64 protein-coding genes are annotated in these 55,398 nt (G+C 39.7%); 18 read left to right on the forward strand and 46 right to left on the reverse strand.

The genetic code is table 11. The features are described 5' to 3' along the window. Nucleotides 1–1,506, forward strand: a 1,506-nt coding sequence (locus ACX0HA_RS11820) for a T9SS type B sorting domain-containing protein (protein ID WP_458845496.1), incomplete at its 5' end; no start/stop codon positions are given. A gap of 285 nt (nt 1,507–1,791) precedes the next feature. On the opposite strand, the gene ACX0HA_RS11825 is transcribed toward ACX0HA_RS11820, so the two are convergent. Both ACX0HA_RS11825 and ACX0HA_RS11830 read right to left on the reverse strand, forming a co-directional pair. Next, on the reverse strand, nt 1,792–2,985 hold the full coding sequence (locus ACX0HA_RS11825) for a pyridoxal phosphate-dependent aminotransferase (protein ID WP_458845497.1): 1,194 nt from the start codon (nt 2,983–2,985) through the stop codon (nt 1,792–1,794). 159 nt (nt 2,986–3,144) lie between these two features. Continuing rightward, nucleotides 3,145–3,573, reverse strand: a complete 429-nt coding sequence (locus tag ACX0HA_RS11830; protein ID WP_458845498.1) for a DUF1573 domain-containing protein — start codon at nt 3,571–3,573, stop codon at nt 3,145–3,147. Between the two features lie 157 nt (nt 3,574–3,730). On the opposite strand from ACX0HA_RS11830, the gene ACX0HA_RS11835 reads away from it, so the two are divergent. After that, a complete protein-coding gene (locus ACX0HA_RS11835; protein ID WP_458845499.1) occupies nt 3,731–6,361 on the forward strand; it encodes a valine--tRNA ligase in 2,631 nt (876 codons plus the stop codon). Between the two features lie 55 nt (nt 6,362–6,416). On the opposite strand, the gene ACX0HA_RS11840 is transcribed toward ACX0HA_RS11835, so the two are convergent. From ACX0HA_RS11840 to rsfS, 8 genes are all read right to left on the reverse strand, one after another. Further along, nucleotides 6,417–7,499 (reverse strand): RHS repeat domain-containing protein, encoded by a 1,083-nt coding sequence (locus ACX0HA_RS11840; RefSeq protein WP_458845500.1) that lies wholly within the window; start codon nt 7,497–7,499, stop codon nt 6,417–6,419. Nucleotides 7,500–7,644: 145 nt separating this feature from the next. Then, on the reverse strand, nt 7,645–8,421 hold the full coding sequence (locus tag ACX0HA_RS11845) for a superoxide dismutase (RefSeq protein ID WP_458845501.1): 777 nt from the start codon (nt 8,419–8,421) through the stop codon (nt 7,645–7,647). Nucleotides 8,422–8,432: 11 nt separating this feature from the next. Next, on the reverse strand, nt 8,433–8,696 hold the full coding sequence (locus tag ACX0HA_RS11850) for an acyl-CoA-binding protein (protein ID WP_458845502.1): 264 nt from the start codon (nt 8,694–8,696) through the stop codon (nt 8,433–8,435). Then, the gene (locus ACX0HA_RS11855; protein WP_458845503.1) at nt 8,696–9,349 is read right to left on the reverse strand and encodes a phosphatidylserine decarboxylase family protein; all 654 of its coding nucleotides are present in this window, start codon (nt 9,347–9,349) and stop codon (nt 8,696–8,698) included. Before ACX0HA_RS11855 ends, ACX0HA_RS11850 begins: the two co-directional genes overlap by 1 nt. After that, entirely contained in the window at nt 9,339–10,166 is an 828-nt protein-coding gene (locus ACX0HA_RS11860) for a phosphatidate cytidylyltransferase (RefSeq protein WP_458845504.1), read from the reverse strand. Before ACX0HA_RS11860 ends, ACX0HA_RS11855 begins: the two co-directional genes overlap by 11 nt. Nucleotide 10,167: 1 nt before the next feature. Next, complete coding sequence (locus ACX0HA_RS11865; protein ID WP_458845505.1) at nt 10,168–10,770, reverse strand: lactate utilization protein B/C; 603 nt, start codon at nt 10,768–10,770, stop codon at nt 10,168–10,170. Between the two features lie 104 nt (nt 10,771–10,874). After that, nucleotides 10,875–12,800: an ATP-dependent zinc metalloprotease FtsH gene (ftsH, locus tag ACX0HA_RS11870; RefSeq protein WP_458845506.1), complete on the reverse strand. Its 1,926-nt coding sequence runs from the start codon at nt 12,798–12,800 to the stop codon at nt 10,875–10,877. Between the two features lie 13 nt (nt 12,801–12,813). Further along, nucleotides 12,814–13,185: a ribosome silencing factor gene (rsfS, locus tag ACX0HA_RS11875; protein ID WP_114756992.1), complete on the reverse strand. Its 372-nt coding sequence runs from the start codon at nt 13,183–13,185 to the stop codon at nt 12,814–12,816. A 100-nt stretch (nt 13,186–13,285) separates the two neighbouring features. Here rsfS and ACX0HA_RS11880 point away from each other — a divergent pair, with 100 nt between their 5' ends. Then, on the forward strand, nt 13,286–14,014 hold the full coding sequence (locus ACX0HA_RS11880; RefSeq protein WP_458845507.1) for a biotin--[acetyl-CoA-carboxylase] ligase: 729 nt from the start codon (nt 13,286–13,288) through the stop codon (nt 14,012–14,014). A 66-nt stretch (nt 14,015–14,080) separates the two neighbouring features. Here the strand turns inward: ACX0HA_RS11880 and ACX0HA_RS11885 are convergent, their stop codons facing one another. The 5 genes from ACX0HA_RS11885 to pyrE form a co-directional block, all read right to left on the reverse strand. After that, nucleotides 14,081–14,791 carry a DUF4241 domain-containing protein gene (locus ACX0HA_RS11885; RefSeq protein WP_458845508.1) on the reverse strand — a complete coding sequence of 237 codons (711 nt, stop codon included), beginning with the start codon at nt 14,789–14,791 and terminating at the stop codon, nt 14,081–14,083. An 87-nt stretch (nt 14,792–14,878) separates the two neighbouring features. Continuing rightward, nucleotides 14,879–15,412, reverse strand: coding sequence for a hypothetical protein (locus ACX0HA_RS11890; protein WP_458845509.1), 534 nt, complete (start codon nt 15,410–15,412; stop codon nt 14,879–14,881). 79 nt (nt 15,413–15,491) lie between these two features. Beyond that, nucleotides 15,492–15,884 (reverse strand): SRPBCC family protein, encoded by a 393-nt coding sequence (locus tag ACX0HA_RS11895; RefSeq protein WP_458845510.1) that lies wholly within the window; start codon nt 15,882–15,884, stop codon nt 15,492–15,494. Between the two features lie 10 nt (nt 15,885–15,894). Then, entirely contained in the window at nt 15,895–16,356 is a 462-nt protein-coding gene (locus ACX0HA_RS11900; RefSeq protein ID WP_458845511.1) for a hypothetical protein, read from the reverse strand. 72 nt (nt 16,357–16,428) lie between these two features. After that, nucleotides 16,429–17,070, reverse strand: a complete 642-nt coding sequence (gene pyrE, locus ACX0HA_RS11905; protein ID WP_458845512.1) for an orotate phosphoribosyltransferase — start codon at nt 17,068–17,070, stop codon at nt 16,429–16,431. A gap of 7 nt (nt 17,071–17,077) precedes the next feature. Between pyrE and ACX0HA_RS11910 the strand changes: the two genes are divergently transcribed. From ACX0HA_RS11910 to ACX0HA_RS11920, 3 genes are all read left to right on the forward strand, one after another. Continuing rightward, nucleotides 17,078–17,680 (forward strand): NUDIX hydrolase, encoded by a 603-nt coding sequence (locus tag ACX0HA_RS11910; protein ID WP_458845513.1) that lies wholly within the window; start codon nt 17,078–17,080, stop codon nt 17,678–17,680. A 293-nt stretch (nt 17,681–17,973) separates the two neighbouring features. Next, nucleotides 17,974–18,837 (forward strand): hypothetical protein, encoded by an 864-nt coding sequence (locus ACX0HA_RS11915; protein ID WP_458845514.1) that lies wholly within the window; start codon nt 17,974–17,976, stop codon nt 18,835–18,837. A 21-nt stretch (nt 18,838–18,858) separates the two neighbouring features. Next, entirely contained in the window at nt 18,859–20,832 is a 1,974-nt protein-coding gene (locus tag ACX0HA_RS11920) for a T9SS type A sorting domain-containing protein (protein WP_458845515.1), read from the forward strand. A gap of 36 nt (nt 20,833–20,868) precedes the next feature. Here the strand turns inward: ACX0HA_RS11920 and ACX0HA_RS11925 are convergent, their stop codons facing one another. The 5 genes from ACX0HA_RS11925 to ACX0HA_RS11945 all read right to left on the reverse strand — a co-directional run bounded on the left by ACX0HA_RS11925 (nt 20,869) and on the right by ACX0HA_RS11945 (nt 24,682). After that, on the reverse strand, nt 20,869–22,599 hold the full coding sequence (locus ACX0HA_RS11925) for a M14 family metallopeptidase (RefSeq protein ID WP_458845516.1): 1,731 nt from the start codon (nt 22,597–22,599) through the stop codon (nt 20,869–20,871). A 5-nt stretch (nt 22,600–22,604) separates the two neighbouring features. Continuing rightward, complete coding sequence (gene coaD, locus ACX0HA_RS11930; RefSeq protein ID WP_458845517.1) at nt 22,605–23,060, reverse strand: pantetheine-phosphate adenylyltransferase; 456 nt, start codon at nt 23,058–23,060, stop codon at nt 22,605–22,607. A gap of 3 nt (nt 23,061–23,063) precedes the next feature. Continuing rightward, nucleotides 23,064–23,405 carry a DUF5615 family PIN-like protein gene (locus tag ACX0HA_RS11935; RefSeq protein ID WP_458845518.1) on the reverse strand — a complete coding sequence of 114 codons (342 nt, stop codon included), beginning with the start codon at nt 23,403–23,405 and terminating at the stop codon, nt 23,064–23,066. Next, the gene (locus tag ACX0HA_RS11940; RefSeq protein WP_458845519.1) at nt 23,402–23,626 is read right to left on the reverse strand and encodes a DUF433 domain-containing protein; all 225 of its coding nucleotides are present in this window, start codon (nt 23,624–23,626) and stop codon (nt 23,402–23,404) included. The genes ACX0HA_RS11935 and ACX0HA_RS11940 overlap by 4 nt, the downstream gene beginning before the upstream one ends. A 69-nt stretch (nt 23,627–23,695) precedes the next feature. Then, nucleotides 23,696–24,682 carry a D-alanine--D-alanine ligase gene (locus ACX0HA_RS11945; protein ID WP_458845520.1) on the reverse strand — a complete coding sequence of 329 codons (987 nt, stop codon included), beginning with the start codon at nt 24,680–24,682 and terminating at the stop codon, nt 23,696–23,698. 149 nt (nt 24,683–24,831) lie between these two features. On the opposite strand from ACX0HA_RS11945, the gene ACX0HA_RS11950 reads away from it, so the two are divergent. The 3 genes from ACX0HA_RS11950 to ACX0HA_RS11960 all read left to right on the forward strand — a co-directional run bounded on the left by ACX0HA_RS11950 (nt 24,832) and on the right by ACX0HA_RS11960 (nt 27,093). Continuing rightward, complete coding sequence (locus tag ACX0HA_RS11950) at nt 24,832–25,440, forward strand: PASTA domain-containing protein (RefSeq protein ID WP_458845521.1); 609 nt, start codon at nt 24,832–24,834, stop codon at nt 25,438–25,440. A 5-nt stretch (nt 25,441–25,445) separates the two neighbouring features. Then, nucleotides 25,446–26,495, forward strand: a complete 1,050-nt coding sequence (locus ACX0HA_RS11955) for an RluA family pseudouridine synthase (protein WP_458845522.1) — start codon at nt 25,446–25,448, stop codon at nt 26,493–26,495. A 148-nt stretch (nt 26,496–26,643) separates the two neighbouring features. Next, nucleotides 26,644–27,093, forward strand: a complete 450-nt coding sequence (locus ACX0HA_RS11960; protein ID WP_458845523.1) for a hypothetical protein — start codon at nt 26,644–26,646, stop codon at nt 27,091–27,093. Nucleotides 27,094–27,135: 42 nt separating this feature from the next. On the opposite strand, the gene ACX0HA_RS11965 is transcribed toward ACX0HA_RS11960, so the two are convergent. The 9 genes from ACX0HA_RS11965 to ACX0HA_RS12005 form a co-directional block, all read right to left on the reverse strand. Next, complete coding sequence (locus tag ACX0HA_RS11965; RefSeq protein ID WP_458845524.1) at nt 27,136–27,672, reverse strand: XAC2610-related protein; 537 nt, start codon at nt 27,670–27,672, stop codon at nt 27,136–27,138. Between the two features lie 256 nt (nt 27,673–27,928). Beyond that, a complete protein-coding gene (locus ACX0HA_RS11970) occupies nt 27,929–28,459 on the reverse strand; it encodes a YceI family protein (RefSeq protein WP_458845525.1) in 531 nt (176 codons plus the stop codon). A 100-nt stretch (nt 28,460–28,559) separates the two neighbouring features. Continuing rightward, nucleotides 28,560–29,435, reverse strand: a complete 876-nt coding sequence (locus ACX0HA_RS11975; protein ID WP_458845526.1) for a pirin family protein — start codon at nt 29,433–29,435, stop codon at nt 28,560–28,562. A gap of 203 nt (nt 29,436–29,638) precedes the next feature. Then, nucleotides 29,639–30,226 (reverse strand): Crp/Fnr family transcriptional regulator, encoded by a 588-nt coding sequence (locus ACX0HA_RS11980; RefSeq protein ID WP_458845527.1) that lies wholly within the window; start codon nt 30,224–30,226, stop codon nt 29,639–29,641. Nucleotides 30,227–30,300: 74 nt separating this feature from the next. Further along, nucleotides 30,301–30,660: a VOC family protein gene (locus ACX0HA_RS11985; protein WP_458845528.1), complete on the reverse strand. Its 360-nt coding sequence runs from the start codon at nt 30,658–30,660 to the stop codon at nt 30,301–30,303. Further along, nucleotides 30,639–31,199, reverse strand: a complete 561-nt coding sequence (locus ACX0HA_RS11990) for a DUF4199 domain-containing protein (protein WP_458845529.1) — start codon at nt 31,197–31,199, stop codon at nt 30,639–30,641. Before ACX0HA_RS11990 ends, ACX0HA_RS11985 begins: the two co-directional genes overlap by 22 nt. A gap of 120 nt (nt 31,200–31,319) precedes the next feature. Further along, nucleotides 31,320–31,790 carry a response regulator transcription factor gene (locus ACX0HA_RS11995; protein ID WP_458845530.1) on the reverse strand — a complete coding sequence of 157 codons (471 nt, stop codon included), beginning with the start codon at nt 31,788–31,790 and terminating at the stop codon, nt 31,320–31,322. Nucleotides 31,791–31,818: 28 nt separating this feature from the next. Continuing rightward, the gene (locus ACX0HA_RS12000; protein WP_458845531.1) at nt 31,819–34,035 is read right to left on the reverse strand and encodes a redoxin family protein; all 2,217 of its coding nucleotides are present in this window, start codon (nt 34,033–34,035) and stop codon (nt 31,819–31,821) included. A gap of 19 nt (nt 34,036–34,054) precedes the next feature. Further along, on the reverse strand, nt 34,055–34,966 hold the full coding sequence (locus tag ACX0HA_RS12005) for an ABC transporter ATP-binding protein (RefSeq protein ID WP_458845532.1): 912 nt from the start codon (nt 34,964–34,966) through the stop codon (nt 34,055–34,057). A gap of 109 nt (nt 34,967–35,075) precedes the next feature. On the opposite strand from ACX0HA_RS12005, the gene yaaA reads away from it, so the two are divergent. After that, a complete protein-coding gene (gene yaaA, locus ACX0HA_RS12010) occupies nt 35,076–35,834 on the forward strand; it encodes a peroxide stress protein YaaA (RefSeq protein ID WP_458845533.1) in 759 nt (252 codons plus the stop codon). Nucleotides 35,835–35,883: 49 nt separating this feature from the next. Then, nucleotides 35,884–36,234 (forward strand): hypothetical protein, encoded by a 351-nt coding sequence (locus tag ACX0HA_RS12015; protein ID WP_458845534.1) that lies wholly within the window; start codon nt 35,884–35,886, stop codon nt 36,232–36,234. A gap of 129 nt (nt 36,235–36,363) precedes the next feature. On the opposite strand, the gene ACX0HA_RS12020 is transcribed toward ACX0HA_RS12015, so the two are convergent. From ACX0HA_RS12020 to ACX0HA_RS12045, 6 genes are all read right to left on the reverse strand, one after another. Next, complete coding sequence (locus ACX0HA_RS12020) at nt 36,364–36,537, reverse strand: hypothetical protein (RefSeq protein WP_458845535.1); 174 nt, start codon at nt 36,535–36,537, stop codon at nt 36,364–36,366. A gap of 137 nt (nt 36,538–36,674) precedes the next feature. Continuing rightward, complete coding sequence (locus tag ACX0HA_RS12025; RefSeq protein WP_458845536.1) at nt 36,675–38,267, reverse strand: MDR family MFS transporter; 1,593 nt, start codon at nt 38,265–38,267, stop codon at nt 36,675–36,677. A 4-nt stretch (nt 38,268–38,271) separates the two neighbouring features. Beyond that, nucleotides 38,272–39,360: an HlyD family secretion protein gene (locus tag ACX0HA_RS12030; RefSeq protein WP_458845537.1), complete on the reverse strand. Its 1,089-nt coding sequence runs from the start codon at nt 39,358–39,360 to the stop codon at nt 38,272–38,274. A gap of 12 nt (nt 39,361–39,372) precedes the next feature. Next, nucleotides 39,373–40,722 carry a TolC family protein gene (locus ACX0HA_RS12035; protein ID WP_458845538.1) on the reverse strand — a complete coding sequence of 450 codons (1,350 nt, stop codon included), beginning with the start codon at nt 40,720–40,722 and terminating at the stop codon, nt 39,373–39,375. Next, complete coding sequence (locus tag ACX0HA_RS12040) at nt 40,712–41,335, reverse strand: TetR/AcrR family transcriptional regulator (RefSeq protein WP_458845539.1); 624 nt, start codon at nt 41,333–41,335, stop codon at nt 40,712–40,714. The genes ACX0HA_RS12035 and ACX0HA_RS12040 overlap by 11 nt, the downstream gene beginning before the upstream one ends. Nucleotides 41,336–41,528: 193 nt before the next feature. Then, entirely contained in the window at nt 41,529–42,098 is a 570-nt protein-coding gene (locus ACX0HA_RS12045; protein WP_458845540.1) for an anthranilate synthase component II, read from the reverse strand. A 276-nt stretch (nt 42,099–42,374) separates the two neighbouring features. On the opposite strand from ACX0HA_RS12045, the gene epsC reads away from it, so the two are divergent. Then, nucleotides 42,375–43,190 carry a serine O-acetyltransferase EpsC gene (gene epsC, locus ACX0HA_RS12050; RefSeq protein ID WP_458845541.1) on the forward strand — a complete coding sequence of 272 codons (816 nt, stop codon included), beginning with the start codon at nt 42,375–42,377 and terminating at the stop codon, nt 43,188–43,190. 11 nt (nt 43,191–43,201) lie between these two features. Then, complete coding sequence (gene cysK, locus ACX0HA_RS12055) at nt 43,202–44,110, forward strand: cysteine synthase A (RefSeq protein WP_458845542.1); 909 nt, start codon at nt 43,202–43,204, stop codon at nt 44,108–44,110. Nucleotides 44,111–44,247: 137 nt separating this feature from the next. On the opposite strand, the gene ACX0HA_RS12060 is transcribed toward cysK, so the two are convergent. From ACX0HA_RS12060 to ACX0HA_RS12070, 3 genes are read right to left on the reverse strand one after another with little or no spacing between them, the layout of a single operon-like run. Next, entirely contained in the window at nt 44,248–44,817 is a 570-nt protein-coding gene (locus ACX0HA_RS12060) for a YceI family protein (RefSeq protein ID WP_458845543.1), read from the reverse strand. A gap of 46 nt (nt 44,818–44,863) precedes the next feature. After that, nucleotides 44,864–45,502 (reverse strand): NAD(P)H-dependent oxidoreductase, encoded by a 639-nt coding sequence (locus tag ACX0HA_RS12065; protein ID WP_458845544.1) that lies wholly within the window; start codon nt 45,500–45,502, stop codon nt 44,864–44,866. 14 nt (nt 45,503–45,516) lie between these two features. Then, on the reverse strand, nt 45,517–45,969 hold the full coding sequence (locus tag ACX0HA_RS12070) for a MarR family winged helix-turn-helix transcriptional regulator (protein ID WP_458845545.1): 453 nt from the start codon (nt 45,967–45,969) through the stop codon (nt 45,517–45,519). A gap of 140 nt (nt 45,970–46,109) precedes the next feature. Between ACX0HA_RS12070 and ACX0HA_RS12075 the strand changes: the two genes are divergently transcribed. Genes ACX0HA_RS12075 through ACX0HA_RS12085 form a run of 3 tightly spaced genes read left to right on the forward strand, consistent with a single transcriptional unit; the run spans nt 46,110 to nt 47,652 of the window. Continuing rightward, a complete protein-coding gene (locus ACX0HA_RS12075; protein ID WP_458845546.1) occupies nt 46,110–46,691 on the forward strand; it encodes a TlpA disulfide reductase family protein in 582 nt (193 codons plus the stop codon). 11 nt (nt 46,692–46,702) lie between these two features. Beyond that, entirely contained in the window at nt 46,703–47,314 is a 612-nt protein-coding gene (locus tag ACX0HA_RS12080) for a thioredoxin family protein (RefSeq protein WP_458845547.1), read from the forward strand. 23 nt (nt 47,315–47,337) lie between these two features. Then, complete coding sequence (locus ACX0HA_RS12085; protein ID WP_458845548.1) at nt 47,338–47,652, forward strand: rhodanese-like domain-containing protein; 315 nt, start codon at nt 47,338–47,340, stop codon at nt 47,650–47,652. 41 nt (nt 47,653–47,693) lie between these two features. Here the strand turns inward: ACX0HA_RS12085 and ACX0HA_RS12090 are convergent, their stop codons facing one another. Together ACX0HA_RS12090 and ACX0HA_RS12095 are read right to left on the reverse strand one after the other, a co-directional pair. After that, on the reverse strand, nt 47,694–48,125 hold the full coding sequence (locus tag ACX0HA_RS12090; protein ID WP_458845549.1) for a DUF1456 family protein: 432 nt from the start codon (nt 48,123–48,125) through the stop codon (nt 47,694–47,696). A 110-nt stretch (nt 48,126–48,235) separates the two neighbouring features. After that, nucleotides 48,236–49,030: an alpha/beta hydrolase gene (locus ACX0HA_RS12095; RefSeq protein ID WP_458845550.1), complete on the reverse strand. Its 795-nt coding sequence runs from the start codon at nt 49,028–49,030 to the stop codon at nt 48,236–48,238. Nucleotides 49,031–49,082: 52 nt separating this feature from the next. Between ACX0HA_RS12095 and ACX0HA_RS12100 the strand changes: the two genes are divergently transcribed. Both ACX0HA_RS12100 and ACX0HA_RS12105 read left to right on the forward strand, forming a co-directional pair. Then, complete coding sequence (locus ACX0HA_RS12100) at nt 49,083–49,484, forward strand: tellurite resistance TerB family protein (RefSeq protein WP_458845551.1); 402 nt, start codon at nt 49,083–49,085, stop codon at nt 49,482–49,484. A 13-nt stretch (nt 49,485–49,497) separates the two neighbouring features. Then, nucleotides 49,498–50,061 carry a redoxin family protein gene (locus tag ACX0HA_RS12105; protein WP_458845552.1) on the forward strand — a complete coding sequence of 188 codons (564 nt, stop codon included), beginning with the start codon at nt 49,498–49,500 and terminating at the stop codon, nt 50,059–50,061. 137 nt (nt 50,062–50,198) lie between these two features. Here the strand turns inward: ACX0HA_RS12105 and ACX0HA_RS12110 are convergent, their stop codons facing one another. From ACX0HA_RS12110 to ACX0HA_RS12135, 6 genes are all read right to left on the reverse strand, one after another. After that, nucleotides 50,199–50,873 carry a hypothetical protein gene (locus tag ACX0HA_RS12110; protein ID WP_458845553.1) on the reverse strand — a complete coding sequence of 225 codons (675 nt, stop codon included), beginning with the start codon at nt 50,871–50,873 and terminating at the stop codon, nt 50,199–50,201. Nucleotides 50,874–50,960: 87 nt separating this feature from the next. Next, a complete protein-coding gene (locus ACX0HA_RS12115; RefSeq protein ID WP_458845554.1) occupies nt 50,961–51,350 on the reverse strand; it encodes a VOC family protein in 390 nt (129 codons plus the stop codon). A gap of 49 nt (nt 51,351–51,399) precedes the next feature. After that, on the reverse strand, nt 51,400–51,756 hold the full coding sequence (locus tag ACX0HA_RS12120; protein WP_458845555.1) for a DUF4180 domain-containing protein: 357 nt from the start codon (nt 51,754–51,756) through the stop codon (nt 51,400–51,402). 47 nt (nt 51,757–51,803) lie between these two features. Continuing rightward, nucleotides 51,804–52,490 (reverse strand): SH3 domain-containing protein, encoded by a 687-nt coding sequence (locus tag ACX0HA_RS12125; protein ID WP_458845556.1) that lies wholly within the window; start codon nt 52,488–52,490, stop codon nt 51,804–51,806. Between the two features lie 58 nt (nt 52,491–52,548). Next, entirely contained in the window at nt 52,549–54,534 is a 1,986-nt protein-coding gene (gene uvrB, locus ACX0HA_RS12130; RefSeq protein WP_458845557.1) for an excinuclease ABC subunit UvrB, read from the reverse strand. Between the two features lie 149 nt (nt 54,535–54,683). Beyond that, on the reverse strand, nt 54,684–55,346 hold the full coding sequence (locus ACX0HA_RS12135) for a thiamine diphosphokinase (RefSeq protein WP_458845558.1): 663 nt from the start codon (nt 55,344–55,346) through the stop codon (nt 54,684–54,686). Nucleotides 55,347–55,398: the final 52 nt, after the last annotated feature.

The following is a 55,398-nucleotide window of genomic DNA, read 5'->3' on the forward strand; positions in this document are numbered from 1 at the left end:
ATCAACCCGATAGCTACCCCAACAGCCTACACCAGCGCCAGTGGCGATGTATATGTAAGGGTGGAGATCAACAGCAACAACCCTGCAGAGCCAAGATGCCACCAGGTGGTGACACTAAGGCTTATCGTTAACCCGCTGCCACCTGTTACCGATCTTGACAATATCGCGCATTGCGAGCAGAATACCGACGGAGCAGACGTGTTCAACCTTACCCAGGAACTGAATGACATACTTATCCAGCAAGGGGTAACCCCTGCCAATTACGATGTGGACTTCTTTAGCGATGCGGCATTAACGAGCCCTGCCATCCCTGTGAATGCCTACCCGGTAACCGGGGGCACAGCTACTATCTGGATAAGGGTACGTGACCTTGTGACCAACTGTGTTATCGTAAAAGAAGTAGACCTGTTGGTAGAAGAGGCAGCCATCGCCAACCCTGTAACCACAACCTTTGTGGAGTGTGACTATGAGGGGGCCAACGACGGGTTCATCTCGGACTGGGACCTTACCCTTGCCGATGGGGACATCCTTGGCGGGCAGTCACCTGCAGACTACCAGGTAACGTATTATGAAACTGAGCCGGACCTTACTCCCGGGGCAGTAAACATCCCTATTGCCAACCCGCAGGCCTATGCCAACACCACGGCCTGGCGCATGGAGATCTGGGCTGTAGTAACCAATACCTCTACCCAGAGCGGCTGTAAGGACAAGGTAAGCTTCTTTATAGAGGTTATCGCCCTTCCGGAGCCAGTTATCAAAGGCGGTACGATCTGTGTTGACAAATCCACCGGAGCCGTAGTAAGGCCCCTTGTAATCGATACAGGGCTAACCACGGGCACCTTCGAGTGGAGCTATACCGATGAGAAAGGCCAGACCACGATCCTTGGAGAGACCGGTCCGGTACTGCTTGCCCAGGCCGCAGGCCAGTACACGGTAGTTGCCACCAGTACCGAAGGCTGCGTATCTGACCCTATAGCACCGGTAACGGTACTACAGAGCGGCCCTGCAGTTAAGACCGGCAGGGGCTATTATGTAACGAACTACTTCAGCGACAACCAGACCATCACGGTAACCATAGACGGCTATGGAGTATATGAATACAGCCTTGATGAAGGCCCATGGCAGGACAGCAATGTCTTTGACAATGTATCCCCGGGCAGCCATACGGTAAGGGTAAGGGACACCAACCCCGATGCGTGTGATGAGCTTGTGATTACCGATGCGAGCATTGTGGACTACCCGAACTTCTTCACCCCTAACGGTGATGGCTTCCACGACACGTGGAACATCATCGGGCTACAGAATACGGGTTCAGTGATCTATATCTTTGACCGTTACGGCAAGCTGATCAAGCAGATCAGCCCGGACAGTGAGGGCTGGGACGGAACCTTCAATGGTCGTGCGGTACCTGCCGATGACTACTGGTTCACCGTTACCTACCCTGAATTCGATGGTACAACCACCGTAACACGTGAGTTTAAATCGCATTTTGCCATTAAGAGATAAGAGAGAAAAACAGATAAATAAAAGAACCGGGCAGCCATTGGCTGCCCGGTTTGTTTTTGTATAGTCCAAAGTCTAAAGGAATGGAGAAGTATTAAGTATAAGAAGGCGCAGCAGATTGGCCTTAGCCCTGAGAGAGCCTACCTGCGGTAGGCTGGGCGGTATTTCCCGCCGGCAGAAGGGAATAAAGCCGATGGCAGGAAACAGCGCTTAAAAGAAATGCTTAGTGATGCTGCAAAAAAAAGCCCTACGTAGTACGAAGGGCTCTGATTATATTTAAAACAACTATTATTTGTTGTTATATTGTTTTATGGCATCGGCAAGTATCTCTACTGAACGGATAAGGTCTTCTTTTTTAAGAACGTAAGCAATTCTTATTTCGTCAAGGCCAACATTAGGAGTAGAATAGAATCCTGCAGCAGGAGCAACCATTACAGTTTCTCCGTTAAGGTCGTATGACTCAAGAAGCCATTGTGCAAAATTGTCGGCATTGTCAACAGGTAATTTGGCAATACAGTAAAAAGCACCTTTCGGAGTTGCTACCTTAACGTTTTCAATTTTATTAAGTTCGTTTATAAGGGTATCTCTACGCTCTCTGTATTCGCTGATAACTTCGTCAAAATAACTTTGCGGAGTGTCAAGAGCTGCCTCACTGGCAATTTGCTCAAATGTTGGAGGGCTAAGACGCGCTTGTGCAAACTTCATGGCAGTTGCCATTACTTCTTTGTTTTTAGAAACTATACAGCCTATCCTTGCGCCACACATGCTGTAACGTTTAGAAACTGAATCGATCATTATAGCATTGTTTTCAATACCGGGAACATTCATTACAGAGTAATGCTTGTCACCGTCATAAGTAAACTCGCGGTATACTTCATCAGCGATAAGGAAAAGATCATGCTTCTTAACCAGTTCGGCCAGTTGCTGGATTTCTTCCTGTGTGTAAAGGTATCCGGTAGGGTTACCAGGATTACAGATAAGTATCGCTTTAGTTTTTGAAGTAATAAGCTTTTCAAAGTCTGCGATAGGAGGAAGGGCAAAACCTTCATCTATCGTAGATATTACCGGTACAACAGTTACTCCCGAGGCAACCGAAAACCCGTTATAATTAGCATAAAATGGCTCAGGGATGATAATCTCATCGCCTGCATCCATTGTGCTTCCTAAAGCAAAAAGCAATGCTTCAGAACCACCTGTAGTTATGATAATATCAGCTGCATCGACATTAACGCCATGAGCTTTATAGCTTGTAGCCAGTTTAGTCCTGTAACTTTCAAAACCTGCTGAATGGCTGTATTCTAATATTTGTATATTGTTGTTTTTTATAGCTTCCAGCGCCACATCTGGAGTTTTGATATCCGGCTGGCCAATATTCAGGTGATATACTTTGTGACCTTTCTTTTTGGCCATTTCAGAGTAAGGAACCAGTTTCCTGATAGGAGATTCAGGCATTTGCCTGCCTTTATTAGATACTTGAGGCATTGTATTTTGATTTTTATAATGATTGGTGCAAATTTGCGACTTTTTTTAGAGATTTAATAATTTTGGCAAGAGCAAATTTGTTTTTCAACAGGTTTAAAAATTAAAAAATGTTATAAAAAAAGCTCCGCACTGCGGAGCTTAAGTTTTTTTTACTGTTTCTTATTGATTAGGAAGTGCTTTCTTTTTGTCAAGAATATTTACTTCCTCTTTTTTTGTTACTTCACCTTTTAGTTTCAATGCGACTACACCATCAGGGTGGTTAACGGCATTAGACTGAACGGTAATTGTTTTGCGTATGGGGCCGGGATTCATGTTGTATTTAACTTCAATCTTTCCTGATTTACCCGGTGCAATCGGTTCTTTTGGCCACGAAGGCACTGTGCAGCCGCAGCTTGATTTCACGTCTTTAATAATCAAAGGGGCATCACCGGTGTTTGTAAATTCAAAGGCTCTTAAGCCGTTATCGTTTTCTTTTGAAGTTGTTCCGTAATCAACAGTATCAGACTTCAATTCCATTTTGGCTCCAGATTGCGCATAAGAAGCGGTAGTGAATAGTATAACTGCTAAAAGGCCTAAAATTCGTTTCATAGTAGTAGTGGTTTTGGATTTAGTAAAAATACTCAGTTTAAATTAATGTGCAAATTATGCTATAATGTTTTTTTAAAATTGTACATATATGGTTACTTTTGCATACATTTCAAAAAACATACCAATTTTTTTGGTTTATTAATCAGCACTGTAAGTTATGACGATTCCATCGCAATTTGATGCAAAGACTGCCGAGAGCAAATGGTACGACTACTGGATGAAAAACAATTATTTTCATTCGGAACCAGACCATAGAACGCCTTATACTATTGTAATACCTCCGCCAAATGTAACAGGGGTGCTGCACATGGGGCATATGCTTAATAATACTATTCAGGATGTACTTATAAGACGCGCGCGCCTTAAAGGTTATAATGCTTGCTGGGTACCCGGTACTGACCACGCATCTATTGCTACCGAAGCAAAAGTTGTTGCCAAACTTAAAGCAGAAGGAATCAATAAAAATGACCTTACCCGCGAGGAGTTCTTAAAGCACGCATGGGAATGGACAGATAAATACGGAGGTGTTATTCTTGACCAGCTGAAAAAACTTGGTGCTTCATGTGACTGGGAACGTACAAAATTCACAATGGATGATGACATGTCGGCATCGGTTATAAAATCGTTTGTCGATCTATATAATAAAGGACTTATTTACCGCGGCTACCGTATGGTAAACTGGGATCCTGAAGCTAAGACCACGCTTTCTGACGAAGAGGTAATCTACGAAGAAAGGCAGGGTAAACTATATCATCTTAAATACCAGATTGAAGGTACTCAGGATTTTGTAGTAGTTGCTACTACACGCCCTGAAACGATATTAGGCGATACTGCAATATGTATCAATCCTAACGATGAGCGTTACACGCACCTGAAAGGAAAAAAAGCTATCGTTCCTATCGCTAACCGTGTTATCCCTATCATTTTTGATGAATATGTAGATATGGAATTTGGTACAGGATGCCTAAAGGTAACGCCTGCACACGACGTAAATGATAAGGAACTTGGTGAAAGGCATAACCTTGAGATCATAGACATCTTTAATGAAGATGCTACATTAAACAGTTTCGGCCTTCATTATGCAGGTAAAGACCGTTTTGTGGTGAGGGATGAGATCGCTAAAGAACTTGAAACTATAGGTAATCTTGAGAAAATAGAGAACCACATCAATAAAGTAGGAACTTCTGAAAGAACTAAAGCGGTTATTGAGCCAAGGCTTTCTGATCAGTGGTTCCTTAAAATGGAAGACCTGGCTAAGCCGGCTATTAAAGCTGTTCTTGAAACAGAAGAAGTAAAGCTTTACCCTAACCGTTTTAATAATACCTACCGCCACTGGATGGAAAACATCCGTGACTGGAACATTTCGAGACAATTATGGTGGGGCCAGCAGATTCCTGCCTACTTCTATGGCGAAGGTAAAGAAGATTTTGTAGTTGCTGAAACGCCTGCTGACGCTTTGGCTCTTGCCAAAGAAAGAACAGGAAATCAAAGCCTGACTGCTGCCGGCCTGAAACAGGATCCGGATGCGCTTGATACCTGGTTTTCATCATGGTTATGGCCAATGGCTGTTTTTGGTGGTGTGCTTGAACCTGAAAATAAAGATTTTAAATATTACTATCCTACAAATGATCTTGTAACCGGACCGGATATCCTTTTCTTCTGGGTAGCAAGGATGATTATTGCAGGTTATGAATATGCAGGCGAAAAGCCGTTCACCAATGTTTACCTTACAGGTCTTGTGCGTGACAGCCAGCGTCGTAAGATGTCTAAATCATTAGGTAATTCACCGGATCCGCTTGACCTTATTGAGAAATTTGGTGCCGATGGTGTACGTGTAGGATTGCTGTTGAGTGCTTCTGCCGGTAATGATATTATGTTTGATGAAGAGCTTTGCAATCAGGGTAAGGCATTCAGTAATAAGATATGGAATGCTTTCCGCCTTATAAAAGGATGGGAGATAGCTGATATAGAACAGCCGGATTATGCGCGTAAAGCCGTAAACTGGTATGAGGCCAAACTGAATAAGACACTTGCTGAAATTGAAGATCATTTTGAGAAATACAGGATATCTGATGCGCTTATGGCTATCTATAAGCTGGTATGGGATGATTTCTGTTCATGGTTCCTTGAAATGATCAAACCGGGTTATCAGCAGCCGATTGACAGGACTACGTTCAATAGTGCGATTGAAATGCTTGAGAATAACCTTAAGCTGCTTCATCCGTTCATGCCGTTCCTTACTGAAGAGATTTGGCATCATATTACAGAAAGAAGCTCTGAAGAGGCACTTATTATCTCAGAATGGCCTGTAATAAAACAGGCTGACGAAAGACTGATCTCAGGTTTTGATGTAGCTGCTGAAGTAATTGCAGGCATCCGTACTATCAGAAAAGATAAAAACATCCCTCAAAAAGATGCTATTGAACTTAAAGTAGTAAACACTGAATCGCTTTCTAATGAATATGACAGTGTAATTATAAAACTTGGAAATATATCTTCGTTAGAATATGTTGCAGAAAAAGTATCCGGAGCACTTACCTTCAGGGTAAGGTCTAACGAATACTTTGTACCGGTAACCGGAGCAGTAAATGTTGAGGAAGAAATCGCTAAGCTAACTGAAGAGCTAAACTATAATCGCGGTTTCCTTAAATCGGTTCAGGCTAAACTTTCTAACGAGAAATTTGTTGGCAGTGCTCCTGAAAAGGTTGTAGCAATGGAAAGGCAAAAAGAAGCTGATGCATTGGCTAAAATTGCTACGATTGAGCAAAGTCTGGAAAGTCTGAAATAATTTACTTTTTAAAATCATAAAAAAAGGCAGCCAATGGGCTGCCTTTTTTTATGATTTATTTTTCCTCAAAATAGGTAATTTGTCTTTCAGCAATAAATTGTGGAACATCTTTTATTTTTGTGGTTTTTTTGATCCAGTTTCCTTTGGCATCATATTCAAAAATATATTCCCTTTTGTCGACGATTTTTCCTGTAGGCTCCATAACTTCAATCAGAGTTGTATTGCCGTATTTATCATAGGAAAAATTGGCTTTCATAAAGATTTTTCCATTTTTGGTTACTTCCCATGTTAGTTTGTTGCCTTTGCTGTCATAGGTATGCGTATCTATAGATGTACTCTTGTCAAAATTGTCAAAGGTTAGCTTGGTAAGTGTATTTCCTTTTTTGTCATAGGTGAATTCCTGAGAGTATTCAGTTACACCTTTATCGTTAAGGGTATATTTTTTTGTTAGATTGTCACCTTGATATTCAGAAAAAGTCTCTAAACGTTTTTTTGAGTCTTTATCATAACGGGCTTCAGACGTTAGCCTATTTTTTTTGTCGTATTTGCGTATTATTTTATGTTGTATATATTCTGATGTAAGGTAAAGATCTTCTTCGATCAGGTTACCTTTGCTGTCATAGACATAGGCAATTTTGTCGGTAGGATTATTTTGACCGTTAAATGTTGTTTTCAGAGCAATTTTGTCTCCCTGATATTTCATTTCAACACGGTCGATTTGTGAATTATCACCATTTCGCTTTGTTATGGCAGTATTGTTTTTTCCGCTTTCATCCCAGCTATATTCGGTTTTAATCCCCGGAACATTACTTATGTACTGAATAATATTTTGTGTTTTTTCGCGTCCTTTATAGGTTGTCTCCATAAAAGGGTTTTCATCAAAATATAATTTTTCTGCTACAAGCATTCCTTCTTCATCAAAATCCATATTTCCATTGTGCGCACTCATATCTTCATGCATAGTTTTAAGCTTCTCCAGCTTTTCACTTATCTGCCATGATTTCGTGTATACGCTTTTTACATCACCTTCCAGTTTGTAAAAGGTCCAATCTGCTTTAGTGCGGTCAATAGCTTTTTTTTCTTCCTTTTGGCACGAACCCAAAAATAGCAACAGGGCAAGAGGGTATAGGTATTTCATTATTTATGTTTGGTTTTATTAGGATTTCAAAAATGGCACTTTTTCTTTAAAATGGCAATTTTTTGGAAGCTTTATTAAATTTAGTAACTGCCATAAAAAAACGAATCCGCCCAAAGGCGGATTTTGTTTTCGATTTGGACAGCTGTTATTTTTTTACAGCAGCATCATATTTTTTACTTGCAGCATCCCAGTTGATAACATTGAAGAAAGCTGTAATGTAATCAGGTCTTTTATTTTGGTAATTCAGGTAGTAAGCATGTTCCCATACGTCAAGTGCTAAAACCGGTTTACCAGAGATGCCTGTATTTGGCATCAAAGGGTTGTCCTGGTTAGGAGTGCTGCCGATTACAAGTTTGCCAGCAGGATCTACCACAAGCCATGCCCATCCTGAACCGAATTGTTTGGTGGCAGCTTCGGCAAATTGTGTTTTGAAAGCCTCAAAAGAGCCAAAATCTTTAGTGATGGCATCTGCTAATGCACCGTTTGGAGTACCACCAGCGTTAGCACCGCCCATAACTCCCCAAAAGAAAGTATGGTTGTAATATCCGCCTCCATTGTTTCTTACAGCCTTATTCTCCATATCAAGAGTTTTCAGGATATCTTCAATAGTTTTGGTTTCAAGTGGAGTACCTTTAACAGCTTTATTAAGCTCGTCGGTATATTTTTTATAGTGTTTTGAATAGTGTATTTCCATTGTTCTGGCATCGATGTGCGGCGCCAGTGCATCATAAGCATAGCCAAGTTTTGCCATTTGGAATGGGCCTCCTTCAGCTTTAATGTCGTCAGGGTTTCCAAGGGGTGCAGCCTGCTCTTTCTGAGGCTCAGGAACAGCTACCACTTCTTCCAGGTTGTTTTTGTCTTTACACGATTGCAATGCTGCCATTACTACAAAAGCCGATAAAATGATCTTTACTTTTTTCATAACCGAATTATTTATTTAATTATAGAATTAATAGTTTCTATATACATTTTTTTAGCTTCATCAGGAGTTAAATGCCTTACCTGCATCCAGGCGTTCATCTTAAAAGCATTCCTCAGGTTAAAATTCTGATAAGGACTTACCTGTGCAATACCCTGTGTTGCTTGTTTATAGTAGGCATAAATGCGCAGCATAACGTCTTGAGGTAAACCCTCAGACATGTTTGAAGCCCTTTCGAATGCTTCCTGAAACTGAGTATCTAAGTCTTTTTCCTGCATTAAGCTTTAGTTGCGATTATTGTTTTACCGCCTATGGCTTTTTCGCCAAGCTTTACGTTTATTTCTGTGCCTAAAGGTAGAAACAAATCTACCCTTGAACCGAATTTTATGAATCCTGCATCAGTTCCCTGTACTACCTGCATGCCTTCTTCGGCATAGTTAACGATACGTCTTGCAAGTGCACCGGCAATTTGTCTGTACAGTATTTCGCCAAACAGTATGTTTTCAATAACGATTGTGGTACGCTCGTTTTCTTCACTTGCTTTTGGATGCCACGCCACAAGGTATTTCCCTGGGTGGTATTTACTGAATTTTACAAGTCCGTTTACGGCATAACGCGTAACGTGTACATTGATAGGCGACATGAATATAGATACCTGAAGCCTTTTATCTTTGAAATATTCAGGTTCATATACTTCTTCGATCACTACTACTTTTCCATCTACCGGAGCAATAATGTTATGGTCGGTAACCAGTACATGGCGTTTTGGATTCCTGAAAAACTGCAATACCAGTATCAGGAAAGCAAGTGCTATTAACTGCACAATGATTTTAAGTGTTGTACTTGGTATAAAACGTTCTGCAAGCAATGCTATTACAACTGTTGTAAATAGCCCGATAAAAATAAGTTTAGCTCCTTCTTTATGAAACATAGGTTAAGATTTGGTAATACAAAAATAGAAAAGGTATTGCAAATATAATACTATCCAGCCTGTCTAAAATGCCTCCGTGGCCCGGCATTATGTTTCCGCTGTCTTTTACTCCGGCTTTTCGCTTAAGTTGTGATTCAACTAAATCGCCCAAAGTACCAAAGATTACGAGAATAATTGCGGCTCCAATCCAGATTAAAGATGAGTTGAAGACAGGATTTAAAAAATTATCAAAACAGCTTAAGATATAAGCTCCGATTATGGTGAAAACAAGGCCTCCAAGAAAGCCTTCAATGGTTTTTTTAGGGGAAATTCTTTCAAAAAGTTTGTGTTTGCCTAATGTTTTGCCCACTATATAAGCAAAAGTGTCGTTTGTCCATATCAGGATGAAACTGCCAATAATGATGTAAGGAGAGTAAATGTCCTGAATTAAAAAAGGAAGTTTAATTATCAGTAAGAACGGCAGTATTACATATCCTGTAAGTCGGGCAAGTTTAGCTGTTTTATCTTTTGGTGCTGATGGCTTTTTTTCAAAGAGCTCTTCAAGCAACATAAATGCTATAAACAAAGCACCAATGTTTAAAAGCAAGTTTGTATAAAGGGTACTAATCACTAATGGCGAGAATATGATATATCCAGCCACGCCCATTATGATTGGTACGGTTTTATTTAGGTTAGCAAGTTTGCAGAACTCATTAATGGCAATAATCATAAATATGCCAAATAATAGTACAAAACTAATAGGAGAGAGTAGGGTTGCGCCTAAAAGGAGTGCTATATAAACAATTCCAGAGAGGGCCCGGACGATACTTTCATTCATGCTAAAGGTCTTCTAAAAGAAGCAGGTAAAGATTTTTTGCGGAACTGCCGTAATGAAGGAAATCTTCTTCTTTTACTTTTTCAAAATATTTAATGGTGGTAATGTTAGTAGGGTAATCTTTATCGTATTTCTTTTTGATTTCCCTTAAACCGTCACTTTTATTGGCAAGGATCTGGCTGGTCGTGGCAACGATAACGATATTTGCCGGTAATTCGTTTGGCTTATTCTGTTTGATCTGGTTTGATGAAAATAGTATAGAGCCTTCATCGGCTATAAGATTTTCGCAAGATGCTAAAAGGAATTTTGGATTGTCGGATTTTGCGTAAGTAAGCCTGTTTTCGTCGAGCAAGCTGTAAAGTTTAGGCTCAAGGCACATCACGTTGCATTCAAACCAGTCATTCTCTTCAAGTACATTCAGGAACTGTTCATGTAATTCATTCAGGTTTTCACAGTAGATAAATTTACCCCCGTTTTTTCTGAAATGGAGCATAAATAATTCGTCAACAGGAAGTTGCTCCTCAGGAAGAAAAGGATTTGATTCCGAATTCTTATCTTCATTGGAGACATCATTTACCGCACCGAAAATTTTCTTGAAAAGACTCATATCTTACATTACCTTATTACTCCTGATATGCTCAAAGATAAAAAAATCTTAATTCAATTTAAGAATTGAATTAAGATTTTTGAAAAATTTGACAAATAAATTGTCTATGCTTCTGTAATTACCTCATGCTCATGTTTGTCAAAAGGTCTTTTGCCAAAAATATCTTCAAGGTCATCTTTGAAAATAACCTCTTTTTCGATAAGTATGTCTGCAAGGCTAAGTAATTTGTCTCTGTTGTCTTCCAAAAGCTGTATTGCTCTCTTATACTGGTCTTCTATAAGCGTAGATATTTCCTGATCGATAATCCTTGCTGTGTCTTCAGAATACGGCTTAGAGAAATTATATTCGCTTTGTCCTGATGAATCGTAATAGGTAATATTGCCAAGTTTTTCATTAAGGCCATAAACTGTAACCATTGCACGTGCCTGTTTTGTCACTTTTTCAAGATCGCTAAGGGCACCTGTAGAAATCCTGTTGAAGATCACTTTTTCAGCAGCACGTCCACCCATGGTTGCACACATTTCGTCAAGCATTTGATCCGGTCTTACAATAAGCCTTTCTTCAGGCAGGTACCATGCTGCACCCAGGCTCTGGCCACGTGGCACAATGGTAACTTTTACCAGTGGAGCAGCGTGCTCAAGCATCCAGCTTACTGTAGCGTGTCCGGCTTCGTGTATGGCAATTGCTCTTTTCTCTTCAGGAGAAACAATCTTATTTTTCTTTTCAAGTCCACCAACGATACGGTCTACCGCATCCAGGAAGTCTTGTTTTTCTACCATTTTCTTGTCTTTTCTTGCTGCAACAAGTGCTGCTTCGTTACAAACATTTGCAATGTCTGCACCAGAGAAGCCCGGAGTTTGTTTAGCAAGGAATTCAGTGTCAAGATTGTCCGCTTTTTTAAGCGGCTTCAAGTGCACTTCAAATATTTCTCTTCTTTCGCGAATGTCCGGAAGGTCAACATATATCTGTCTGTCAAAACGTCCGGCACGCATAAGTGCTTTGTCAAGTACATCGGCACGGTTAGTCGCTGCCAATACAATAACGTTTGTGTTGGTACCGAAGCCATCCATTTCAGTTAATAGCTGGTTAAGAGTGTTCTCACGCTCGTCATTAGATCCTGAGAAGTTATTTTTTCCACGCGCACGGCCTACAGCATCAATTTCATCAATGAAAATAATTGCCGGTGATTTTTCTTTTGCCTGTTTGAAAAGGTCACGTACACGGGATGCACCTACACCTACAAACATTTCTACGAAATCAGAGCCCGAAAGCGAGAAGAAAGGTACTTTAGCTTCTCCTGCTACTGCTTTGGCTAAAAGTGTTTTACCTGTTCCCGGAGGGCCTACTAGAAGCGCTCCTTTAGGTATCTTTCCACCAATGCTTGTATATTTTTCAGGATTTTTCAGGAACTCAACGATTTCCTGTATTTCTTCTTTAGCACCTTCAAGGCCTGCAACATCTTTAAATGTCACTTTGATGTCGTTCTTTTCGTCAAAAAGTTTGGCTTTAGACTTTCCAATGTTGAAAATCTGGCCACCGCCACCGCCGGCACCTCCGCCAGACATCCTGCGCATCATGAAAATCCATAAGGCAACAATAACAAGGATTGGCAGTAAAGTGAATAATAATTCTCCCCAAATGCCATCCGACTGATATTCGTAATCCTTTAGTTTACCTGTTTCGCGGGCAGTATTAAGGCTCTTCTGAAATTCTTCAGAGTTTCCAGTCAGGAATGAATAATGAGGGCCTTTATTTTCTTTACCCAGAAAATCGGTCTTTACTTTTTGGTGTTCAGGTAGTTTTAGCGCTTCCGGCTTAAGGTATGCCTCAGCGGTTGATTTGTTATAAGTTACCTTGCTTACTTCGCCTTTGTCAAGGTAGCTGTAAAACTTTGCAAGTGAGATTTGCTTTGGATCGTTCCAGTTAGCGTTGCCCGAAAGAAATGTTATAGCAAGGAACATTATTAGTATTCCGCCATAAACTACCCATGGGCTAATCCTAACCTTATTTGGTTTATTATCTTTTGACATGAATTTCGGTTATTTAATAGTTGTTTCCGATTGATGTAATGCGGGCATCTCCCCAAAGGCTTTCAATGTTATAATATTCACGAATGTGTTTTTGGAAAACGTGAACCACAATGTTCACATAGTCCATAAGAACCCATTCGCCATTTTCAGTGCCCTCAACGTGCCATGGCTTATCTTTCAGAGATTTGGAAACTGTTTTTTGGATGGAGTGAACTATAGCGTTCACCTGTGTATTAGAAGTACCGTTACAGATTACAAAGTAATCGCAAACAGTATTGTCTATGGCCCTCAGGTCAAGAATATCAATATCATTTCCTTTTACTTCTTCGATACCTTTGATGATATTAGCTAACAGATCATCATTACTTACGTTTTTCTTAGCCATTTAAAATTATATGTTTTCGCAAAGTTATCATTTTTTGTATTTACTTTTGAGCCTTAACAAAACTATTACAGCTTTTAAAAGCAATACAAAGTTTTTTGTAATGAATATCATCAAACTCAGTGCCATTAACTCTACCAACGACTACCTAAAAGAATTAGCGTCTATACAGTATGTCGAAAACTTCACGATAGTAGCTGCAGAAAACCAAACAGCAGGACGCGGACAGATGGGGGCGAAGTGGGATGTTGAACCTGGTAAGAACCTTACGTTTAGTGTGTTGGTAAAGGATTTGCTCTTAGGCATAAATGAAATTTTCAGTTTAAATGCTGCGGTGGCCATCAGTGTGACCGAGGCTTTGGAAAGTTTAGCTATTCCTGATCTTTCTATAAAATGGCCTAACGACATTTTGGCAGGCAATAAAAAAATAGGTGGCATATTAATCGAGAACACCATTAAGACCGGTGGCGAAATCTACTCAATAGTTGGTATTGGACTCAATGTGAACCAAATGAGTTTTGAAGGGCTCGCAAAAGCATCATCTATTGCAATAATAACAGGAAAGCAACATGACAAAGACATAATAATGACTGTCATTGCAGAGAACATCAGGCGCAATGTGGCAGCATTGCTGAATAAAGATACCGCACTGATCTGGCAGAAATACCATTCAAAACTTTACAAAAAAGGTGTACCAATGCCTTTTGAAAAGGATGGCAACAAGTTTATGGGGATCATAAAAGAGGTTTCTTTAAAGGGCAGCTTAAGGGTACAACTAGAAGACGACAGCATTGCCGAATATGGCTTAAAGGAAGTGCAGTTACTCTATTGATCATATAAAAAGAGGCTCACATTAATGTGAGCCTCTTTTTATATATTATGTATCTTAATTTAAAGACTAATCTTCATCATCAAAATCTTCGTCTCCTCCTTCAGGATCAAACTCGTTGATAAGAAAGTCAATTACCAGTTCTATGGTATCTCCATTCTCATTTAGTCCCCAGTAAGCAGGGTAATAGCCATCTCCCCAACCAGAGGCAAACATGATTACATTGTTGTCTGAATCTGCATCAGGATGATGATCATTCCAGTCGCCCAGTTCACGAGAGAAATTGTTTTTACCCGAGTATTCTATGAATTCCGCAGAGAGTACGTCATCATAATAATTTGACTCCGGATTCTTTTCCTGCAGTTCATCCATTTTTGCAATGAAGCGGCTATTGGTTTCTTCATCGAGGAAGCAGGCAAGGCCTGATTCTACTGGGAAACCGTAAAACTCATCTTCTCCAAGATCGGTAAGTTCTTCGTTGGTAAGATCATCAGTAAGGGCTAGAATCCATTTAGATGCTTCTTCCGTCCTGAATTTTATTTTTGCATAGGCAATCCTGTGATGAACGGTATCAACTTCTGCCACATAAATAAATACCGGGTATTTATCTGCTTCAACAACGCGGGAAAAAGGTCGCTGTTCCAATGAGAAAAAAGGATCAGCAACGATTATTTTACCCGTTGGCAGGTTGATATCACCAATATGGATCTCGGTTAGCTCCTGAGAGTTCATCTCATCATCAAGGTCGTAATGCAATTCAAATTCGTTAATATCTTTCATGACTGTCTTTTTAGCGATCTTAAATATATTTAAAACCTTATTAATATGAGATTTTTTATAAAATGTTTAACTGTCTGTTTATGCTAATCATTCTGTTTTTATATCTTCCTCAAAGGAAGGATCTGCCCGTTCCGGTATGATGATCTGATCCGATAAATTAGGGATTAGCATCTTCATATCGGCATGGTTGTAATTTACGGTGTCTAAAAAGAACCACTTTTTACCATTATCGTTTGAAATTGCCAACATGGTAGTGGTTGATGTCACTTTGCCATGCGGTATACGCATTACCATTATTTGCGGAAGGGTGCTTTGCAGGTCGTTGCCCACTTTAATTATTTTAGTAGGAGCACCAAAAGTAATATTTATGATGGTAATGCCTTCATCTTTGACCGATTGCATATCAGTTTCAATTTTATGTAATGCCATTGCTTCTCCACCCATGCCTTCGATGGTTCTTGGGTAGGTGTATTGGAGAAAAGCCTTGTAGTTAGCAGCTACAAATTTTTCGCCCATGTCATTGGCCTGTTCGAGCATTGTTTTAGTTAATGCATCATCATTTTGTGCATGGGAAGAAAACGTAATAAAAAAGATAATTGTAAATATAATTCCTGATTTCATAGCCAGTTGCATTTTGGATAAAAGTATAAAAAAAGCCTTTTAGTAAGACTAAAAGGCTGGATTTTGTTGAAAGTATATTTTAAAGCTTATGCATGTTTTGTGCAAGTGTTTCTATAAACTTAGTGATGGGGCCTTTAATCATCATTGCCATCATGGCATTGAATTCCCCTTCAAAAAACAGCTGAACTTCGCTTGAGGTGTCAGAAACAGTGTTTATATTCCCTGTTAGCGTAAAAGGAAGTTTATCGCTTGCTGCGCCTAAAACAACTTTATTAGGAGCTGTTTTCTCTTTTAGTTTCAATTTGATCTCAGGCATGCCCTTTAACGCAAAAATGAACGCTTCCTCTCCTGTCACTTCAAATTTTGCTATGTTTTCAGGCATTAGCTTTTCAAAGTTCTTAACATCAATAAGCTGGTCAAAAATATATTGTGCAGGTTTCTGTACCGTTACTTTAGGGCTTTCTAAATTCATAGTGTATTAATTATTTTTTCTTTGCGAAAAGTTTTTCGACTTGTTTTTTAGCGATTTCATTTGAAAAATATACCGGAGCATCTTTTACTTTCATCGATGCACATGAAAATCGTAAGACCGGCGATCCAAGAAACTTGCTAAAGTGAAGCCCTATCAAGTAATCTGGAAGCTCAAGCATTACAGATTCTTTAGGCATTGTGGTGAATCCTTCTTCAATAGCAGCATATAAATCGTTAAATGTATTATCAACATCTTCAAAAGTGAACTCACGGTATTCATCTAATGTTTTGAATTGCTGGTCTCTGAACCTTAAAGTGTATTTGTTTCCTGATTTAGTTATTTCAGCTTCTAACGGTCCTCCGAATTGCTGAGCTTTCCCAATTGTTTCAGCTGGGGTTACATGAACTTTTTTTAATTGTGCAAAAGACATTGATACTGTAAGCAGCATCCCTAATAAGAACATTTTTTTCATTGTGATGGGTTTGGTTGATTAATAAATGATTGGTTTAAAATTAATTCTTTTGGCGTGTAGTGTATTAAGCAACTATTGTCCCCAAGTGGATGGGCTTTTGCTCCAGTCCTTAAGAGTGTCCAGCTCTTCTTCGGTAATGTATTTTTTTGAAACGGCAAGATCTAAAAGCGTTTCATAATTTCCTAGTGTATGTAATTGAACATTGGCGTTTTTGAAATTTTGAACAGATATGTCAAAGCCATAAGTAAATATTGCAACCATACCTTTAACGTTAGCTCCGGCAGCTTTTAATGCCTCTACAGCAAGAAGACTGCTGTTTCCGGTGCTGATAAGATCTTCAACAACGACAACATTCTGCCCTTTTTGTAAAAAGCCTTCAACCTGGTTCTGACGGCCGTGTTTCTTAGCTTCAGGGCGCACGTAAACGAACGGAAGTCCCATATACTCAGCGACAAGCATACCAATTCCTATAGCTCCGGTTGCTACACCTGCAATAACATCAGGCTTGCCAAATTCTTTTTCAATGTGCTTGGAAAATTCCTCACGAATATAATTTCTTATCGGTGGAAATGAGAGGGTTATCCTGTTATCACAATAAATAGGCGATTTCCATCCGGAAGCCCATGTAAAAGGATTTTTAGGATTTAATTTAATTGCGTTTATTTGTAAAAGCAATTCGGCTGTTTTTTTGGCGGTGTCTATATTGAAAATCATACTGCAAATGTATAAAGTTTTTGTAAACGATAAACCACTTTTTTTGACAAATACTGTCGAGAAAGAAACTGACTTCAGGATGTTTTTACTGGAGAGTGTTGATATTGAACAATTGATAGTAAATATGTTCAACAACAAAGTGAAGAAAGCATTTTTGTATCATCCTGATGAAAAAGAAACCTTAAAGAAATTAAAGGAGAAGATACCTGTGGCTAAAGCCGGGGGCGGACTCGTGTATAATAAAAAAGGCGAAGTCCTCTTTATTTTCCGTAACGGTAAATGGGATTTGCCTAAGGGAGGTATAGAGAAAAACGAGGATATCGAAGATACTGCTATTAGGGAAGTAGAAGAAGAAACAGGTGTTTCAGGATTGGAAATTACCAATAAGTTACAAAAGACATATCATATCTTTAAGCGTAACGGCACCTATAGGCTAAAAATTACGCATTGGTATGAAATGAAGACCGATTTTACAGGGAAGCTTTTAGGCCAGTTGGAAGAGGGTATCGAAAAAGTGGCATGGCTTAACCCGGAGCAGATCAAAGAAGCACTTACCAACTCTTATGATAATATCAAGCTGCTGTTTGAGAATGTGGAAGTAGAGAAATAAGAATGATGACTTAAAATTATAAATTACGAATTTGTTAAGGCAGGTTCGTAATTTTTTTTTGCTGTATTAAGCATTTCAGGATTTTTTTTCGGAGTTGAAATATTTAAGACATAACTACTTAGATCCTGAAAATATTTCTTTTAGGAAGTAATATCTGATTCTGTAAAGTGGTGTTCATTATGGTGTTCAGTTAAATTTTGAATATGATTTTAACTTTTGTTTAAGATTTTCATCACCAAAATTAACTTTTATTTTCGTTGATTTATATTACAAATTTAATCACCAACTTAATTATGAAAAAACAACTTTTAACATTGTCTTTTGCACTATGTGCCGCTCTTGGGTATTCACAAATTCAGTCTGAAACATCTAATTCTTCTACCTGGCCAAGTATTGGTAAAGTAGGTATTGGGACAACTAGCCCGGCTTATAAATTACATGTTAGTTCAAATTCAACACTTATACCTGTTTCCGCATATGTGGATAATCTGGCAAATTTTGGAACTAGACCCACTAGTGGCTTACGTTTGCAGGCAAAAGGATATAATACAGGTTCAGGATTTGAGATATCAGTTTCTCACGCATTCAGATTGCAAATGACAACAAGTGCAACCGCAATGACGGGTTATATAGAATATAGTAACCCGGCTACAACCAATACTACAAAATCGGCAGTATCATTTGGTCATAATGATGTAGAATTAATGCGAATTAACGAGAATGGTAAAGTCCGTATTGGACTCGGTACAAATGATATTAAGACACCAAATGGCTACAAGCTTTTTGTTGAAGAAGGCATACTTACAGAAAAAGTAAAAGTGGCTGTTAAAACAACTACGGATTGGGCCGATTATGTTTTTGCACCTGACTATAAACTTATGCCGCTTGATGAAGTTGCTGCTTTTACTAAAGCAAACAAGCATTTGCCTAACGTTCTATCAGCTGAACAAATGGTTGAAGGCGGACTTGATGTTGCTAAAATGGATGCTAAATTGCTAGAGAAAATAGAAGAATTGACTCTTTATATTATAGATCAGGATGATAATGCAAAGCAACTAAAAGCTGAGTTTATAGCGCAAAAGAAAGAAGCTGAAGATCAAAAAAGTGAAATCGAAGAGCTTAAAGCCCAGGTGAAGCTATTAATGGCAAAACAATAATAAATTTTAAATATTTAATCTATGAGAAATTTATATTATTGTTTTCTCGTGCTTCTGTCAGGTTTGGGAGCACAGGCACAGTGTATTGTAAACGGAAGCTTTGAAACCACACCCTCACAATATAGTTTTACAAACAGAGGGGGATTGTTTCAGATTATGGATTGTGATGTGAATACGGCAGAGGTAGAATTTGAGCCATATATATTACCCACTGCTCTTAATCAGTATACGGCTGATGCCAGTTGGGTAAGTTCCGGAAATGATGCTTTTTTGCTCGCCTGTAGTCCGTCTGTTACAATGGGCAGGGTAAAACCCGGGAGTGGTAACCGCGCTTTAAGGCTTAATAACTTTGAAGGTGGTGCTGACAGAACAACAATGTCGCAAACCTTTACTGCTACAGGAACAGAAATCAGTTTTTCGTATTCAATGATCATTGAAAATCCACATCCTAATGAAATGGACAGGCAGCCTTTTTTTTCTGTAAGGGTTTATGACATGGCAGGAAACAAAATTTCAAATGATTTTTGTATCATAGCTGATCCTGCTAATGCAATTTTTGGCGTAACGTCATGGTTCAATGTCGGCGAAAATGAAACTCAGTCGGTTTTATATACCGGTTGGAAATGTGGCTTAATCACCTTACCTGAAGCGTATTTAAATCAGTCAGTGCGGTTGGAATTTGTAATGGCAGATTGTGGCAAGAACGCTCATTTCGGTACGGTTTATATTGACGATATATCTTGTACAGCTGCTTGTACTCAGCCTGCCTTTGGCTATTTATCACTGGATGATGCCAGCTTTAACTGCCCCAAAGAATCTTTTCAGGTTTGTGGATCATATGTATCTCCACAGGGAACAACGCTTACTTCTAATTTACTGCATCTTCAGATATGGAAAGATGGAGTTTACATAGGTACAGTTTTAGGTGCATCGAGTTTAACATCAGATAAATTTTGTTTTACAGTAGATCCGGTGACACACTTTGGATTAAGCCCCTCTGGAGAGTATGAATTTAAGCTAATTGCATATTTTTATATGAGTGCTACTTCCTATTATTTAAAACTCACTGATTCATCTACCTCAGTTGGGCCTGATGTTACCATGGGTAATGTAGATATAACCGGGGCTTATGTACAGGGAAGCACGCTGATATGGCCTGATGTTGCTGAAGTATATGAACTTGAGTTCTTTACAGATGGAACCTGCTGTCCGTCAAGTACTACTACCCAACCTGCCTATTTTCATTTTACGCAAACAGAAAATACATTTAACCTGACCCAGATAGCTTCAAGTACGCCTGGAGCAAGAGCAATGGTGTATGGCTGTTTCAGGTATAGAATAAGAACAGATTGTGGCTGGTCGGCATGGTGTTGTATTGCAATACAAAATGGTCAGTATGAGTTTCCTGAGGGAGCAAACTGGGGGAATCCTCTTGCACCTGATTGTTATGAAGGGGCTGCCGGCAGTTGTCTCTCAACTTTGACCCTGACAGTATCTAATCCGGTTATTACAAATACATTGTCATATCAGCAGCGTGATCAGTGGATTAAGGCTTCAAATACCATTCAGCCGGATGCAACAGCTATTTACCAGGCAGGGAATTTCATTGAATTACAACCTGGTTTTAATGCTCAGTATACGTCTGTGTTTCAGGCCACAATTGAGAATTGTGTTTATGGGGCAGCGGCGCCGCAACCTAAACCACAAGCTAAAGTGAAGGATTTAAGTGGAGAAGATAATAAAGGTGTTTCTAAAAAAACAAATGCTTTTGTGATATATCCGAATCCTTTTGTAGATACGATTACTATAGTTGATGAAAATGTTTTCTCATCGGTGGGTGTCTTTACGATTATAGATATTATAGGTAAGGAAGTTATCAGGGTAAATAATCCTGAAGGACTGAAGGAACTTCAAATCAATGTGGGTTCATTAAAACCAGGCGTTTATTTTGTAATAGGTGATGGTGAACCACTTCAGAGAATTATTAAAAATTAAAAAGATTTAATAAACCGGCTTTTAGCCGGTTTTATTTTATTTCACTTTCCTGTAAACAGGATACTCCATGTGTGTCTTTTCATAATATACTGAATGGCGATAAATCCAGTCCAGTTGGGCATCTGCATCATCTGCAAAAGACTTATCTTCCTGCTTTTTCTTGTCGAATGCTGCTTTCAGGTTTTTGTCACTCTTTAAAAGCGCTGCGGCGGTATCCTCGAATACATAATCTGAAAAATATTCTTTTTGCTGCAATATGGCATCAAAGAAGTTCCATGCAAAATAGGAATCGACACCTTGGGGTTCCAAAGTTTCAAGCAGGTATTTTACCCCCGGCTGTTGCGTGTTTATTACAAAATCCCCTTTCCTGAAAAGTACTTTATGTTTTGTGCTCTCCAAAGTAACACTATTATGAGGATAGTGTCCTTCATAAGCGCTTTTACTTGTCTTAAAGTCTTTTATGCGGTAGCTTTCCACTTCAAACTCGGTGTCCTGTACCAGCGGCTCCATTGTTATATTATTGATTTTAAGCAGCTCTATAATATTCCACCATGATTTAGGAATTATATAAGCTTCAGGAATGTTTACCTCTGTTACCGGTTGGTAGGTTTGGTAATAAGGCACCATCTTGCTAAATGGCTTTTTTCTGTCGTAGAAAAGCCTTTGCTTACCGGTTACTTCACTGGTTTTATAATCGCCCTGATAGCCTAAAAAGGGGAGGGTAGTAACCTGTGTAGAATCAATCTCCCATTGCAGGGTATAGCGTGATCCCGGTTTGTAATTCTCAAGATTTTCTGAGCGTAAAAGCTTTATCCTATTGTGGTTTTTATCGGTATAGGCCAATGACTCAAACATATATTCATAGGTAACTTTTACACGCGATGCATAATCTTTAAGCATATGCGTCTCCGGCATTGATCCCGGAACGTTGAACATAGATGCAAAACCGGTAGAATAGCGGGGATAGTCCATGAACTGCTCAAAACCGGCTGTATCGGGCTTAGTATCATGTACGTTTACATATGGCGTAGCCTCAATGCCTTTTGCCTTCATGGCAGAAAGTATTTGCGGTAACATTTCGTCCTTAAAATATGCGCCGAGCTCTCCTCCAAGCTTTTGATGATGGGTCGCTATGTAAGTAAACGTGTATTGATAGTCAGCTCCGTTACTCACGTGGTTATCTATGAAAACATCAGGATTTACGGTGTGAAATATCTGAGCAAAGCTTCTTGCATTACGGGTATCGCTTTTCAGGAAATCACGGTTAAGGTCATAATTCCTTTCATTGCCGCGGAAACCATAGCTTTCAGGACCATTTTGGTTGGCACGGCTATGTGAGGTACGATTTAGCGCACCTCCAATATTATATATAGGTATATTTACGATTACTGTATTCTTTGGAGCAGCCAGCTTTCCGGTTGCCAGGTCACGATACAGCATCATCGTGGCATCTATACCATCAGGCTCACCGGGATGAATACCATTGTTAAGTAATAATACCGCTTTGTCTTTATGTATTTGATTGAAATCAAAGTTCCTGTCCGGGTTGTAGATAACGATATGCAGAGGCTCACCACTGTCGGTAGGGCCCATTTCAAGCATTTGTATGGTTTCAAAATCTTTGTCCAGCAGCCTGAAAAAAGCTATTGTTTCTTCGTAAGTCGCTGTCTGGTTGCCGTTGCCTTTTTCGTAAGGAGTTTGGTACATGGTCTTTTTTTGTGCTGAAAGTATACAGGTAAAAAACAGTAATAATAAAAATTTGTTCATAGGCTTTATTTAACCCTAACCGCGTTGGGAACAAGAATGGTGTAATCTCCGCCATTGCGCAATACATCACGAACAATACTCGAGCTGATATAGGAAGTACTGGCAGCAGTAAGCAAGAACACGGTTTCAATTTGTGAAAGTTCCCTGTTGGTATGGGCAATTGCTTTTTCGAACTCAAAGTCGGCAGGGTTGCGGAGGCCACGTAATATGAATCCGGCGCCTACTTTACGGCAAAGGTCTATGGTCAGGCCTTCGTAGGTAACAACCTCTACTTTTGGTTCATCTGCAAATGACTCTTCAATAAAGCGCTTGCGCTCTTCCAGTGAAAACATGTATTTCTTTTCGGCATTGACACCAATGGCAACAATTACTTTGTCAAAAAGGCTCACACCACGTTTGATGATATCATAGTGTCCAAGTGTTATAGGGTCAAACGATCCGGGGAATACTGCTATTTTCATTTGTTATTTGATTTCCAGGCATGCTATCTCCTGGTATTCTTTTTTACTAATAAAATCTTTAATGATTTCTGCTTTTGAATTAAGAATTTCTGCCAAGTAATTAGTGGTTGTATTGCCAAAACGTAGCCATACAATCTTAGGAGGATGGCCTTTTATACTACTTATGTCAAAAAAATCGGCATCGAAGGTTATAATTGTATATTCATTTTCCTTTGCAAAATTCCATATTCCAATATCCGAATAGCCTTCGATATTGAGTTGCCTTACTTGCTTTGCTTCCGGAAAAATTTTAGATATCCTTGTAACAATCCTAAAGGAAATGTTTTGATCAAAGAGAATCTTCACGAAGCAATACTTATTTTATGTTCCTTATCAGCAGCATAGGCTAAGCATGCTTTTATCTGTTCCTCTGTCAATTCAGGGAAATCTTCAATTATTTCACGAATAGACATACCGTTGGCAAACCAGCTTAATACATCATAGACAGAAATTCGTGTCCCTGTAATAATTGGTCTGCCAAAACGAATGGTAGCGTCAATTGATATATGTTGTTTATAATCGATCATATAACAAAGTTATGAATTATTTGCTGATATTCAGATTGGTTTTTTGTAACTGTGATTGCTCGCTGAACACTACTTTTTCCAAAGTACCTTACGCTGCTGTGCAAGTTTTATTTCGCTGTCAAGCAGATCCGAAAACGGTATGCCTGCATGCTGTGCCTGTTGTGGGAAGATACTTGCCGGTGATAATCCGGGATTGGTATTCATCTCAATAAAATGCGGCTCGCCATTCCTTACTATAAAGTCAGTACGTGAAAAACCACTCATGCCTAATGCTTCATAGGCTTTGGCAGCCATATCGCGAACTTTTTGTTCGGTTTGGGCATCAAGTCTTGCAGGTGTTATCTCATCAGATTTACCCTGGTATTTCGCTTCATAATCAAAGAAATCGTTATGCGACACTATCTCGGTCAAGCCCAATACGGTCGTCTTTCCGTTAAGATTCAGTACACCAACAGATACTTCGGTACCTTTAATGTATTCCTCAATAAGTATATCAGAATCTTCTGCAAATGCAAATTCTAATGCTTTGTCAAATTCGGAAAGGTCGTTTACCTTAGAAACCCCAAGGCTGCTTCCGCTTTGGTTAGGCTTTACCATAAATGGCAGCCCGATAGTATCAGCTACTTGTTGTCCTGTCAGGACATCGCCTTTAGAAACGTAAATGCTTTTTGCCTTCGGGATATTGAATTTTGTCAAGACCGATAAAGTATCCCTTTTGTTGAATGTAAGCGCCGACTGGTAGAAACCACAGCCTGTATAAGGCAGTTCCAACAGTTCCCAGTACGACTGCATGTGGCCGTCTTCGCCCGGAGTACCATGAATTGTATTTACGGCAACATCAAAAATTATTTTTTTGCCTTCTTTCTCAAAAGAGAAATCGCCTTTATTTAAAGGATATTGGTTTCCGTCAATTACTACATTCCATCCTTCAGGCAGGATATGTACCTCAAACGGTGTATATTTTTTACGGTCAAGATTGGCAAGGATAAGCTGGCCGCTTCGCATGGATATAACGGATTCGTCTGAATACCCGCCCATTACTACTGCTACATTCATTTTTGAAAAGGTTAATGTTTATAAGGCTTACACGAAATTACGCATTATAAACGTTATATTTACCAATGCAAAGCCCACACAAAAATATCATTATTTGTGTAAACTATAAAGTTTAGTATTATTTATATCTTTGCCAAAATTCATAATAGATGACCCTTAAAGATTTTTTGACTAGTAAAGCTTTTTTTAAGCAGCTTGCAATTGCATTGGTAATCGTTATTGTAGTGATATTCGCTTTACTGCAATACCTTAGTTATGCAACCAATCACGGAGAAGAAATTCCTGTACCAGACCTGCGTAAAATGACCGTTGAAAAAGCAGAAGAAGCCCTTGAAGCTGTAGACCTGGAGTATGTAGTACTTGATACGGTAGACTTTAAGGCCGATTTTCCTCCCTATACTATTGTGCAGCAGGATCCGCTTCCTAATGTAAATGTGAAAGACGGAAGAAAAGTATATGTAAAGATTAACTCTAAAGGATTTGCTCAGGTAGAACTACCGGACATTATCCAGAAAACATACAGGGCGGCATTGCCAAGCCTTAAATCTGCCGGACTTGAAGAAGGTAAGAAGACCTATAAGTCGTATTTAGCTAAAGATGTAGTACTTGAAGTATGGGTTAATGGCAAAAAGCTTAAAGCAGGCGATAAGGTACTTAAAGCCTCTAAAGTTGACCTTGTTCTTGGCGATGGCAAGACAGGATATGTAGAAACAGAAAGTGATTCTGTAAAAGTAGAAACAAAAAAGACAGAAGAATAAAACAAATGACGAAACCAATTATTGAGCAGGAGCCGGAGGAGAACGAAGAGTTATTTGAGCATTTCCGATTTGAGGCAGGCAAGGGGCAGGCACCATTAAGGGTAGATAAATTCCTGATGAACCTTGTAGAAAATGCCACACGTAATAAGATACAAAAAGCTGCCGATGCAGGTAATATATATGTAAATGATGTGCCGGTAAAGTCGAACCACAAGGTGAAGGCTAACGACATTGTAAGGATGCTTTTAGAGCACCCACCGTATGAATACCTGCTGACACCGGAAAATATCCCTTTGAACATTGTGTATGAAGATGATCAGCTGCTTGTTTTAAACAAGGAGCCGGGAATGGTTGTACATCCGGGGCATGGCAATTACTCAGGTACGCTGGTAAATGCACTGGCTTACCATTTTGAGAACCTGCCAATGAACAGCAGCGAAAGGCCGGGGCTTGTACATCGTATCGATAAGGATACATCGGGGTTATTAGTCGTTGCCAAGACCGAAGTTGCCATGACGCACCTTACCAAACAGTTTGCTGACAAAACTTCTGAAAGGGAGTATGTTGCCATAGTATGGGGTAATGTGGAAGAAGAGGAGGGTACCATAGAAGGCAATATTGACCGTCACGTGAAAGACCGTATGCAAATGGCTGTTTTCCCTGATGGGGAACAGGGCAGGCATGCTGTTACGCATTATAAGGTAATAGAGCGTCTGGGGTATGTAACAGTAGTTTCATGTAAGCTTGAAACTGGCCGTACACACCAGATTCGTGTGCACATGAAACACATAGGGCATACCTTATTCAATGATGCACGTTACGGAGGGGATTCCATACTTAAGGGAACCACATTTACAAAATACAAGCAGTTCATAGACAACTGTTTCAAGATATTGCCACGCCAGGCGCTGCATGCCAAAACACTGGGCTTTGTACACCCAACGACCAATGAGTTTATGCGCTTTGACAGCGAATTGCCTCAGGATATGGTTGAATGTATCGAAAAATGGCGTACATACTCTAAATCGCATACAATAGAGGAAGAAGAGCAATAGTTATTTGTTGATGCGTTGATTTGTTTATTTGACAAAGCAATCTAAATATAAATGAATCCCGAAGTGAAAGCTTCGGGATTTTTTTATGGCTGAATAATTTTTCTGTACTAATTTTCGTTATTATAATAACCAACTAAAACCAACTGCAATGAAATTATTACTTACATGTTTATTGTTCACTTCCTTTTTTGGCTACAGCCAAACTGTAATGAGAGTTGAAGAAGCAAAACAAAACGGAACCTTAACTAAAGTAGAAAAGGAATATAAGGGTGCTTTAGGCGATGATGGTATTTTTAAAACAGAACAAGAACAGCAGAAACACAGAGATGCCTATCGCAACTACCTACTTGACTTCGGAAAATTTTTAGAAAAGAACAATTTTAAATGGGAAGAAACCACAAAAGGCTGGAACAGGATATACATGCAGCCGGACGGTACCATTGATTATTTCCTGTATAGCTTTAAGAATCTTCCGGCAGATAAGGAAAAAGAGTTTCAACGCCTTTTAGGCTTATACATCAAGGACCATAAGTTTGGGAATACAGCACCTGTGAAATTTGCGCAATGCAGCTCAGTTACCTATCCTAAATCAGAGTAATTTATAAACACAACACCCAAGTAAAAAACTTTAGATGTTTTTTTACTTATAAGAATTATAATTGCAGTCAGGACATTTTTTACTTATGGGGACGAGTTTATTATTATACCACTTATGAGTAAGGATACAAGGTTCTGAAGGCTGCATGCAGTCGCTCATTTCAATTGATGTTATGGTTTTTGTTATATCATCTGGTTCTATGGAGCCGAGATCTATTGTTTCGGAATGGAGAAAAAATCTCTTTGTTCTAGGATTTAAGGTTATAAGGCAGCCATATGATATACCTAATCCATTTGATATTGCTTCTTGAATATAGATGTCTTTTTGTCCATCAAAATTATAATCCTTAAATATCCATTTAAACTGAATTGGATTAATATTTAAATTTTTGAGTTCATCATTTTTAATCCAATGGTTAAATTCTTCAGTATATATTTCTATTTTAAACAAGCTGTCTTCTTGAGGTATTATTAAAACTGCACTTTTGTATTTATCTGAGAGGAAATAGCCTGTTTTTAAATTAAGGAAAGGGTCTCCGTTTTCTGTTTCAATAGAATCTTTATCTATAGTCGAGTTCAACAGCCTGTATAACGAATCCCGATTTATAACTTTTGATTCGGCCTTTGTAATGACTTTTATTTTCGATTACCTTGGTGTCGAAAGTTCGTTTCTTTTGCATGCTGAAAAGAAAACTATCAGGAAAGCAAAAAAGAATACATTTTTCATAATCATGATGATTTGAGATATAGCGTCAAACCTACAAAATTTCTCATAAAAAAACCTGCAGTGCTTTCACACCACAGGTTTCACGAAACATATAATCGGACTAAAACAATTATTGTTTGATGAACTGAAGCTCAATAGCCAGCTTCACTTCTTCACCTACCAGTACCCCACCAGTTTCAAGGGCAGAGTTCCATGTCAGGCCAAAATCTTTACGGTTTAGTTTACCTGTAATGGTAAGTCCGGTTTTTACATTACCCCAAGGGTCTTTGGCTATACCGCCAAATTCTACGTCAAGGCTTACCGGTTTGGTTTCACCATGCAGGCTAAGATTACCGTTAAGGGTATATTCACCTTCGTTTTTCTTGTTGAAAGCTGTAGATTCAAATGTGATTTTTGGAAATTGGGCTGCGTCAAAAAAGTCAGAACTTAAGAGGTGGCCGTCACGGTCAGCGTTTCCTGTACTTACAGAATCAATATCGCCGCTGAAAGAGAATGCTGCATTCTCAAAGCTATCACCGTTTGTAGTGGCTTCTGCCGTGAATTTTGTAAACTGGCCTGAAACGTTAGTAAACATCATGTGTTTTACTTTAAATCCTATTTCTGAATGAGTTGGGTCTACTGCCCATTTTGTTGTTGACATAATCTTAAAGTTTATATGGTTTTTTTAATTTGTTATTTTGATGAGACAAAGTTCCGTTAGAAAAAATGCCTGTGCATTGAACTGGGACAAGAAAAATCAGTTATACCGACATTGGTACTTCAATAAGCAATAGCTCCGCATCCTGAGTATTTGCTGCAATCTTAATTTCTGAAGTATCCCAGATACCAAGAGCATCGCGCTCGTTTAGCTGGATGTTACCAATGTTGATGTCGCCTTTGATCACAAAAGCATAGATACCGTTACCGCTTTTCTTTAATTTATAGTCAGTAGTGAAGTCTTTGTCAAATTTCCCAAGGTGGAACCACGCATCCTGGTGTATCCACACACCTTCGTCATTTGCATTAGGCGAAAGGATCTGCTGCAGGTTATTGTGACGGTCGGCTTCGTTAAGGGCAATTTGATCGTAACGAGGCGTAACGTTCTTTTTGTTAGGGTAGACCCAAATCTGAAGGAACTTAGTAAGCTTGTCTTTGTTCTTATTGTATTCGCTGTGGTAAATTCCTGTACCGGCACTCATAACCTGGATGTCACCTTTTTTGATGACCGCAGTATTCCCCATGCTGTCTTTGTGCTCCAGATCGCCCTCAAGCGGAATAGAGATGATCTCCATGTTATCGTGAGGGTGCGTGCCAAAGCCCATACCCGCATCTACACGGTCGTCATTCAATACCCGAAGTACGCCAAAGTGCATCCTGTCAGGGTTGTAGTAATTGGCAAAACTGAAAGAGTGATGCGAATCGAGCCAGCCATGGTTTGCGTGTCCGCGGCTTGAAGCTTTATGAAGTACGGTGTTTTCTAAGATAAGGGAACTCTCATTAGGCAGGTGGTTGTAACCAATAGGCTCTAACGGTTGTATTTCGTCGATATCGTTGCTTAATGTATCGCCAATGGCAGCGGAAGTAATGAACATCCCGGTACCCATAAGCCCTTTTCTGATAAAATCTTTTCTGTCCATAGTATTTGGTTGTTTTAATATTACTATGCAAAGTTGCGGCATATAGAATATCAAAACATTGAACTAGGACAAGAAAAACAGCGAAGCTGTTTTTAGTATTGAGATATTAGATTTTAGTATTGAGATATTAGATTTGAGTATTGAGAAATAGTAAGATTCACGTAAAGTTTATAATCTCATATCTCAATACTAACATCTCAAATCTATTGCTTAGCTAATTTCGCTCTTACTTTGCTTAAAAACTCGGCAGATATACCAAGATATGACGCAATGTAATGCTGGGCTACGCGCTGTGGCAGGGTAGGGTACAGCTCTAAGAACTCTACATATTTTTCGAGGGCAGTCCTTGAAATAGTATGGAACAGTCTGTTTTGTGTAGCAGTCAGGTGACGCTGTAACAGTATACGGAAAGCTCTTTCAAAGCACGGTTCTTTTTTAAAGAGCTCTTCTTTGGTCTCCGGACTGAAAACAAGGAATTCACAGTCTTCGAGGGTTTCTATAAAGATCTTGCTTGGCTGGTCTTCATAAATGCTGAATGAGATATCGCTAACCCATGCATTCTCTATGGCAAATTGTAATATCACTTCAAAGCCATTCTGGTCGATATAGTATTTACGGACACAGCCTTTTACAACAAAAGCCTCAAAGTTGCACACTTCACCTTCATGAAGCATGATGGTCTTTTTGGGTACTTTCCTGTACTCGAGTAATGAGTTGAAGGTATCCAGTTCTTCCTTCGAGAAAGTTACATAACGGCTGATGCTTTGGTCTATTTGTTCGTACATGTCCATAATACAAGGCTTTCTCACAAATGTAATGGATTTTCCCTGAAATAAAAAAAGTGCCCGAAGGCACTTTATAATTGTTATTCATTTTCGGGAAGAGGCTCCCAAAGCTCTATTTTATTGCCTTCGGGATCATACACCCAAGCAAATTTGCCATACGAAACATCATCATGATTTTCTACCGTGATGCCATCTGCTTTCAGGCTTTCCAGTAGTTCTTCAAGGCCTTCAACCCTCAGGTTGATCATAAACTGCTGGTTTTGCCCAAAATAATTGGTATCTGCTTTAAACGGTGCAAATACTGTTGGTCCTGCTTCCTGTTTCCAGGTTTCTGTACCGCCCATGCTGTTGATACCAAAATATTTTTCATACCATGCTCCTAAAGCTTTGGTGTCCTGCGCGCGGAAGAAAATTCCGCCTATTCCTGTGACTCTGCCCATGATTTAAATTCTTGTTGTTCGTTAGTATTTTTCTTTTTTAGTATGGCTGCCGCAATAAGGGCGATCAATAATCCTATCGGGAATATTTCCATATAGGTATACAATATAACCACTACCGGATTTTTATATTGCTCTATAAATTCACTGCTTTTGGCTGTCTGGGCTGCCAGTTCCTGCGCTGTTGCTCCGGCAGTTTTCATTTGCTCCAACTGAAAAGCGGAGTATTTCTCAGCAAAGTCAGGATGGAAATTATACAAAGCAATAAGCCATACCGCAACATATATTGTTGAAGTAATCAATGCCATCCATAACCCCATTAAAAAAGCTTTTCCAAATGATATGCTGCCACCGTTTTGTTTATCCCTGAATGTTTTAATAGCTATAAACATTAATGAGAATGCAATGATCATTGAGGCAAAGCCATAGATCATTCCATACTTCATGTGGTCAGCATCCATTTCTCCTGTTGTAGAAATAAGATAACCAATAGTACTGATGAATCCTCCAATTAAGCCATAGGTCCAGATAAGTTTTTTCATGATTTGTTTGTTTAGGGTGTTTAACTGAGGACAAAATTGGACTTTAGCCATTACATAACCCTCATACTTTAGGGTGATTTTGACCTGTATCGATAAAATTACAACTTTTGGGTGATAACGTTATGGTATGATACTTAGTCTTTTGGCTTTTTCTATAGCCTGCGTGCGTCGTTTTACCTCCAGTTTTTCAAAGACCTTTCCCGAATGTGTCTTAATGGTATTAAGCGAAACGAAAAGCTGTCCGGCAATTTCCTGATTGCTCATTCCTTTTGCCATAAGTTCTAAAACCTCTAGTTCCCGTTTGCTAATGGAGAGCTTTTCCAACTCGGTTGTATTTCTCACAAATTCTGATTCAGGAGTAATAAAGACCTCTTTTTCAATTATCACGGTTTTTGTTTTGGGTTTAGCAAGTTTGAGCGCAAGCCATATACCCAAACCCGTAAAGAGAAGGGCAATAATACCTATGTAAAGGTCAAGGGACTGGTCGAGTACCAAAAAACGAAATTCCAGCCAGCGAAGCAGCAAGAGCAGCAACGCAAGACTGGAACCGTATAATAGTGTGCTTTTATATTTTTTAAACGCCTTAAACATTCGTTACTGTTTGGGGCAAATATAAAAACTATTTTTGTTCAGGAAGCTTAAGCGCTTCTCTTAGCAATTTTTCGAATAGCGGATCGTCAGGGAAAGGCATGTTAGAATTTACAAAATTACCCTGCGGATCTATTAGGATAAACCTCGGGATACCCTGTATATCATAATCTTTACTCAGTTTTTTAGCATCATTCGCATGAAGCTGCAGTACCGATTTTGATTTGCTCTTAGCTTCAATAAACCAACTGTCTATTCTTTGGTCTGTACTCAGGGCTACAAACTGTATTGGCTGGTCTTTATATTTAAGGGCAAATTTCTCAAAAAACGGCGACTGGTATTTGCATGGCCCGCACCAGGTGGCCCATACATCTATAAGCACATATTTACCTTTTAACGATCCAAGGCTAACTTCTTTTTTGTCTAATGTCATAGCAAGAAACTGAGAAGCTACTTTTCCTTCACCCAGGCTTTCAATGATTTTCGAGTTGTTTTGGATAATCGAGGTATATCTTTTATCATTGAACGTATTGGCATATCTGTCAAGAAGTTTTGTCCTCTCTTCTTTGTCAGAAGCTTCTTTAATACTCTTGTTAAGTTGCCAATACAGCATTTTGTCCTTAAACGAGCCTGCCGAAAGTTTATTAATCGCGAGTAATGCTTTAGTGTTCTGATCGATATCTTCTTTATTGCCGGCTGTCATTTGCGTCATTACATAGTTAAAATATTCGCCGTTGCTTATAAGGCTCTCATCATTTAAAGGAACTATTTTTTTCATTTCCTTTATCTCGGCCGTTTCCACAGTTTTTTCATTAGGGTATAATGCCGCTCTCTTTTTGATAAATGAATCCCATAAGTTGAGGTACTTTATTGTAATAAGCTTTTTTTCTTTTTCAATAAAATCTTCGCGAAGCACAAAATTGTCTACTGTTTTAAATTCATTAGACTCATCCATTTTTTCGTTCCATTCATCCACAAGCTGGTCAATGATAAAAGTTGGATTTTCCATGAACATGTTTTGATCGAGGTAATAAGAAATACTGCTCCATGAGTTGTCTTCTTTGGCGCTGTAATTGTTTTCGGCAAGACGGGTACCTTTTTTTACAGATGATAGCTGCTGTCCGTAAAGCTTAAGCTCAATATTTATACTGTCTTTATTCTTTAAAATAATAAAATCCTGTGCAGCCTCATCATAAAGTACCTCATATTTATCCAAAGCAAGGTCTTTATCAATAACCGCGTGGAATTTGCCGTCTTTTACCGGTATTACTGCAATGGTATCTTTTATGAACATGTCTCTTACATATACATTCTGTACAGTGGTGGTGCCTTCAACAGTACCACTTACAACAGTCTTATCGTACGGAGCCATATGGTTAGGCATAAGAGTATAAGCTAATAGTCCGCCAATAATAACCAATACAGCTGCAAGCTTGGCAAAGCGTCCCCCGTTACTGAAAAATGCATTTTTAATGCCTTTATGCTTGTACCACTTAAAGCCTACATATAGCAATATAATACCTGTAAGGAAGCTTACCGCCTCGGAATATGTTAGCCAATAACCAAGGTCACTACCTTTTTTATATTTATAGACCTTGTCCAGTGTTTCCATTGGATACCAGGCAGGAACAGTTACACTAAACCCTTTAAGGAAAAGAAAAGTCAGCAGAAGGAAGATACCTATCAGCATAGACCAGATAAAGCTTGGCATTAATACTGACAGTACATACTGAAAAGCTGTAAACAGTAACGAAGCAAAGAAAAGCCTTGCCATTAGCCAGAATATATCGCTAAAGGCAAATTCTGTCGTAGCATGTTTTGGGATGTCAAAGGCAAAGCTTAGCAGAAAAGCGGTCAGATAGGCCACAACAACAAGTGATGTTATGCTGATAAGATTTGAGATAAGCGCAACCGTAAATTTTGAAAAATAAATAGAGAGTTTCTGGATTGGCTGCGTCTCCATTAACTGCCATCCTCCATATTTATGATCAAGCTGAGTGAGCCTGCTTACGGTAATAATGATAAGCATCGGGAAGAAGAAGCCGGCAAAAGGATCCAGTGTCTCTTCAATGAACCTAAGGTAATAGTTGTACGGAATCCCGCCTTCGCCAGCCTGGGGGTCGTCAAACAGCCTGATGATCCCTAAAAGAATGGGAGAAATGGCTCCCAGTATAATAGCGACAACATAAATTCCTGTTCCTTTTTTCTTGAGGTGTTCTGCCTTTAGGGCAGTTATATAATTTTGCATGTGTTATAGTACTAAGATGTTATTTTTGATTCACTAAGGCCATAAACCATTCTTCGAGTCCGTCAAGTATTTTTATCTCATAGATATCGGCACCCTTATTTACCAGGTCTTTGGTAAACTGCGGGATATCTTCACGGCTTTCGAGTTCTAATGTTACCTGAGAAGAATTCTCCAGTACAATGTTTTCGTGTTTTTGGCTTAGCTCATTCTGCCACTTTTCAGCATCTTTAAGCGTGATACGTATTTTACATGTGCCTGAGAATTTAGAAAGCTCCTCTATAGAACCTTCAAACCTTAGCTTTCCTTTACTGATGATGCCTACATGAGTACACATCCTTTCAATTTCGGCAAGAAGGTGGCTTGATACAAAAATGGTAACTCCTTTTTCTTTGTTTAATCGAACCAATAAACGGCGTATATCCTGAATACCGTTGGGATCAAGTCCGTTTACGGGTTCATCGAGCAATAAAAGTTCAGGTTCATCAAGAAGAGCCATTGCAATAGCAAGGCGCTGCTTCATGCCCAGCGAGTATTGTTTTGCTTTTCGCTTCGCATCCTTTGTAAGGTCTACCAACTCCAGTATCTCATCAATGCGGCTTAAAGGGACGTTGCGCAGCTTTGCAATGTATTTAAGGTTGTTGTAACCGCTAAGGTGCAGGTACAGCGCAGGGCTCTCAACCAGAGATCCTACTTTTTCAAAAACCTGGGGCAACTGTTCATGTAAGGGCTTGCCAAACATGGAAATGGATTTATCCTGCTGTGGCAGTATGCCGGTAAGCAGCCTCATAGTAGTCGATTTTCCTGCTCCATTTGGGCCCAGGAAACCATAGATTGATCCTTTTGGGATATTAAGAGATACATCGTCAAGTACTTTACGCTGCTTAGAATAGCGAAAAGTCAGGGATTGGGTCTGGATTATAAATTCAGCCATGGTTAGTTTAGTTGGTTAAAGTTGCTAATATAAGAATTAACTGATAACGTATTATCTGCATTTTGCGTATATAGTTACAATCACTAACTTTGAACTATAATTCACATTTATGAAAATTGTAATATCGCCGGCCAAGTCGCTGGACTTTGAAACTAAACTCCCTTCACGAAAATATACCGAATCCGCTTTTTTGGCAAATGCCGAAGAGGTTCACAAAACTTTAAAAGAAAAATCGCCTAATGAATTGCGTGAACTGATGGATATATCTGACAAGCTTGCGGAGCTCAACTGGCAGCGCAATCAGGAATGGAAACTGCCATTCACAACTAAAAATGCACGCCCAGCAATGTATGCTTTTAACGGGGATGTATATACAGGACTCGATGCTTATACATTACCTGCATCTAAAATCAACAAGATACAGGACTCTTTGAGGATACTTTCAGGCTTGTATGGACTGTTGAAGCCGCTTGATCTTATTCAGCCATACCGTCTTGAGATGGGAACGCAAATGCCGATAGGCGAGAGCAAGAATCTTTATGAATTCTGGAAAAAGACCATCACTCAGGCACTGAATGACGAACTTAAGGATGATGAATTGTTCATTAACCTGGCGAGCAACGAGTATTTTAGCGCAGTAGATGTAAAAGCACTGAAAGTACCTGTCATTACACCTGAATTCAGGGATTATAAGGATGGTAAACTTAAAATGATCAGTTTCTTTGCTAAGAAGGCCAGAGGCATGATGGTACGTTACATTATCGATAAAAATGTAAAGACCCTGAAAGGACTTAAAGGTTTTGATTATGAGGGTTACAAATTCGACCCAAAACTATCTAAAGACAATACGTTAGTATTTACGAGGTAATAGTTGCTGGTTGTAGGAATCAATATTAAATAAAGAATAGAAAAAATAAATGAGGATAGAGGATTTATTTAAGCTTGAAAATACAGAGAGGGAGTACAAGCATTCGGTTATCATCAACTTCTATTATGGTTATGAGGAGCTGGATGAACTTCATGCCCTTGAAAGCAAGCTAAGAATATTGCTTTTCAATGAAGAGGTAGGGGAACTTGATGGCCATGAGATAAATATGGATGGTTCCGATGGGACATTATTTCTGTATGGGCATAATGCCGAAGAGCTTTTTAAAACTATACACCCCTTATTACTTGAGACTTCATGGATGAAAAAGGCAGAAGTATATCTTCGTTTTGGACATATAAGCGATAAGGATGCCGCAGAAATAGACTTTATACTGGAATAAAATAAGAAACGCCGAAGAGAAATCAGAATCTTCGGCGTTTCGGTTTTTAGAACAGATGTGTATATAACCAGATCAGGAGTTATATTTTGCTTTGATAGAACTTGTATACTGACCACTGCAAACTTGTGTTTATGGCCACGCAAATTCTGATAATCCGTGAATATCGTGCTCTTTGTCCTGCCCTAAAAGGCGTTTAAGAGCAGTCATGATACTGTCTTTATTTATAGCCTCAATGCTGATGCTTTCTTTTTTGCTTTCGGTTTCCTGTTGTGAAACCTTATGCTGATCGTAATTTTTTTCCATTTTGATTTGATTTTTGATTTTGATTGATGATTTAAAGAGGCCCATCATTTCTGACAGGCCTTATTTATATAATATAAAGCTTTGCTGCCAACTGTGACCTGTCTGCCGATAGGCAGGCTGAATACTGAATACTTCTCTTAGTGCATGGCGTCGCTCATGTCTATTTTATTTTTTCCTTGTCTTACCAATAGGATAAAAGGTATACAAACAAGGAAGAGAATACCCAGGTAAAGAAACACATCCATATAAGACAATACTGTTGCCTGTTTTAGTACAGCTCCTTCCATAGCTTTATATGCTTTGGCTGTGGCTTCACTCATTGAATATCCTTTAGACATAAAGCCGGCGGTAAGCTGCTGTACCCTTTGCTGTACGGCAAAATCGGTTATCTGTTCGTGGCTCACAAGGTTTACTCTGTGACTTTGTGTAAAACGGGTAATGAATGTGCTTATGATCGCAATACCGAATGATCCTCCAAGCTGGCGCATCATTCCTGTAAATGCAGCACCTTCTCCTATGCTTTTTCCTTTAAGGGTAGAAAGCGCCATTGTGGTTATTGGTACAAATAACAATCCAAGCCCCATGCCTCGCATGATAAGCGGCCAGAACATATGTTCGCTTCCGGTATCCGGGGTCATAATGCTGTACATCCAGAAGGTAAATCCAAAAAATATCATAAATCCTGTCGCAACCATGTAGGTTTGTGGAACGCCACGCTGAATCATCTGCCCGATTATAGGCATCATGAATGCTGTCATTATCGAACTCGGTATAAGAAGCATACCGGCATCAAGCGCTGTCCATCCTAATATTGACTGAGTGTAAATAGGTATAACAAACGTTGAGCCATACAAACCAAATCCCATGATGAAACATAAAATGGTACCTATCCTCAGGTTACTGTCGTTAAGAACCTTAAGGTTCACTATAGGATATTTATATACCGATTCCCTCCATATAAAGGCAAGAAGCCCAAAAACAGTCAGGACACTTAATCCTGTAATAAGCGGATCTTCAAACCAATCATCCTGCTGGCCATGTTCCAGTACAAATTGTAGTGAACCAATAAACATTATAAGAAAGACCATACCCCACCAGTCTACCTGGTTTGCTTTTAGTTTTTCACCATATTTAGGACTCTTTACAAACATTATGGTTAGTATCGTAGCGATAATACCCAACGGAACATTGATGTAAAATATCCAATCCCATGAGTAATTATCTACGATCCATCCTCCCAAAGGCGGTCCTAATGTTGGTCCTACAATTACACCCATACCATAAATCGCCTGTGCCATACCACGTTTTGCGGCAGGATAACTCTCTGTAATAATGGTTTGCGCGGTTACAAGCAGTGCTCCACCACCCATACCCTGAATGAACCTGAAAGCAACAAGCTCCCAAATGTTCGTTGCATTACCGCAGAGGAATGATGCTATCGTAAATATGACAATAGATGCGGCAAAGTAGTTTCGTCGGCCAAACTGTTGTGACAGCCAGCTCGTCATAGGGATTACTATTACGTTAGCAATAGCATAGGCGGTAATTACCCACGCAACATCCGTTAAGGTTGCCCCAAGGGTACCGCGCATATCGTTTAATGCAACGTTAACAATAGTTGTGTCTACAATTTCAAGCAGGGCACATAGTACCGCCGTTATCGTGATGATAACTCGCCTGAAGCCGTATTCAACTAAACTGTCGTCTGCTGCTGTTGCTGCTCCTGCCATAATGTTATTTTAAATGTACGTCTACATCCACATTCATACCCGGACGCAGCAGTTTTACTTTTTCTTTATCGTTATTTTCGGTAAGGCTTATTTTTACAGGAAGCCTTTGGATAGTCTTAACAAAGTTACCGGTAGCATTGTCAGGAGGCAGTAGAGAGAAACGTGCACCAGTAGCAGGAGAGAAGCTTGTTATTATGCCTTCAAATTCAACACCGGGATAAGCATCTGCCTCGATAGTTACTTTTTGGCCTTCTTTCATTTTGGTAAGCTGTGTCTCTTTAAAGTTAGCCACCACCCATGCTTCCTGAGTATTGATAATATAAAATAATGCCTGACCCGGCTGTACAAGTTGTCCCGGCTGAATGTCTACGGTAGAAACCTGACCGTCAATCGCTGCAGTAACTATAGTATAGCTAAGGTTAAGGTTTGCAGCATCAAGAGCGGCCTGTGCTCTTTTGATGTTGGCCGATGCTACTTCTGTCTGTTTTCCTGAAACAGCCGATCTCGAAAGGCTTGCATTTTTTTGAGATTTGCTAGCTGCGGCAGCCTGTTGCAATACTTTCAGCTGAGCTTCAGCTTCCTGTTTTGTAGCCTGTGCCTGCTCGTACTGTTGTTTAGTGATCGATTTGTTTTTGTATAGGTTTTCAAAACGCTGGAAATCGTTAGTTGCTCTCCAAAGCCTTACTTTGGCCGCTTCGATGTTACCCTGTGATGACTGAATATTAGCTTCAGATACCGAAATGTTTGCCGAAGCACCGCCTACATCAGCTTTAGCAGCTTCATAGCTTCCCTGTGCAGCAACAAGAGCCGCTTTGGCATCTTCTACCCTTACAAGGTAATCCTTATTGTCTATAACGAAAAGTGTGTCGCCTTTTTTTACAACGTCGTTATCTTTTACATATACTTTGGTAATGTATCCGGTAACGCGCGGAATGATAGGGTTCATGTTTTTCTCGATCTGTGCATCATCGGTAGTTTCGTGAGACAGTGAGTGAACATATTTATAAGTTCCATAACCGCCGCCCAGTATAACCAAGGCTCCAAGTATTACCATGAACTTTTTGTTTGTTTTCTTCTTAGTGCTATTTTCCATGACGGAGTATAATTATTTGTTGTTTTGTGTAAGATTAAAAGAATCGGTCAGTTTTCCTGAAGCATTCAGCAATTCATAATAACGCTGTGTAATTTCTGCTTTAGAGAAAGTCTCATTTATTTTGGCGCGAAGCTGTTCAACGTCGGCATCAAGCAAATCATTAGTGTCTACCAGTCCGTTATCGTATTTGTCTTTAACGATTCTGTAATTCTCACCCGACTGCTCTACAGCATCAGTAAATGATTTGTTCTGTTTGATGCTCAGGTTGTAATTCTCAAGCGATTCGTGTATCTCTACCTTAACGCGGTCAGTCTGTATGGCCAGCTGTTGTTTAGTCTCTTCAGCACGGCTTTGGGCTGCTTTTACTTTTTTACCATTTTTGAATATCCCGGCAAGGTCATACGATACACCTACGCCAAAATTCATGGCATTGGTTACCTGAACTACATTTTGAATGTCAAGGGCGACATAACCTGCAGAAAATGCGATAGAGGGATAGTAATCTCCTTTGGCGATTTTAACGTTGGCCTCCGACGCTTTTTCCTGCCATCTAAGCGCTTCTAAATCGTTACGCTGAGCAATGGCTTCACTTTCGCTTACTGAAGGCGTTAAACCGCCTGCATTTTTGAAATAAGAGGCATTGGGAGTTAATTTGGTTCCGTCAGGTAGCTTAAGGAAGGTGACCAACTGGAAGTTGATGTTCGCTTCTTTTGCAATGGCATCATCAAGAGTAGCCTGAATGTTACTTACCTGCAATTGCGATTTCAATAAGTCGTTACGTGCTAAAAGACCGTTCTGCTCCATGGCGGTAAAATCTTTTACACGCTGATCGGCACTTTTCAGGTTTTCTTTAATCAGGCTGATAGATTCCTGGGCCTTGTACAGGTTTACATACAGTACAACTGCCTGCATAGCCAGTTGTTCTTTGGTATTGGCTGCGTTGAATGTTTGTGCCTGGTACAGGTTCTCTGAAGCATTAATGCTGTTCTTGATCTTAAAGCCCGAGAATAGGGGCATGCTTGCGCTCGCCTGGGCAAACATGATCTGGTTTACTTCCGGAGAAGCAGATGCTGTTTCGCCTTCGGCCGGCTCGCTGTTGCCCAATGGCATTCTAAGCTTAAGGTTAGGATTTGTAATCCTCATGTATTGGCCTGAAACCTTGAAGTCAGGATATTGACTATTCCTGGTATTCTCAAGGTCAAATTTAGAAGTAGCCACCTTGGTATCGGCAAGGGTTGCTTCGGTACTTTTGGTTACTGCCAGGTTTATTGCCTCATCCAGCGAAAGCTGTTTCTTCTCCTGAGCCTGTAGGGCTACAGCAAAAAACAGAAGGCTGCAGGGCAGTAGGTGCTTAATTTTCATGTGCTAAAAGCGCTTTAATGGTTTGTTTTATGTGAGCAGTAAGCTCGTTTAGAATATAATTTTCAAAATCCTCCTCGGTGTGCAGATTAAGTATCTGTTCAAAATACAGCCTGTTCATCTGGAAATTAACAAGGATGCCCATAATGGTAGGGGTGATAAGTGGGATGTTTACATCTTTCCTGAAAATTCCTTTTTCCTGCCCGTCAGCAATGATCATCCTGAAAAGCTCTGAATTTTCTTTTTTGATATCCATGAAGGCCTGCATGTCCATGATCCTTTTTTTATTGGAAATCTCAAAATGCAGTATCTGGTACATGCATTTGTTTTTGTTGATGCGGGTAATGTAAAGATCAATAAGCCTATCAACTTTTTCAACAGGGGAAAGGTCGTCGCGGTAGATGTTTTCCAATTGCATTTTCATGCCCGATGTACGATCTATGATCAGTGTCTCAAGCAGCTTTTCTTTCGAACCAAAGTAATACGATATCATCGCGATATTTACCTTGGCTTCTTTTGCAATCTGGCGTATTGAAGTACCGTCAAAACCGTCTTCTGCAAACAGCTTTTCAGCTACCTGCAAAATCTCTAATTGTTTATCGTTAAACTCCGTCATTCTTTTTAAGTGTTATTTGCGATGCAAAGTTAAACACTTGTTTAAATTAAACGTTTGTTTAAACGTGTTGTTAACATTTTTTTAACAAAAAACGTTTGCGAAAACACCTATAGATAAATTCTATATTGGATATTTAATTATTTAGTATTCAGATATATTAATTGATTTATATAAAGTAATAGTTTTAGTTATGTTATTCAGAAACCCAATTGGCTAAAATTTGCTTTCCTAATGGTGTAAGTACCGATTCGGGGTGAAATTGCACTGCCTTTACGTTAAGATTACGATGTCTTAACGACATAATATTGCCGTTTTCATCTACCGAAGTTACTTCCAAATCGTCTGGAAAAGATGCGGAATCTACACTCCAGGAATGGTATCTTCCTACCGAAATCGTATCCCCCATTCCGGCAAAAAGAGATTCATTATTTACAGTGATTTTTATGTTTGCAGCAATGCCGTGATGTACTTCATCAAGGTTGATCAGCTTCCCTCCAAAGACCTCGGCAATGGCTTGCTGACCAAGGCAAATACCCAGTATGTTTTTGGTGTTGGCATAGCGCTTAATAATGTCTTTCAGCAAACCGGCTTCATCAGGAATACCGGGCCCGGGAGAGAGTAGTATCTTGTCGTATTCTTCGGGTTCATCTATATGGATGTCATCATTTCGTAATACAGTTACCTTGCAGTCAAGGTCTTCAAGGTAATGAACGAGGTTGTAGGTAAAGCTGTCGTAGTTATCTATTACTAGTATTTTCTTCATGATGTGGAATATATTCCGGCAAAGGTATGAACATTATTGACTGATTTTTTTGTTTTTATTAATCTACTAAAATGGTAGACTAGTGGTTTTTTTGCTTATTTTTGTTCAGCTAAAACATCAAATTATGAGTGCTGTAAACCATAATGTCTGTGTGTATATGTGTTGCCTTTCATTGAGAGAAGCATTTGCAATGGCATAAATTCAGGTTGACAACCTTATGAAAATAACCGTAAAAGCTTCTCCTAAAAGGGAAGCTTTTTTTAATGAAACAACACAATGAAACATCCGGTTTATACTGCGAATTATTTAAAATCGGGACTCTTGCCGGATAGGCTGAAGACCGAAGAGTGGATAGAGGAATTCTTTAAATGGCTCTTTTGCATTGGAGAGGAATATGCAGATTATGACTATTTTTTAGCCAAAGAAAAAGAACTTGATGAAACGTTCTTTCACCTGCTTGAGTTATCAGGATTTGAATATGATAAAATTGATGTATTAATCTTATATTTAAAAGATAAGGTAGTGTTACTTTATCAAAAACTTGAAGATGATTTAAAAGCTATTTTTGAATTCGATCCTGCGGCGAAATCGCGTGCTGAAGTACTGATTTCTTATCCCGGTTTCTTTGCAATAACGGTCTACAGGCTGGCGCATGAATTATGGAAAAGCAAGGTGCCGCTTCTTCCCCGGATGATGAGCGAGTATGTGCACAGCAAAGCCGGAATAGATATACATCCCGGAGCTGAAATTGGTGAACGTTTTTTTATTGATCACGGTACCGGAATCGTGATCGGGGAAACCTCTGTTATTGGCAATGATGTGAAAATATACCAGGGTGTAACCCTTGGCGCATTGAGCGTGAGCAAGGCTGAAGCCTCAGTTAGGCGTCATCCTAGTATTGGTAATAATGTAACTATTTATGCTAATGCGACAATACTTGGTGGTAGTACGGTAATTGGCGATGGAAGCATCCTTGGGGGAAATGTATGGATAACACATTCGGTTCCGCCTAATTCGATGGTATATCACAAGAGCGAAGTAAGCATCAAAACAAGGGATATATTTCCTGAACCATTAAATTTTGTAATCTAAAATTCACATATATGAAAGCGAAAAGCATTTTAGAAACTATAGGCAAAACGCCGCACCTAAGCCTTGACAGGTTATTTCCTAATCGTAATGTATGGATCAAGCTTGAACGTAACAATCCGGGCAACAGCATTAAAGACCGGATTGCCCTTGCAATGATTGAAGATGCCGAGGCCAAAGGTATCCTGAAACCGGATAGCGTTATCATTGAGCCTACTTCAGGTAATACTGGAATTGGACTGGCTTTAGTAGCTGCAGTAAAAGGATATAAGCTGATACTGGTTATGCCTGAAAGCATGAGCGTGGAGCGAAGAAAACTTATGTCTATATATGGGGCAGAGTTCGAACTTACGCCGCGCGAAAAAGGAATGAAAGGAGCCATAGAGAGAGTTAATGAGCTTGTGGCCAAAACACCAAATTCATGGTCGCCAAGCCAGTTTGATAATCAGGCTAATGTTGATGTGCACAAAAGAACCACGGCTCAGGAAATATTTGAAGATTTCCCAAATGGACTTGATTATATCATTACCGGAGTAGGAACCGGAGGTCATATTACGGGTGTAGCAGCCGTTTTAAAAGAGAAATGGCCAAATCTGAAGGTCTTAGCTGTTGAGCCTGAATTATCGCCTGTGTTGAGCGGGGGAAGTCCGTCGCCGCATCCGCTTCAGGGCATTGGGGCTGGGTTTGTTCCGTCCATATATCAGAGCGGACTTATTGATGGGGTAATTCAGGTAGGAAAGGATGAAGCTTTTGAATTTGCACGTGAAGTGGCAAAGAAAGAAGGATTGCTGGCGGGTATCTCTACAGGGGCATCATTGGCAGCAGTGAACAAAAAGCTGGCTGAGATCCCGGAAGGAGCAATTGTGCTTACATTCAACTATGATACAGGGGAAAGGTATCTTTCTATTGAAGGGTTGTTTTAATTTTGATTTTCTACAAGGTCTTAAAGACCTTGTAGGTATAAATATAAAACCTACAAGGTTTCAAAACCTTGCAGGTAAAAACACAAAACCCACGCAATGCGTGGGTTTGTTATTCAATTTAAATCCTTTTCGGAGTCTTAGAATACTAAGTTTACAACAAGTGTGAACTCATCGTAGATTGCTTTGTCACCTATGCTGTCGAAGAAGCTTTTAGAACCGTAAGTGATATCATATTTAGTTCTGTCAACTTTAAGTGTAGATGAAGCTGAATTTTTACCTACAGTAAGGTCAAAAGTAATTGGTTTAGTAGTTTTCTTGATAGTAAGGTCACCTGTTACAGTATAAACACCTGCAGATTTAGCTTTTATCGATTTGAAAACGATTTTTGCAGTCGGGTATTTTTCAGTACCAAAGAAATCATCATTTTTTAGATGCCCTTCAAGTTTTTCTTTACCTTCACCTGCTTTAAGGTCAGTAGCCTGGATAGAGTTCATGTCTACAGTTATGTTACCGCCTGTAAGTTTGTCTCCTTTAAAAGTAAGTACACCATCTTTAACGTTGATTGTACCTTCGTGTTTACCAGTTACTTTTTCACCAACCCAGCTGATTTTACTTTTTGAAGTGTTGATTTTTTTGTCCTGAGCTGTAGCTGTAAGTGTAGAAAGAGCTACTACTAATGCAATTGCAATTGTTTTTAGATTTTTCATTTTTGTTTAAATAATTATTTTGGGTTATTAAAATTAAGGAATTTATTTATATAGTTGTAAAAAGTTCTTCTTTTGCTTTTCTTACCTTTTTAAGGTGCTGATTTGCATCTTCTTCGTGTCTGTATCCAACAGCAGCTATAACAGCGGCGTTAAGACCAAGTTTGTCAAAGCCTAATATGGTGTTGAATTCTTCTGCATTAAAGCCTTCCATTGCTGTAGTGTCTATTTTAAGATGTGCAGCAGCGTTTACAAGAGTAGATAGCGCAATATATGACTGTTTTATTGTCCAGGCGTTTTTCTGCTCATCGGTAAGTGAACCTATGTAACCATTGATATAGTCGTTAAATCCTTTAAGGTTTTCAACAGGGATATCTCTTGTTTGGCTGATATTGTTTACATACTCCTCAACTTGTTTTTCGCCTATGTTTACCTCGTTGGCAAAGATGAACAGGTGAGAAGCATCGGCGATAAGGTTTTGGTTGTTTCCTCCTGCGGCAGCTTTAAGCTTGTTGCGCATTTCTTCACTCTCAACGATAAATACCTTATAAGGCTGAAGTCCGATCGATGAAACGCTTAGCCTTACAGCTTCTTTAAGATTTTCAATATTTTCGGCAGATACTTTCTTAGAAGCATCATATTTTTTTGTTGCATAACGCCAGTTAAGGCTTTCTATGTAATTGCTCATTGTTTTAGATTTAATTAAATGGTCCTGTATTTTTCTAACAGGGTATTCAGATGTTCTAGTTCAGTAGGGGTGAGGTTATTCGAAAACTTTTCCTCATGTGCATTTAAAAGCGGGTCAAGCTCACTAAGAAGATTAAGTCCTTTTTCAGTAATCAGTATCTCCATTTTCCTGCGGTTCTCTTCGCAAACTTCACGAGTTACCAAGCCTTTCAGCAGTAGTTTGTCTACCAACCGGGTTGTGTTGCTTGTCCGGGCAATCATACGCTCCTGGATTACACACATATTGGCGGGTTTCCCTTTTTGGCCTCTCAGTATACGCAGTACATTATACTGTTCAGGAGAGAGATCATAATCCTTTACGGTTTCATTAAAGTTTTCACCAAGAACATTTTGTGTATACATAATATTCATCATCACCTTCTTTGAAGTTGACATTGCAGGCGATTTTATGATGTCTTCTATTTTCATATTTGTAAATACAAAATTTGTATATACAAATGTAGTATGTTTTATATTTGTATATACAAATGTTGTGTTAAAATTTTCTTAAAATTATTTTATAAAGGCAGAAGGGCTTAATTTTAGTGGGCAAAAAGAAAATTATAAATATGAATACATTCAAAATAAGGGTGGGAGCGATGCTGATTTTGGGCATTATGTTTACTTCCTGCAACAAAAAAACGGAGACTGAAACTGAAAAAACGTCGGAAACGGTAACTGAATTGCAAAAAACTGCTCCGCCTACACCGTTAAAAGTATATAGTAAAGATGGTGTAAGCGTAAAAGCATACGACTTCGATAAGCTTGAGTACTTCCTTTCGCAGAAAAATGATACTACTTATGTAGTGAACTTTTGGGCTACATGGTGTGTACCATGTGTAGAAGAGCTTCCGCATTTTGAGAAACTGAATGAAAAATATAAAAAAGACAAGGTAAAAGTAATGCTGGTAAGCCTTGATATGTTCAAGATGGTAGAAAGCAAGCTATTGCCGTTCATAAAAGAGAAACAACTAAAGAGCGATGTAGTATATTTAAGGGATCCGGATCAGAACACCTGGCTGCCTAAGGTAGATTCAACATGGAGCGGGGCTCTGCCGGCAACACTTATATATAATAAGGACAAACGCAAGTTCTACGAGAAGTCATTTACGTATGACGAACTTGAAAAAGAAGTAAGCAATTTTAAATAAATTATAAATCTATGAAAACAGTTAAAATTTTTGGAGCAGTTATGCTTGTTGCATTCCTGACTGCTTTTGGAGTAAAAAATACTTCTACAGGTTATAAAGTGGGCGACATCGCTACCGATTTCAGCCTTAAGAATGTGGATAATAAGAAGGTATCGCTTAAGGACATAAAAGATGCTAAAGGTTATATCGTTGTGTTTACCTGTAATCATTGCCCGTATGCGGTAGCCTATGAAGACCGTATCATCGCGCTTGACAAGAAATACAAAAAACTTGGTTATCCGGTTGTTGCCATAAATCCTAATAATCCTGAAAAGCAAAAAGACGACAGTTTTGCTAAAATGCAGGAAAGGGCGAAAGACAAGAAATTCAGCTTCCCGTACCTATTAGACGAAGGACAGAAGATATACCCTCAGTACGGTGCTACTAAAACACCACACGTATATGTACTTCAGAAAACAGCTAAAGGTAATGTGGTAAAATACATCGGCGCAATTGATGATAATTATGAAGATGCTGCTGCCGTTAAGACTAAATATGTAGAGAATGCAGTTGACGCATTAGTAAAAGGTAAAGAAGTATCGGTAAAAGAGACCAAGGCTATTGGCTGTTCTATAAAAGCATAATACCTTTGTCAAAAACAATACAAATGAACATATCACAACAAGAATGGTGGGAACAGGCTCAGGCAGACAGCAATGCTGTTATCCTTGACGTTCGTACCGAAGATGAGTGGAACCGCGGTATCATTCCGGGAGCCATCAATATTGATATTTACAAAGGGCAGGGCTTTATCTATGCCGTTGAAGAACTGGATAAGAGCAAAAATTATTATGTATACTGTGCCGCTGGTGCCCGTAGTGCCCAGGCTTGTAACATAATGAACCAGCTTGAGATCGCTAATACCTTCAATCTGATAGGAGGGATATCCCAGTGGGATGGTCCGGTCGTAGCACCTGAATAAAACAAAAAAGAGCCGTAAGGCTCTTTTTTTGTATCTAATCGTTACGAATTCTTTTTCTTACCGTTGTTGAATTTTACTTTTTCAACTACCGGAGCAGGTTTTTTAGGCCTTTGCGGTGGTCCTTTCATGGCCGGTTTCTTTGCAGCCGGTTTTTTAGGCTTAGCAAATGGTGCATCTCCTGCAGGTTTTTGCTGTTTGTTAGCAGCCACGGCAGCCTTATTCTGGTTTATTACGTCCTGAGCATTTTTAGGCTCTTCTTTAGTACCGCGAAGGTGAATGATAAGTCCGTTCAAAAAGTTGCGAAGTACCTGGTCGCCACACTCCATAAAGTTAGGGTGGTCGGCATTGCGGAAGAAAGCACCAATCTCAGCTTTAGAGATCCTGAAATCTACCAATTCCAGTATTTCTACTATTTGATCATCCCTCAACTGAAGCGCTACACGCAGCTTTTTAAATACATCGTTGTTATTCATCCTTCTTTATTTTATGCAAAGATAGTATTTAATAGTTGATTTGCTTATTTGTTGATAGGTAGATTTGTTTTAAGCTACGATGATTTGAACAAACGCATCAACAAACAAACCTATTCAAATAACCACATATACGCTTCTGCAAACTCTTTGGCCCATAGTGTCTCGTTATGCCTGCCGTTATGTACTATCTTCTTATTGATGTTCTTTTTATTGGCTTTGGTAAGCACTATGTCGAGCATACGGTCAAGGTCGGTTACCATTTCTGTGCTTTCGTGATCACCTGCCATAAAGTAAATGCGCGCATTGATATGTTCAGTTGTGATTGCCAGGTCATAAATATCATTACTGAACCAGAATGACGGCGAAAAAATCCCGGCTTTCCCGAAGACCTTAGGATATTTCAATACGGCATAGAAGGATACCAGTCCACCCACGGAACTACCGAATATCGTTGTATGCTCCTTGTCAGGCTTGGTACGGTAATGTGTATCTACATAAGGTTTTAGTGTATTGACGATAAAATCAAGATAGTCATCGGCATGTCCGCCGCCATATTTTTCGTTGGGATAGGGGGTGAGCTCATCAATACGTTTGTCGCCACCATGTTCAATGCCTATAACAATAGTTTTTGCATGGAGGCTGTCGAGCTGTTCGTCAATGAGCCATTCACCCGAAAAGGATGAGGCTTTGTCAAAGAGGTTCTGTCCGTCGTGCATGTAAAGCACCGGGTATTTATGGCTGTTGTCTTTGTAGTCTGATGGCAGGTATACCCATATCTTCCTGTCGGCGTTCAGTTGTGGCGAATGAATTGTGAATGTAGTTACGTTCGGCGAATAAGTATGTTCCTGTGCTTTTGTGCTCATACCTGTAAGATACAATAAAAGGAGTAAAAATTTGAGCCTCATAAGTTTGTTTTTTTAGGGCAAAAGAATAATTTAGCTAAAATTAACGATTCCGATGAACACCTACGAAGAAAAACTAAGCTTGTTGTCCGAAATGATTGCCTTTGCAAAAGTTGACGGACAGATACATGAACGTGAATTCCAGTTTTTAACTATAGTTGCGCAGCAGCTTAGGATAGAGAGGGATATGTTCGATACGCTATTTGATGAACCTTCGGAGAAAGTGATACTGAAATCGGAACACCAGCGCATACTACAATTCTACAGGCTGGCATTGCTGATGCAGGCCGATGGTGTGCTGCACGATAATGAACAGGTAGCTATACGTGAATTGGGCATAAATATGGGACTTAGCCCTTTTGCGATGAAAAGCGTATTGGTAGAAATGCAGCGTTCTCCAACAGGCATGATCGATCCTGAAATGCTTTTAGCATTGTTCAGGGCACAACAGAATTAAACCCAATCATCCAATGAAGAAAATTATCTTACTGCTAGCACTAATAAGCCAGTTAGCCTTGTTTGCACAGCAATCTCCCGAAAAAAAAGTTCGTGATACACTCAATATTTCCAGCATCAATTCAGTAAATATAAAGGAGGTAGCAAAGTATTCCCAAAAGAAAAATACGCTGTTGTTTACTTTTGCAAGCTGGTGCGAACCCTGCCATCTTCATTTGCCTACGGCAATCAAACTTGCCAAAGATTACGACCTTGATTTTTATGTGGTGATAATTGATCCCGAAAACAGCGAGGGAATGAATTATTGTGCAGATTATATCTATGCTTTAGATAAGACCGTTAAGGTAGCCGTACTCTCAGATGCAACCTATGGAGTGAAGCCTAAGAAAAGGAATAAGCAATTTATTACAGAAATGACTCCACCTCAATTTGAAAATATCTCAGATTTTTCAAAGTACATACTTATCAATAAACAAGGTGAAGTAATCATGGTCACAACCTGGAAAGACAATAGGGATAATGACTGGCACGATGATTCTAAGATGGTACAACAAAGAATAGTACCGTTGTTACAATAAATGCAAAGGCTGTCTCAAAAGTGGTTTGTTATGCATTTTTGTCATTCTGACGAAGGAAGAATCTAATATTAATTAAACATTTGGATTCTTCACTACATTTCATTACGTTCAGAATGACACTTTTATAGCAGCTTTTTTTAAAACTTATAAAGAAGTTTCAGGTCCATGTTAAAGTTGAACCCCACATTTGTGCCCGTTTCGACGATATAATTAGTAGTGGCAAAAAACACATCTGATTCCTCATGATTTGGTGCTTCTTCTTTACCTGTCACATTGGTATATTTTACATCTCTTATTTTTATCCCAACGCCAATTGTCTGCATGAGGGAAAAGTGCTTGCCGAAATTATAAAGGAGGTTGTAATTTACGTTCAGGCCATATTTCTGTCGCTTATAATCAGCCTGTTGATAACGGTACCACATAGGGACATCGTTGTCATGATACCAATCGGTATAATAAGTGTCCGTATGGTGTATGTAATACAATTCAATCGAAGGAATGTGCTTTAACTTGCCGGTAGGGCGTAGGTCATAATACACCGAAGGCCTTATTTCAAACAGCTGATAGTCTTTTTCGTTATTCTCATCACCTGACGATCCGTGAAATACCATATCGTAATTTCCGTAGCCAATTTCCATTCCTACCCAAATGCGTTTGTCGATCTTATGGATATAGCCAATATCCCAACGGGGTGCCTGGCTAAAAGTTGACGAGAGCAGACCCAGTGATATAATGGATTTGCTGATTGTGTCCTGAGCTATAGCCGACAAAGGGCTTATGCACAATAATAGCAGTAGTATTTTTTTAGTCATAGCGGTGATTGCTGCAATAACAGCATCGCTAATATAAAGAGATTAAGGAGATTGTCAGATTATTTATATGTTATTTTACTAAACAAGCTAAAAAGTAGAATTGTCAGCGGTAGGGTCTACCTCAAAAATACCAAAAGTGTTATTGTCCGTATCAATGAAGTAGCCCTGCCAGCATTTGCCGTGAACAGCAAACTTTGGCAATGCGACCTGTCCGCCATTATCGTGTATCAGTTCTGCGCAGGCATCGAAGTCGGCGACCTCAATAGAGCAGGTAAAGGCATTGGGAGCACCTTCAGCAGGTATGGATGCTACCGGACGTTTTAACAATCCGCCGTACATGCCGTTGGTTTCTATACGGTAATATTCAAGAGGCAGGCTTTTGTCCTGCGTGAATTTCCAACCAAATACCGTACTGTAAAATGCTATTGCTCTTTGAGGATCGTTAACGTGTATCTCGAAATAGGATATGGTATTCATAAGCTTTAAATATTGGATACTAAAGATAAGAAAGAAAATAGAATAACTGTTAGGATAATACCGCTTCCGCTTCTTCTATAGTGCTTACAAAATTTATCCTGCCCTTTTTATTGCTTTCATAAATGAAATCCTTCAGGCTTTGGCTTTCATACTTCGAAAAATCGCCAATAATGGCCAGCCTTCCCTGATAGGTTGAGAACTTTTGTAATATATCGCCGGCAAGTTTTGTTTTCAGGTCGAAGAAAGCAGGAGGGAGATTATGTTCATAGACGATAATGCTCTCCGAATCATTATAACGGCAGTTCATCAATAGCTCCGCAGCATCCTCCGCATTATAGAAAACGATTTCTTCCGATTGTACTACGGTTATTTTTTGTGTGGCTGTTTGGATGAAGTTAAGGTGCATTGTTGTTATGTGTTTAAGTACTAGTAACGCTTGTGCTTGCAGAAATATTAAAATCCATACATAAGATGCCTTTTCATGTATGTCCCTTTTTTGATTATCCAGAGCACATCATATGCTCCGGCACCATCACTGTTAGCCGAATGAATATATAGCGTTTCATTCTTTTGGTCATAGTTAACCACGGTATTTTTCAAGTTTGGCTGATATATTGCCTTTAGATCTTCTGCAGGGATGATAATCTTTTTTCCGTTATTTAAAACTTCAACCGATTTATACTCCCATTCCGGTATGCCTCCATCTGTTCCCAAAAATGTTCTTCCGTCAATTTTTGTTAGCCACTTATCTTTATCATAAAATTCAAGTGTATGCTTTTTAGGCTCAAATTTTCCTTTTGTAATGGTTACAGTTATTTTGCCGTCAGACAAAACAACTATATTCGCATTATTTTTTGTCAATGGTATAGAAGGAAAATCATCAATATAAATAATTTTCTCAGTATATATGTATCCACTTTTAGCGTTATCATCCAAAGAATAATCTACCATCTGCCATTTCTTTTCAGTTTCAGGCAGTCCATAGACAATTGTGCCGGTTTTTAACTGCGTGATAATTTCAGATTTACCGGGCTCTTTCCTTATATTAGTGTATCCGTCAGCATCATTGACTATTGCGAATTGTGCAAAAGCAGGTTGAATAAATATGATTAATACTAAACGTAAGAATGCTTTTTTCATAGAATATTGATTTTACACGAGCGTGACGCCCGCGCCGGCACATTATTACTAATGTAATTTACACCTTCTCTTGTAACGCTTTAATCTCATCTCTCAACCTAGCAGCCATTAAAAAGTCCAGTTCTTTAGCGGCTTTCTCCATGGCTTTGCGCTTATCGCGTATGATCTTTTCGATATCACCTTTTGCCATATAGGTAGTATCCGGTTCAGCAGCAATTTTAGGAGCGTGTTCCAGTTTATAGGCTTCGCTTCGTCCAAGGGTGCTGTTCTCGATTTTCTTGTTCAGTGCCATTGGTACTTTGCCGTGGGCTACGTTATAGTTGTGCTGCTTTTCGCGTTTATAGTTGGTTTCGTCTATGGTGCGCTGCATACTGTCGGTAATCTTGTCGGCATACATAATGGCTTTACCGTTGACGTTACGCGCTGCACGGCCTACGGTCTGCGTCAGCGAACGGTTGCTTCTCAAAAAACCCTCTTTATCGGCATCCAGTATCGCAACAAGCGATACCTCCGGTAAGTCAAGTCCTTCTCTTAAAAGGTTTACCCCAATAAGTACATCAAAGATACCCTTACGTAAATCCTGCATGATCTCTACACGCTCCAGTGTATCCACCTCAGAGTGTATGTATCGGCATCGTATCGATACTTTAGTCAGGTATTTGGCCAATTCTTCCGCCATACGTTTGGTCAGGGTAGTGACAAGCGTACGTTCGTCAAGTTCCACACGCTGTTGTATCTCGTCTATAAGATCGTCTATCTGGTTCAGGCTTGGGCGTACCTCGATAATCGGGTCAAGAAGTCCCGTCGGCCTGATAATCTGCTCCACATATACACCTCCCGATTTCTGCAATTCATAGTCGGCAGGAGTAGCACTCACATATACTACCTGGTTCTGCATTGCCTCAAATTCCTCAAACTTCAACGGGCGGTTGTCCATCGCAGCAGGAAGTCGGAAGCCAAACTCCACCAGGTTCTCCTTACGGGAACGGTCACCACCATACATGGCGTGTACCTGCGAAACCGTAACGTGGCTTTCGTCAATCACCATCAGGAAGTCATTAGGGAAATAATCCAACAGACAGAATGGCCTTGTGCCCGGCTGCCTGCGGTCAAGGTAACGTGAGTAATTCTCAATACCCGAGCAGTAGCCCAGCTCACGGATCATCTCAAGGTCAAAATTGGTACGCTCCTCAAGGCGTTTGGCCTCAAGGTGTTTGCCTATCTCTTTAAAGTAATCCACCTGTTTTACCAGATCCTGCTGTATATCCCAAATGGCACCTTGCAGCACATCGGGACTGGTAACGAACATATTGGCCGGGTAAATATTGAGGCGGTCGTATTTTTCGATCACTTTAGAAGACGCTTTGTCAAAGGCCTCGATCTCTTCGATCTCATCCCCAAAGAAGTGAATTCGGAACGGCTCATCGCCATAACTAGGGAAAACCTCTACTGTGTCACCTTTAATACGGAAAGTACCGGGTGTAAAATCGGCTTCGGTACGGGCATAAAGGCTTTGTACCAAACGGTGTAGGAGCTTTGTGCGCGATATAACTTCGTTACGGGCAATTGATACTACGTTCTTTTGGAATTCCACTGGGTTACCAATACCATAAAGACAGGAAACCGAGGCTACCACTATTATGTCGCGCCTGCCCGAAAGCAGGGAAGAGGTGGTACTAAGACGCATCTTTTCCAATTCTTCGTTGATGGAAAGGTCTTTTTCTATGTAGGTTCCCGTTACGGGTATATAGGCTTCGGGCTGGTAGTAGTCGTAGTACGATACGAAATACTCCACCGCATTGTTTGGAAAAAACTGTTTGAATTCGCTGTACAGCTGTGCCGCCAGCGTTTTGTTGTGTGCCAGTACCAATGTAGGTTTCTGCACTTCCTGGATCACGTTGGCCATGGTAAATGTCTTACCCGATCCCGTAACCCCAAGAAGCGTCTGGAAACGCTCTCCTTCATTAATCGCCGCACTCAGTTGTTTAATAGCCGCGGGCTGATCCCCGGTAGGCTTATAGTCAGATACTACGTTGAATTTCATTCTGTTTGGCTTTTTTACAAAGATAGCAATTATAGTGTTCAGAATAAGTCTCAGTCCCGGTCTCAGTTTACAGTTTTCTAACTGATTTAACATTATTAGGTGCTACTGACGAGTAAGGACTGAAAACTGTGACTGCGACTGAATACCATCTAATCAAAACATTCCATCAGCAACAGGTCGCCTTCTTTGTGTTCGATTACTACGAGGCCGTCGGCAGCGGTTTTATTACTGCTTCCTGTTCGGTAACCTATGGTCAGTTCGTCATCTTCAAGTTCGTACTGAAGGTTCTTACTGCAAACACCCGATACCTTCCCGATAGGGATAAGCGAAAGGGGAGTGCCGGCAGGATACCATTTTTCGAACTTTTTGGGTAAAAGGAATATTTTAGAGTGGTCGTCCAGTATCACGATCTTCAGTTTGTCACGATAACGGACAATGTTGGTAATATTAGTGATAGTATGGTCGGCACGGCGGCCTGTGGCCCATATCACGTTTGCCGCAGGAAAGCCACGGTCAATTAGGTAATCGAAAGCCTTTTCAAGATCGGTTTTCTCCTGGTCGGGCGTATGTACGATCTCAAGCGGGAATTGCTGCTCACGGTACACTTCGGGGTCAAATCCATTGTCAAAGTCACCCAAAAGGACATCTACTTTAATACCCAGATCCAACACACGCGGCATGGCATTGTCAAGCACAATTACAAGCGGAGACCATTCCAGCAGCTGGCCCATAAGCTCGATGCTGCATTCTGCGCCATTGGCAATGATCAAAGCAGGTTCCTGGTCGTCGCGAACAATGTGGTGTGATGACATTTATTTAGTCTAAGGTTTATAAAGTCGAAAGTCGAAAAGTAAAAAATCCTCC

The sequence above is a fragment of the Flavobacterium hauense genome, assembly GCF_054457175.1.

What these genes read in the sequence shown, in the direction of transcription:
- ACX0HA_RS11825 (WP_458845497.1), bottom strand. Translation starts at nt 2,985, where the DNA reads ATGCCTCAAGTATCTAATAAAGGCAGGCAAATGCCTGAATCTCCTATC.
- ACX0HA_RS11830 (WP_458845498.1), bottom strand. Translation starts at nt 3,573, where the DNA reads ATGAAACGAATTTTAGGCCTTTTAGCAGTTATACTATTCACTACCGCT.
- ACX0HA_RS11835 (WP_458845499.1), top strand. Translation starts at nt 3,731, where the DNA reads ATGACGATTCCATCGCAATTTGATGCAAAGACTGCCGAGAGCAAATGG.
- ACX0HA_RS11840 (WP_458845500.1), bottom strand. Translation starts at nt 7,499, where the DNA reads ATGAAATACCTATACCCTCTTGCCCTGTTGCTATTTTTGGGTTCGTGC.
- ACX0HA_RS11845 (WP_458845501.1), bottom strand. Translation starts at nt 8,421, where the DNA reads ATGAAAAAAGTAAAGATCATTTTATCGGCTTTTGTAGTAATGGCAGCA.
- ACX0HA_RS11850 (WP_458845502.1), bottom strand. Translation starts at nt 8,696, where the DNA reads ATGCAGGAAAAAGACTTAGATACTCAGTTTCAGGAAGCATTCGAAAGG.
- ACX0HA_RS11855 (WP_458845503.1), bottom strand. Translation starts at nt 9,349, where the DNA reads ATGTTTCATAAAGAAGGAGCTAAACTTATTTTTATCGGGCTATTTACA.
- ACX0HA_RS11860 (WP_458845504.1), bottom strand. Translation starts at nt 10,166, where the DNA reads ATGAATGAAAGTATCGTCCGGGCCCTCTCTGGAATTGTTTATATAGCA.
- ACX0HA_RS11865 (WP_458845505.1), bottom strand. Translation starts at nt 10,770, where the DNA reads ATGAGTCTTTTCAAGAAAATTTTCGGTGCGGTAAATGATGTCTCCAAT.
- ftsH (WP_458845506.1), bottom strand. Translation starts at nt 12,800, where the DNA reads ATGTCAAAAGATAATAAACCAAATAAGGTTAGGATTAGCCCATGGGTA.
- rsfS (WP_114756992.1), bottom strand. Translation starts at nt 13,185, where the DNA reads ATGGCTAAGAAAAACGTAAGTAATGATGATCTGTTAGCTAATATCATC.
- ACX0HA_RS11880 (WP_458845507.1), top strand. Translation starts at nt 13,286, where the DNA reads ATGAATATCATCAAACTCAGTGCCATTAACTCTACCAACGACTACCTA.
- ACX0HA_RS11885 (WP_458845508.1), bottom strand. Translation starts at nt 14,791, where the DNA reads ATGAAAGATATTAACGAATTTGAATTGCATTACGACCTTGATGATGAG.
- ACX0HA_RS11890 (WP_458845509.1), bottom strand. Translation starts at nt 15,412, where the DNA reads ATGAAATCAGGAATTATATTTACAATTATCTTTTTTATTACGTTTTCT.
- ACX0HA_RS11895 (WP_458845510.1), bottom strand. Translation starts at nt 15,884, where the DNA reads ATGAATTTAGAAAGCCCTAAAGTAACGGTACAGAAACCTGCACAATAT.
- ACX0HA_RS11900 (WP_458845511.1), bottom strand. Translation starts at nt 16,356, where the DNA reads ATGAAAAAAATGTTCTTATTAGGGATGCTGCTTACAGTATCAATGTCT.
- pyrE (WP_458845512.1), bottom strand. Translation starts at nt 17,070, where the DNA reads ATGATTTTCAATATAGACACCGCCAAAAAAACAGCCGAATTGCTTTTA.
- ACX0HA_RS11910 (WP_458845513.1), top strand. Translation starts at nt 17,078, where the DNA reads ATGTATAAAGTTTTTGTAAACGATAAACCACTTTTTTTGACAAATACT.
- ACX0HA_RS11915 (WP_458845514.1), top strand. Translation starts at nt 17,974, where the DNA reads ATGAAAAAACAACTTTTAACATTGTCTTTTGCACTATGTGCCGCTCTT.
- ACX0HA_RS11920 (WP_458845515.1), top strand. Translation starts at nt 18,859, where the DNA reads ATGAGAAATTTATATTATTGTTTTCTCGTGCTTCTGTCAGGTTTGGGA.
- ACX0HA_RS11925 (WP_458845516.1), bottom strand. Translation starts at nt 22,599, where the DNA reads ATGAACAAATTTTTATTATTACTGTTTTTTACCTGTATACTTTCAGCA.
- coaD (WP_458845517.1), bottom strand. Translation starts at nt 23,060, where the DNA reads ATGAAAATAGCAGTATTCCCCGGATCGTTTGACCCTATAACACTTGGA.
- ACX0HA_RS11940 (WP_458845519.1), bottom strand. Translation starts at nt 23,626, where the DNA reads ATGATCGATTATAAACAACATATATCAATTGACGCTACCATTCGTTTT.
- ACX0HA_RS11945 (WP_458845520.1), bottom strand. Translation starts at nt 24,682, where the DNA reads ATGAATGTAGCAGTAGTAATGGGCGGGTATTCAGACGAATCCGTTATA.
- ACX0HA_RS11950 (WP_458845521.1), top strand. Translation starts at nt 24,832, where the DNA reads ATGACCCTTAAAGATTTTTTGACTAGTAAAGCTTTTTTTAAGCAGCTT.
- ACX0HA_RS11955 (WP_458845522.1), top strand. Translation starts at nt 25,446, where the DNA reads ATGACGAAACCAATTATTGAGCAGGAGCCGGAGGAGAACGAAGAGTTA.
- ACX0HA_RS11960 (WP_458845523.1), top strand. Translation starts at nt 26,644, where the DNA reads ATGAAATTATTACTTACATGTTTATTGTTCACTTCCTTTTTTGGCTAC.
- ACX0HA_RS11970 (WP_458845525.1), bottom strand. Translation starts at nt 28,459, where the DNA reads ATGTCAACAACAAAATGGGCAGTAGACCCAACTCATTCAGAAATAGGA.
- ACX0HA_RS11975 (WP_458845526.1), bottom strand. Translation starts at nt 29,435, where the DNA reads ATGGACAGAAAAGATTTTATCAGAAAAGGGCTTATGGGTACCGGGATG.
- ACX0HA_RS11980 (WP_458845527.1), bottom strand. Translation starts at nt 30,226, where the DNA reads ATGGACATGTACGAACAAATAGACCAAAGCATCAGCCGTTATGTAACT.
- ACX0HA_RS11985 (WP_458845528.1), bottom strand. Translation starts at nt 30,660, where the DNA reads ATGGGCAGAGTCACAGGAATAGGCGGAATTTTCTTCCGCGCGCAGGAC.
- ACX0HA_RS11990 (WP_458845529.1), bottom strand. Translation starts at nt 31,199, where the DNA reads ATGAAAAAACTTATCTGGACCTATGGCTTAATTGGAGGATTCATCAGT.
- ACX0HA_RS11995 (WP_458845530.1), bottom strand. Translation starts at nt 31,790, where the DNA reads ATGTTTAAGGCGTTTAAAAAATATAAAAGCACACTATTATACGGTTCC.
- ACX0HA_RS12000 (WP_458845531.1), bottom strand. Translation starts at nt 34,035, where the DNA reads ATGCAAAATTATATAACTGCCCTAAAGGCAGAACACCTCAAGAAAAAA.
- ACX0HA_RS12005 (WP_458845532.1), bottom strand. Translation starts at nt 34,966, where the DNA reads ATGGCTGAATTTATAATCCAGACCCAATCCCTGACTTTTCGCTATTCT.
- yaaA (WP_458845533.1), top strand. Translation starts at nt 35,076, where the DNA reads ATGAAAATTGTAATATCGCCGGCCAAGTCGCTGGACTTTGAAACTAAA.
- ACX0HA_RS12015 (WP_458845534.1), top strand. Translation starts at nt 35,884, where the DNA reads ATGAGGATAGAGGATTTATTTAAGCTTGAAAATACAGAGAGGGAGTAC.
- ACX0HA_RS12020 (WP_458845535.1), bottom strand. Translation starts at nt 36,537, where the DNA reads ATGGAAAAAAATTACGATCAGCATAAGGTTTCACAACAGGAAACCGAA.
- ACX0HA_RS12025 (WP_458845536.1), bottom strand. Translation starts at nt 38,267, where the DNA reads ATGGCAGGAGCAGCAACAGCAGCAGACGACAGTTTAGTTGAATACGGC.
- ACX0HA_RS12030 (WP_458845537.1), bottom strand. Translation starts at nt 39,360, where the DNA reads ATGGAAAATAGCACTAAGAAGAAAACAAACAAAAAGTTCATGGTAATA.
- ACX0HA_RS12035 (WP_458845538.1), bottom strand. Translation starts at nt 40,722, where the DNA reads ATGAAAATTAAGCACCTACTGCCCTGCAGCCTTCTGTTTTTTGCTGTA.
- ACX0HA_RS12040 (WP_458845539.1), bottom strand. Translation starts at nt 41,335, where the DNA reads ATGACGGAGTTTAACGATAAACAATTAGAGATTTTGCAGGTAGCTGAA.
- ACX0HA_RS12045 (WP_458845540.1), bottom strand. Translation starts at nt 42,098, where the DNA reads ATGAAGAAAATACTAGTAATAGATAACTACGACAGCTTTACCTACAAC.
- epsC (WP_458845541.1), top strand. Translation starts at nt 42,375, where the DNA reads ATGAAACATCCGGTTTATACTGCGAATTATTTAAAATCGGGACTCTTG.
- cysK (WP_458845542.1), top strand. Translation starts at nt 43,202, where the DNA reads ATGAAAGCGAAAAGCATTTTAGAAACTATAGGCAAAACGCCGCACCTA.
- ACX0HA_RS12060 (WP_458845543.1), bottom strand. Translation starts at nt 44,817, where the DNA reads ATGAAAAATCTAAAAACAATTGCAATTGCATTAGTAGTAGCTCTTTCT.
- ACX0HA_RS12065 (WP_458845544.1), bottom strand. Translation starts at nt 45,502, where the DNA reads ATGAGCAATTACATAGAAAGCCTTAACTGGCGTTATGCAACAAAAAAA.
- ACX0HA_RS12070 (WP_458845545.1), bottom strand. Translation starts at nt 45,969, where the DNA reads ATGAAAATAGAAGACATCATAAAATCGCCTGCAATGTCAACTTCAAAG.
- ACX0HA_RS12075 (WP_458845546.1), top strand. Translation starts at nt 46,110, where the DNA reads ATGAATACATTCAAAATAAGGGTGGGAGCGATGCTGATTTTGGGCATT.
- ACX0HA_RS12080 (WP_458845547.1), top strand. Translation starts at nt 46,703, where the DNA reads ATGAAAACAGTTAAAATTTTTGGAGCAGTTATGCTTGTTGCATTCCTG.
- ACX0HA_RS12085 (WP_458845548.1), top strand. Translation starts at nt 47,338, where the DNA reads ATGAACATATCACAACAAGAATGGTGGGAACAGGCTCAGGCAGACAGC.
- ACX0HA_RS12090 (WP_458845549.1), bottom strand. Translation starts at nt 48,125, where the DNA reads ATGAATAACAACGATGTATTTAAAAAGCTGCGTGTAGCGCTTCAGTTG.
- ACX0HA_RS12095 (WP_458845550.1), bottom strand. Translation starts at nt 49,030, where the DNA reads ATGAGGCTCAAATTTTTACTCCTTTTATTGTATCTTACAGGTATGAGC.
- ACX0HA_RS12100 (WP_458845551.1), top strand. Translation starts at nt 49,083, where the DNA reads ATGAACACCTACGAAGAAAAACTAAGCTTGTTGTCCGAAATGATTGCC.
- ACX0HA_RS12105 (WP_458845552.1), top strand. Translation starts at nt 49,498, where the DNA reads ATGAAGAAAATTATCTTACTGCTAGCACTAATAAGCCAGTTAGCCTTG.
- ACX0HA_RS12110 (WP_458845553.1), bottom strand. Translation starts at nt 50,873, where the DNA reads ATGACTAAAAAAATACTACTGCTATTATTGTGCATAAGCCCTTTGTCG.
- ACX0HA_RS12115 (WP_458845554.1), bottom strand. Translation starts at nt 51,350, where the DNA reads ATGAATACCATATCCTATTTCGAGATACACGTTAACGATCCTCAAAGA.
- ACX0HA_RS12120 (WP_458845555.1), bottom strand. Translation starts at nt 51,756, where the DNA reads ATGCACCTTAACTTCATCCAAACAGCCACACAAAAAATAACCGTAGTA.
- ACX0HA_RS12125 (WP_458845556.1), bottom strand. Translation starts at nt 52,490, where the DNA reads ATGAAAAAAGCATTCTTACGTTTAGTATTAATCATATTTATTCAACCT.
- uvrB (WP_458845557.1), bottom strand. Translation starts at nt 54,534, where the DNA reads ATGAAATTCAACGTAGTATCTGACTATAAGCCTACCGGGGATCAGCCC.
- ACX0HA_RS12135 (WP_458845558.1), bottom strand. Translation starts at nt 55,346, where the DNA reads ATGTCATCACACCACATTGTTCGCGACGACCAGGAACCTGCTTTGATC.